This is a genomic window from Massilia sp. LC238 (assembly GCF_000735635.1).
Lineage (GTDB): Bacteria > Pseudomonadota > Gammaproteobacteria > Burkholderiales > Burkholderiaceae_D > Telluria > Telluria varians.
Map to the genome: position 1 here is coordinate 1 of NZ_JNNN01000061.1, position 55,336 is coordinate 55,336.

57 protein-coding genes (1 of these 57 cut by a window edge) are annotated in these 55,336 nt (G+C 62.6%); 41 read left to right on the forward strand and 16 right to left on the reverse strand.

What is annotated here, in order from left to right; genetic code table 11:
- The first annotated feature begins 728 nt into the window (after positions 1 to 728).
- Positions 729 to 1,100 carry a CzcE family metal-binding protein gene (locus FG94_RS26695; protein ID WP_081926030.1) on the forward strand — a complete coding sequence of 124 codons (372 nt, stop codon included), beginning with the start codon at positions 729 to 731 and terminating at the stop codon, positions 1,098 to 1,100.
- Positions 1,101 to 1,266: 166 nt separating this feature from the next.
- Here the strand turns inward: FG94_RS26695 and FG94_RS16215 are convergent, their stop codons facing one another.
- On the reverse strand, positions 1,267 to 3,195 hold the full coding sequence (locus FG94_RS16215; RefSeq protein ID WP_036213833.1) for a cytochrome c/FTR1 family iron permease: 1,929 nt from the start codon (positions 3,193 to 3,195) through the stop codon (positions 1,267 to 1,269).
- 55 nt (positions 3,196 to 3,250) lie between these two features.
- Between FG94_RS16215 and FG94_RS28630 the strand changes: the two genes are divergently transcribed.
- The 6 genes from FG94_RS28630 to FG94_RS16240 all read left to right on the forward strand — a co-directional run bounded on the left by FG94_RS28630 (position 3,251) and on the right by FG94_RS16240 (position 10,641).
- A complete protein-coding gene (locus tag FG94_RS28630) occupies positions 3,251 to 3,460 on the forward strand; it encodes a DUF3703 domain-containing protein (RefSeq protein ID WP_081926031.1) in 210 nt (69 codons plus the stop codon).
- A 243-nt stretch (positions 3,461 to 3,703) separates the two neighbouring features.
- Positions 3,704 to 4,105: a hypothetical protein gene (locus FG94_RS26100; RefSeq protein WP_152571007.1), complete on the forward strand. Its 402-nt coding sequence runs from the start codon at positions 3,704 to 3,706 to the stop codon at positions 4,103 to 4,105.
- Positions 4,106 to 4,174: 69 nt separating this feature from the next.
- The gene (locus FG94_RS16225; protein WP_081926032.1) at positions 4,175 to 5,509 is read left to right on the forward strand and encodes a TolC family protein; all 1,335 of its coding nucleotides are present in this window, start codon (positions 4,175 to 4,177) and stop codon (positions 5,507 to 5,509) included.
- Entirely contained in the window at positions 5,506 to 7,044 is a 1,539-nt protein-coding gene (locus FG94_RS16230) for an efflux RND transporter periplasmic adaptor subunit (RefSeq protein WP_036213835.1), read from the forward strand. The genes FG94_RS16225 and FG94_RS16230 overlap by 4 nt, the downstream gene beginning before the upstream one ends.
- Entirely contained in the window at positions 7,041 to 10,223 is a 3,183-nt protein-coding gene (locus FG94_RS16235) for an efflux RND transporter permease subunit (protein ID WP_036213838.1), read from the forward strand. Before FG94_RS16230 ends, FG94_RS16235 begins: the two co-directional genes overlap by 4 nt.
- Before the next feature lie 76 nt (positions 10,224 to 10,299).
- Positions 10,300 to 10,641, forward strand: coding sequence for a copper-binding protein (locus FG94_RS16240; RefSeq protein WP_229445964.1), 342 nt, complete (start codon positions 10,300 to 10,302; stop codon positions 10,639 to 10,641).
- A gap of 118 nt (positions 10,642 to 10,759) precedes the next feature.
- On the opposite strand, the gene FG94_RS26105 is transcribed toward FG94_RS16240, so the two are convergent.
- Genes FG94_RS26105 through FG94_RS16250 form a run of 3 tightly spaced genes read right to left on the reverse strand, consistent with a single transcriptional unit; the run spans position 10,760 to position 12,574 of the window.
- Positions 10,760 to 11,530, reverse strand: coding sequence for an ImmA/IrrE family metallo-endopeptidase (locus tag FG94_RS26105; protein WP_161783973.1), 771 nt, complete (start codon positions 11,528 to 11,530; stop codon positions 10,760 to 10,762).
- On the reverse strand, positions 11,514 to 11,969 hold the full coding sequence (locus FG94_RS27355) for a hypothetical protein (RefSeq protein WP_152571008.1): 456 nt from the start codon (positions 11,967 to 11,969) through the stop codon (positions 11,514 to 11,516). The genes FG94_RS26105 and FG94_RS27355 overlap by 17 nt, the downstream gene beginning before the upstream one ends.
- On the reverse strand, positions 11,969 to 12,574 hold the full coding sequence (locus FG94_RS16250) for a hypothetical protein (protein ID WP_036213844.1): 606 nt from the start codon (positions 12,572 to 12,574) through the stop codon (positions 11,969 to 11,971). Before FG94_RS16250 ends, FG94_RS27355 begins: the two co-directional genes overlap by 1 nt.
- Positions 12,575 to 12,789: 215 nt before the next feature.
- Here FG94_RS16250 and FG94_RS16255 point away from each other — a divergent pair, with 215 nt between their 5' ends.
- The 4 genes from FG94_RS16255 (at position 12,790) to FG94_RS27360 (ending at position 16,613) form a co-directional block, all read left to right on the forward strand.
- On the forward strand, positions 12,790 to 13,893 hold the full coding sequence (locus tag FG94_RS16255) for a multiubiquitin domain-containing protein (RefSeq protein ID WP_051996833.1): 1,104 nt from the start codon (positions 12,790 to 12,792) through the stop codon (positions 13,891 to 13,893).
- Entirely contained in the window at positions 13,890 to 15,290 is a 1,401-nt protein-coding gene (locus tag FG94_RS16260; protein ID WP_036213847.1) for a ThiF family adenylyltransferase, read from the forward strand. The genes FG94_RS16255 and FG94_RS16260 overlap by 4 nt, the downstream gene beginning before the upstream one ends.
- A gap of 109 nt (positions 15,291 to 15,399) precedes the next feature.
- On the forward strand, positions 15,400 to 15,639 hold the full coding sequence (locus tag FG94_RS28275) for a DUF6527 family protein (protein WP_229445966.1): 240 nt from the start codon (positions 15,400 to 15,402) through the stop codon (positions 15,637 to 15,639).
- A 326-nt stretch (positions 15,640 to 15,965) separates the two neighbouring features.
- Positions 15,966 to 16,613 (forward strand): hypothetical protein, encoded by a 648-nt coding sequence (locus FG94_RS27360; RefSeq protein WP_152571009.1) that lies wholly within the window; start codon positions 15,966 to 15,968, stop codon positions 16,611 to 16,613.
- 501 nt (positions 16,614 to 17,114) lie between these two features.
- Here the strand turns inward: FG94_RS27360 and FG94_RS27365 are convergent.
- Positions 17,115 to 18,029, reverse strand: coding sequence for a hypothetical protein (locus FG94_RS27365; protein ID WP_152571010.1), 915 nt, complete (start codon positions 18,027 to 18,029; stop codon positions 17,115 to 17,117).
- Positions 18,030 to 18,262: 233 nt separating this feature from the next.
- Between FG94_RS27365 and FG94_RS16270 the strand changes: the two genes are divergently transcribed.
- Positions 18,263 to 19,192 (forward strand): PA0069 family radical SAM protein, encoded by a 930-nt coding sequence (locus tag FG94_RS16270; protein ID WP_229445965.1) that lies wholly within the window; start codon positions 18,263 to 18,265, stop codon positions 19,190 to 19,192.
- Between the two features lie 30 nt (positions 19,193 to 19,222).
- Here FG94_RS16270 and FG94_RS16275 read toward each other — a convergent pair whose 3' ends face one another.
- Together FG94_RS16275 and FG94_RS16280 are read right to left on the reverse strand one after the other, a co-directional pair.
- Positions 19,223 to 19,696, reverse strand: coding sequence for a YciI family protein (locus tag FG94_RS16275; protein ID WP_036213851.1), 474 nt, complete (start codon positions 19,694 to 19,696; stop codon positions 19,223 to 19,225).
- Between the two features lie 91 nt (positions 19,697 to 19,787).
- Positions 19,788 to 20,717, reverse strand: coding sequence for an AraC family transcriptional regulator (locus tag FG94_RS16280; RefSeq protein ID WP_036213854.1), 930 nt, complete (start codon positions 20,715 to 20,717; stop codon positions 19,788 to 19,790).
- 87 nt (positions 20,718 to 20,804) lie between these two features.
- Between FG94_RS16280 and FG94_RS16285 the strand changes: the two genes are divergently transcribed.
- Complete coding sequence (locus tag FG94_RS16285) at positions 20,805 to 22,238, forward strand: cytochrome P450 (protein ID WP_036213857.1); 1,434 nt, start codon at positions 20,805 to 20,807, stop codon at positions 22,236 to 22,238.
- Positions 22,239 to 22,242: 4 nt separating this feature from the next.
- Here the strand turns inward: FG94_RS16285 and FG94_RS16290 are convergent, their stop codons facing one another.
- Entirely contained in the window at positions 22,243 to 22,818 is a 576-nt protein-coding gene (locus FG94_RS16290) for a gamma-glutamylcyclotransferase (RefSeq protein ID WP_036213858.1), read from the reverse strand.
- A gap of 48 nt (positions 22,819 to 22,866) precedes the next feature.
- Complete coding sequence (locus FG94_RS16295) at positions 22,867 to 23,979, reverse strand: substrate-binding domain-containing protein (protein ID WP_036213859.1); 1,113 nt, start codon at positions 23,977 to 23,979, stop codon at positions 22,867 to 22,869.
- A 79-nt stretch (positions 23,980 to 24,058) separates the two neighbouring features.
- Here FG94_RS16295 and FG94_RS16300 point away from each other — a divergent pair, with 79 nt between their 5' ends.
- A complete protein-coding gene (locus FG94_RS16300; RefSeq protein WP_081926034.1) occupies positions 24,059 to 24,874 on the forward strand; it encodes a substrate-binding domain-containing protein in 816 nt (271 codons plus the stop codon).
- A gap of 19 nt (positions 24,875 to 24,893) precedes the next feature.
- Here the strand turns inward: FG94_RS16300 and FG94_RS16305 are convergent, their stop codons facing one another.
- Complete coding sequence (locus tag FG94_RS16305) at positions 24,894 to 25,805, reverse strand: LysR family transcriptional regulator (protein WP_036213861.1); 912 nt, start codon at positions 25,803 to 25,805, stop codon at positions 24,894 to 24,896.
- Between the two features lie 96 nt (positions 25,806 to 25,901).
- On the opposite strand from FG94_RS16305, the gene FG94_RS16310 reads away from it, so the two are divergent.
- From FG94_RS16310 to FG94_RS16375, 14 genes are all read left to right on the forward strand, one after another.
- The gene (locus FG94_RS16310; RefSeq protein ID WP_036213862.1) at positions 25,902 to 26,924 is read left to right on the forward strand and encodes a fumarylacetoacetate hydrolase family protein; all 1,023 of its coding nucleotides are present in this window, start codon (positions 25,902 to 25,904) and stop codon (positions 26,922 to 26,924) included.
- Positions 26,925 to 26,935: 11 nt separating this feature from the next.
- A complete protein-coding gene (gene maiA, locus FG94_RS16315; RefSeq protein ID WP_036213863.1) occupies positions 26,936 to 27,580 on the forward strand; it encodes a maleylacetoacetate isomerase in 645 nt (214 codons plus the stop codon).
- 289 nt (positions 27,581 to 27,869) lie between these two features.
- Positions 27,870 to 28,640: a uracil-DNA glycosylase gene (locus FG94_RS16320; protein WP_036213864.1), complete on the forward strand. Its 771-nt coding sequence runs from the start codon at positions 27,870 to 27,872 to the stop codon at positions 28,638 to 28,640.
- 199 nt (positions 28,641 to 28,839) lie between these two features.
- Positions 28,840 to 29,334, forward strand: coding sequence for a Fe-S cluster assembly transcriptional regulator IscR (iscR, locus tag FG94_RS16325; RefSeq protein WP_036213865.1), 495 nt, complete (start codon positions 28,840 to 28,842; stop codon positions 29,332 to 29,334).
- Positions 29,334 to 30,590 carry an IscS subfamily cysteine desulfurase gene (locus FG94_RS16330; protein ID WP_036213866.1) on the forward strand — a complete coding sequence of 419 codons (1,257 nt, stop codon included), beginning with the start codon at positions 29,334 to 29,336 and terminating at the stop codon, positions 30,588 to 30,590. Before iscR ends, FG94_RS16330 begins: the two co-directional genes overlap by 1 nt.
- A gap of 27 nt (positions 30,591 to 30,617) precedes the next feature.
- On the forward strand, positions 30,618 to 31,007 hold the full coding sequence (gene iscU, locus FG94_RS16335) for a Fe-S cluster assembly scaffold IscU (RefSeq protein WP_036213867.1): 390 nt from the start codon (positions 30,618 to 30,620) through the stop codon (positions 31,005 to 31,007).
- A gap of 30 nt (positions 31,008 to 31,037) precedes the next feature.
- Positions 31,038 to 31,361, forward strand: a complete 324-nt coding sequence (gene iscA, locus FG94_RS16340; protein WP_027867668.1) for an iron-sulfur cluster assembly protein IscA — start codon at positions 31,038 to 31,040, stop codon at positions 31,359 to 31,361.
- Positions 31,362 to 31,363: 2 nt separating this feature from the next.
- The gene (gene hscB, locus FG94_RS16345) at positions 31,364 to 31,882 is read left to right on the forward strand and encodes a Fe-S protein assembly co-chaperone HscB (RefSeq protein WP_036213870.1); all 519 of its coding nucleotides are present in this window, start codon (positions 31,364 to 31,366) and stop codon (positions 31,880 to 31,882) included.
- A 92-nt stretch (positions 31,883 to 31,974) separates the two neighbouring features.
- On the forward strand, positions 31,975 to 33,864 hold the full coding sequence (gene hscA / locus FG94_RS16350; protein WP_036213872.1) for a Fe-S protein assembly chaperone HscA: 1,890 nt from the start codon (positions 31,975 to 31,977) through the stop codon (positions 33,862 to 33,864).
- Between the two features lie 134 nt (positions 33,865 to 33,998).
- A complete protein-coding gene (gene fdx, locus FG94_RS16355) occupies positions 33,999 to 34,340 on the forward strand; it encodes an ISC system 2Fe-2S type ferredoxin (RefSeq protein ID WP_027867671.1) in 342 nt (113 codons plus the stop codon).
- Between the two features lie 24 nt (positions 34,341 to 34,364).
- Positions 34,365 to 34,559 carry a Fe-S cluster assembly protein IscX gene (gene iscX / locus FG94_RS16360; RefSeq protein WP_036213875.1) on the forward strand — a complete coding sequence of 65 codons (195 nt, stop codon included), beginning with the start codon at positions 34,365 to 34,367 and terminating at the stop codon, positions 34,557 to 34,559.
- On the forward strand, positions 34,546 to 35,418 hold the full coding sequence (locus tag FG94_RS16365) for an SAM-dependent methyltransferase (RefSeq protein ID WP_036213877.1): 873 nt from the start codon (positions 34,546 to 34,548) through the stop codon (positions 35,416 to 35,418). Before iscX ends, FG94_RS16365 begins: the two co-directional genes overlap by 14 nt.
- Positions 35,419 to 35,425: 7 nt before the next feature.
- Entirely contained in the window at positions 35,426 to 36,478 is a 1,053-nt protein-coding gene (ltaE, locus tag FG94_RS16370; RefSeq protein ID WP_036213880.1) for a low-specificity L-threonine aldolase, read from the forward strand.
- The gene (locus FG94_RS16375) at positions 36,475 to 37,218 is read left to right on the forward strand and encodes an rRNA pseudouridine synthase (protein ID WP_036213883.1); all 744 of its coding nucleotides are present in this window, start codon (positions 36,475 to 36,477) and stop codon (positions 37,216 to 37,218) included. The genes ltaE and FG94_RS16375 overlap by 4 nt, the downstream gene beginning before the upstream one ends.
- 78 nt (positions 37,219 to 37,296) lie before the next feature.
- Here the strand turns inward: FG94_RS16375 and FG94_RS16380 are convergent, their stop codons facing one another.
- From FG94_RS16380 to FG94_RS16400, 5 genes are all read right to left on the reverse strand, one after another.
- Complete coding sequence (locus FG94_RS16380) at positions 37,297 to 38,259, reverse strand: SDR family oxidoreductase (protein ID WP_036213885.1); 963 nt, start codon at positions 38,257 to 38,259, stop codon at positions 37,297 to 37,299.
- Positions 38,260 to 38,358: 99 nt separating this feature from the next.
- Positions 38,359 to 38,889, reverse strand: a complete 531-nt coding sequence (locus FG94_RS16385) for an RDD family protein (RefSeq protein ID WP_051996835.1) — start codon at positions 38,887 to 38,889, stop codon at positions 38,359 to 38,361.
- A complete protein-coding gene (locus FG94_RS16390) occupies positions 38,858 to 39,637 on the reverse strand; it encodes a DUF3106 domain-containing protein (RefSeq protein WP_051996837.1) in 780 nt (259 codons plus the stop codon). The genes FG94_RS16385 and FG94_RS16390 overlap by 32 nt, the downstream gene beginning before the upstream one ends.
- Positions 39,634 to 40,050 (reverse strand): DUF3619 family protein, encoded by a 417-nt coding sequence (locus tag FG94_RS16395; RefSeq protein ID WP_036213890.1) that lies wholly within the window; start codon positions 40,048 to 40,050, stop codon positions 39,634 to 39,636. The genes FG94_RS16390 and FG94_RS16395 overlap by 4 nt, the downstream gene beginning before the upstream one ends.
- A complete protein-coding gene (locus FG94_RS16400; RefSeq protein ID WP_027867680.1) occupies positions 40,047 to 40,616 on the reverse strand; it encodes an RNA polymerase sigma factor in 570 nt (189 codons plus the stop codon). Before FG94_RS16400 ends, FG94_RS16395 begins: the two co-directional genes overlap by 4 nt.
- Before the next feature lie 217 nt (positions 40,617 to 40,833).
- On the opposite strand from FG94_RS16400, the gene FG94_RS16405 reads away from it, so the two are divergent.
- The 10 genes from FG94_RS16405 to FG94_RS16450 all read left to right on the forward strand — a co-directional run bounded on the left by FG94_RS16405 (position 40,834) and on the right by FG94_RS16450 (position 51,698).
- Complete coding sequence (locus FG94_RS16405; protein ID WP_036213894.1) at positions 40,834 to 41,709, forward strand: TauD/TfdA family dioxygenase; 876 nt, start codon at positions 40,834 to 40,836, stop codon at positions 41,707 to 41,709.
- Between the two features lie 13 nt (positions 41,710 to 41,722).
- Complete coding sequence (locus FG94_RS16410; RefSeq protein WP_036213897.1) at positions 41,723 to 42,727, forward strand: ABC transporter substrate-binding protein; 1,005 nt, start codon at positions 41,723 to 41,725, stop codon at positions 42,725 to 42,727.
- 1 nt (position 42,728) lies between these two features.
- The gene (locus tag FG94_RS16415) at positions 42,729 to 43,589 is read left to right on the forward strand and encodes an ABC transporter ATP-binding protein (RefSeq protein ID WP_051996839.1); all 861 of its coding nucleotides are present in this window, start codon (positions 42,729 to 42,731) and stop codon (positions 43,587 to 43,589) included.
- Positions 43,582 to 44,433 (forward strand): ABC transporter permease, encoded by an 852-nt coding sequence (locus FG94_RS16420; RefSeq protein WP_036213899.1) that lies wholly within the window; start codon positions 43,582 to 43,584, stop codon positions 44,431 to 44,433. Before FG94_RS16415 ends, FG94_RS16420 begins: the two co-directional genes overlap by 8 nt.
- A gap of 407 nt (positions 44,434 to 44,840) precedes the next feature.
- Positions 44,841 to 46,568, forward strand: coding sequence for an acetolactate synthase 3 catalytic subunit (locus tag FG94_RS16425; RefSeq protein ID WP_027867684.1), 1,728 nt, complete (start codon positions 44,841 to 44,843; stop codon positions 46,566 to 46,568).
- Complete coding sequence (gene ilvN / locus FG94_RS16430) at positions 46,568 to 47,059, forward strand: acetolactate synthase small subunit (protein WP_027867685.1); 492 nt, start codon at positions 46,568 to 46,570, stop codon at positions 47,057 to 47,059. The genes FG94_RS16425 and ilvN overlap by 1 nt, the downstream gene beginning before the upstream one ends.
- A gap of 58 nt (positions 47,060 to 47,117) precedes the next feature.
- Entirely contained in the window at positions 47,118 to 48,134 is a 1,017-nt protein-coding gene (ilvC, locus tag FG94_RS16435) for a ketol-acid reductoisomerase (RefSeq protein ID WP_036213902.1), read from the forward strand.
- A gap of 235 nt (positions 48,135 to 48,369) precedes the next feature.
- Complete coding sequence (locus FG94_RS16440; protein ID WP_036213904.1) at positions 48,370 to 49,140, forward strand: SIMPL domain-containing protein; 771 nt, start codon at positions 48,370 to 48,372, stop codon at positions 49,138 to 49,140.
- An 85-nt stretch (positions 49,141 to 49,225) separates the two neighbouring features.
- On the forward strand, positions 49,226 to 50,092 hold the full coding sequence (pssA, locus tag FG94_RS16445) for a CDP-diacylglycerol--serine O-phosphatidyltransferase (RefSeq protein WP_036213906.1): 867 nt from the start codon (positions 49,226 to 49,228) through the stop codon (positions 50,090 to 50,092).
- 58 nt (positions 50,093 to 50,150) lie between these two features.
- The gene (locus FG94_RS16450) at positions 50,151 to 51,698 is read left to right on the forward strand and encodes a 2-isopropylmalate synthase (RefSeq protein ID WP_036213908.1); all 1,548 of its coding nucleotides are present in this window, start codon (positions 50,151 to 50,153) and stop codon (positions 51,696 to 51,698) included.
- A gap of 42 nt (positions 51,699 to 51,740) precedes the next feature.
- Here the strand turns inward: FG94_RS16450 and FG94_RS16455 are convergent, their stop codons facing one another.
- Complete coding sequence (locus tag FG94_RS16455) at positions 51,741 to 52,241, reverse strand: hypothetical protein (protein ID WP_036213943.1); 501 nt, start codon at positions 52,239 to 52,241, stop codon at positions 51,741 to 51,743.
- Positions 52,242 to 52,416: 175 nt separating this feature from the next.
- Between FG94_RS16455 and rpsO the strand changes: the two genes are divergently transcribed.
- From rpsO to FG94_RS26710, 3 genes are all read left to right on the forward strand, one after another.
- Complete coding sequence (rpsO, locus tag FG94_RS16460; protein WP_027867691.1) at positions 52,417 to 52,686, forward strand: 30S ribosomal protein S15; 270 nt, start codon at positions 52,417 to 52,419, stop codon at positions 52,684 to 52,686.
- A 171-nt stretch (positions 52,687 to 52,857) separates the two neighbouring features.
- Positions 52,858 to 54,960, forward strand: coding sequence for a polyribonucleotide nucleotidyltransferase (pnp, locus tag FG94_RS16465; protein ID WP_036213911.1), 2,103 nt, complete (start codon positions 52,858 to 52,860; stop codon positions 54,958 to 54,960).
- A 215-nt stretch (positions 54,961 to 55,175) separates the two neighbouring features.
- A protein-coding gene (locus FG94_RS26710) for a hypothetical protein (RefSeq protein ID WP_081926035.1) crosses the window boundary here: on the forward strand, positions 55,176 to 55,336 show its start. It continues 241 nt past the right edge of the window; the window shows 161 of its 402 coding nt (coding positions 1-161); it begins with the start codon at positions 55,176 to 55,178; its stop codon lies beyond the right edge, outside the window.

A 55,336-nucleotide genomic window follows, 5' to 3' on the forward strand; every position in this document is an offset into this window, starting at 1 on the left:
TTGCAGATACGCGCTGCCGTGCTCAACCGCTTCACTCGGCTGGGTACCCCGGTCACGGTCCCAGTGTTATAAAACTGATTACAAACAGCGTCAGCTCGGCCTTCACTCGATTTGCTCAACAAAGCCGGCTGCGTTGTACTTGCCAAGTATTCTTCAGTTGATTTGTCAGTCGGTCTCAATGGCGTCAGCGATGTCCATGAGCAGGATACGGTTGGTCTGTACGAGCAAGGTTGCGGCCTGCTCTGTACGACCGTATGTGACCTCCCGCAATTTGATACATCGTCGCGCATGAAGGACGACTTCCTTCGGCCGATTTCACTTCCCGTCCCGCCTTTTGCCTCCTCCTTGTATCAATCCCCAGTATTCGACAGTCCGATCCGACCCAAGTAGCACGTTCCTGAGCATTGCTTGGCATGTAGCGAGTTCTTGTCAGAGGGCAAGGGAGAGCGCATGACGAGCATACGCGCCAACCTTGCTGATTTGGCGTGGCTCGCGGCTGGGAACCGTCCTGACCCTATTGCTTTGATTCCGGTCGCGGTTTTCGCTTGATTACCTGCATTGATCACGCCCCGGCACTGCGGGGCTCTGCGTGTACGTATCGTGCGTGGAATACCCGGCAACGCGATTGGTCGCCGCGCGAGTGCAAGTCGCCAGCTAGCTGGACTCCAGCAGGCTAGTCCAATTTTCTCATCTATACGATTTACTGATCAATAAAAAAGGAAACAGCAATGAAACCGAACCTGTCTTATGTATTCGCTTTGTCATTCTTTGTGTTTGCCAGCACTTCAGCGCCTCTGGCCGCGCAAGCCATGCCGGCTGCCAAAGACGGCAACTCGCAAGTACAGCCACGAGCCGGTCGCGAGGCGCCACATGGCTATGAATCGGCTGGCGCACCTGATTGGGTCATCAAGCTTGGAACAGGCAAGACCAGGTCCGTACGAGTACACCGGCTCGAAACGGTACGCATCGTCGATGGCGAACGCAGTATCACCTGGACATTCGATACGCTGGGTCTGCCCTTGATGCCACTGTCGAAACTCCTGCCCGGCGCGGCAGATATAACGATCTACGTGGAGGAGAATCCGATGTATGCAAATTGAATTCAAGTATTCATACATGTCAGCTTGATTAACGAGTAGGTCCGGTCGGCGACGATTACGACGCCGACCGGACCCGCCAAGTTCCTGGCTTTCAAGCTGGAGGCGCAACAAACAGAATCTCCAGCACCCGGCCGCGCATGCTCTGCCGGCCGGACGTATCCCGACGCTATTTGCGGGCTTTTTGAAGATTAAGACCGAAGCCTAGCCCGGTCGCAAGAAGCAGGGCTGCCTGCGCGATGTAGGTCTGGACGGTCGGGTAAATGCCAAGAACAGGCAAGCGCGGCCCCTGTATTGGCGTGGCCATCAACCACCCGGCTTCCTGCAGGCCTGCGATCCCCTTGCCGACCAGGACAACTGCCAGAGCGGCGACCAATACTGAACTGTATGAAAAGAACTTACCGATAGGCATGCGTGCGCTCGTGCGCAGGAATATGACGGCAAGAATCGACAGCAGGACCAAGCCCGTTACGAATCCTCCCATCAGGGCAGGGCCGTTGCCGTCGGCTGCAAGCGCTGAATAGAACAGGACCGTTTCGAAGACCTCACGGTACACCGCGATGAAGGCCAGGGCAAACATGGCCCATGCCGAGCGCTTTTCCATCGCTGCCGTGAGATGCTGCTTCAGGTAGGCCTGCCACTGTCCAGCCTGGCTTTTCTGGTGCATCCACAGGCCGACCGACAGCAGTACCGCCGCCGCGAAGAGCGAGGACAGACCTTCTGTCACCTCACGGCTGGCGCCACTGATACTGACCACGTACGTGGCTACCAGCCAGGTCAGCGCGCCCCCGGCCAATGCCGAGATCCAGCCCGCATGCACGTAGCGCAGCGCCTGGGGACGTTCTGCTTTGCGCAGGAACGCAACCATGGCGATCACGATCAGCAAGGCCTCGACACCTTCGCGCAGGAGAATGGTCAGTGCGCCCACGAACACCGTTGTGGCATCAGTCTTTTTGGCGCCTGTTACATTTTCGACCCGTATGAAGTACGCGTCCAGTTGCTGTGCGTATCCGCTTGCGCCTTCCACGTCACCCCGCGCGACTGCGCCCCGGTACAATTGCATCGTTCGCTCGACATCGACCAGGAGTTGGCGGTCGGTCGCGTCCAGCGTCGCCTCGAGTGGCTCGAAGCCGTCCAGATAGGCCGACAAGGCAAGATCGGTGGCGGCCGCGCGCTGGCCATTCTTCAAAGCGCCCAGGCTCTCTTGCAGCAGCTTGCGCGCAAGGGCGATCCCCTTGCGTTCCTGCTGTTCCCGGACAATGTCGGGGTGAGTGCGCGCGTACGCCTGCGCTGCTCGCGCAGTGGCTGGTGGCATAGCCTTCGCCAGCTCCTCTTCGCTCGTCGTGACAAGGGCGGTCATGTCAGGAAGCGCCGCGCCGGGGGCTTCATCTCGTGCGAATGCAGCCTTCCCCGCTTCAATGTCGGCGTCCTTGAAAGACAGGGAACCGACAAAGAACGCCAGGGACCAGCGGTCGTGCTCGGACAAGTTGGCAAACGCCGGCATCGACGTGCCGTCGACACCCTGGCTGATCACCTGGTAAAGGGCCATGAGAGAACGGGAGCGAGCCCTTTCCTCATCTGTAAAGGCGATCGGCTTCGGGTCGAGCGTTGCCGCAAGAGCGCCGTCGCCGGCGCCGTTCGCGCCGTGGCATGAAGCGCATTGCGCCTGGTACAGCGCGGCGCCACGGGCCAGGTCGGGCATGGCGCGCGGTGCTACAGGAAAGGGATACGCCTGAAGGAGCAGCCGGTTCGCTTCCCGGGCAAGCTGGCCCACACGCTGAGGGCTGTCTTTGCGTTCGACCGCGTCCTTCAGACTTGCGGTAGCTGCGGCCAGTTCCGAGTGCAATGGATGAGGAGGCAAGGACTGCACCTGACTCTGCGCGCGTTCTGAGAACTCCCGCATTTCTCCGTACTCAGGTTCACTGATGACCGTTCCATTCTGGACGGCGCCGGGGTAGTCCACAGCGACATAGTCGAGCAACTGCCAGAGCTGCCTGACCTGCGTTTCGGACGAATTGGAATCTGCACGTGCCGTGCCGGTCGCGAAGCTGCAGAGAGCCGCGACGTAAATGAACCAACGCCAAATGGGGTACTTCATAAGGGAGAATTTGACCAGATGTAGAGGAGTCTGACATTTAACACCTTCTAGCCACTTGAAGGTCAAGCCATATCGGCCTCGGTTCTCACCACTAAGCGGAACCTCGCCAGACTTCGATTCAGCATCTTCAGTTCCGAAACGCATCCTACTGCGAGCCCTCGGGTCGGGAGTCGGGATCGTCCCCGTTGGTAATACTGGTGGCACAAATATCGGCGTGTTCAAGCGGTTTCCAATCGATCCAAGTATAAAAAAACTGATCAGGTAGAACCCAGCAACGCAGCTTGACGCTTGCCGCTACGAATGGTGATGGGCCCGGCGTGTCGAAGCCGGATGATGAAGACTGGCTTGACCTTCCCATAGAGGGAAGGTTTATGCTTGTCTCCGTATTGTCAGGCGGCCGTCACTGCCGGCTCCATGTGCTGACAATGACAAAATACGTTACGCGCACCCAAGAGCTTGACACTGGGAGCAGCGCGCCGCGACAATGCTTGTCCAAATGTCTAAAGTGATGAAACCATCCCGTTCAACCCGCTTCGTTGCCGCTGTGATTGCCGTGATCAGCCTGCTGTTCACCCAATTGGCTCTGGCTTCGTACGTCTGTCCCGGCACGACCGCGCCGGAACGCATGACGATGGCGGCAGTCGACAACGGGATGTCCGACATGGATCACTGCACCGGTGTGGACAAGGCCCAACCGAACTTGTGTCATGCGCACAACCACTCCAGTCCCCAATCGCTCAACAAGCCCGACGCGCCTTCAGTGCTGCCGTTCCTTTTGATCGGGCCGGTCCTGTCCGTGGTCTTGCTCAATGATGGCGTAGCACCTCCAGACGTTTTTGCCACCATACCCTCGTTATCGCGTGCGACGGAGCCGACTTTGGCGATACGCCACTGCTGCTTCCGTATTTGACAACTCCGCCTGCTTGATTCGCCGCGCGCGCTTGCGTGCGCGATGTATTTCAACGCTTGTGGAGACCGCATGTCCTTCTTCTTTTCCGCGCGCCGTCACGGGCGCGCCCCCCTGTTTTCGCTGACAGAATACGTGGCGGTATTGGCGACGTCCCTGACGTTGGCGGCGCCCGCCCTCGCCACCGATGCCTTGTCCCTGGCCGAGGCGCAGCGTCTCGCCATTGAGCGCTCACGGCAGATTACTGCACAGAATGCAGCTGTGACCGCTTCACGCGAGATGGCGGTGGCAGCTGGCCGCTTGCCCGATCCGGTGCTCAAGGTCGGTGTCGACAACCTGCCAGTTAGCGGCCCCGACCGTGGTAGCCTCACTGCGGATTTCATGACGATGCGTCGTATCGGCGTGATGCAGGAAATCACACGCACAGACAAACGCAGGTTTCGAGCCGAGCGGTATCAGCGCGAAGCGGACAAAGGGCTGGCCGAAAAAGACAAGACCACCGCCGATGTTGAACGCGCGGCGGCCATCGCCTGGCTCGACCGCTACTATGCCGAAGCAATGGCATCCGTGATTGCCTCCCAGCGTGAAGAGGCGCAACGTGAGCGGGAGGCCGCCGATGCCGCTTACCGGGCCGGCCGCGCAAGCCAGGCTGATGTACTGTCCGCCAGGGCTGCCGTCGTCCAGTTCGACGACCGTATGGACGATGCCGCACGCCGGGTGCGCAGCGCGAAGATCGCGCTCGCGCGGTGGGTTGGCGACATGGCCGACCAGCCCCTGTCCGGTCAACCGGCAATCGACACCATCCGGCTCGACCCGGCCTCGCTCGACGTCCAGCTTGCCCATCACCCCGAGATCGCCGTTCTCAACAAGCAGGTCGATGTCGCTGCGACGGAAGTGAAACTGGCCGAGGCGAACAAAAAATCCGACTGGACCGTGGAGGTGGGCTACGCGCAGCGCGGCTCGGGATATTCCAACATGATCTCGTTCGGCGTCTCGGTCCCGCTCCAGTGGGACCAGAAAAACAGGCAAGACCGCGAACTGGCGGCCAAACTCGTCACGGCCGAACAGGCTCGTGCCGAACGCGACGAGGTGCTGCGAGCGCATACAGCTGAAACGCGCGTCATGGTGGCCGAGTGGCAAACCAATCGCGAACGGTTGGCACGGTATTCCCGGGAACTCATCCCGCTGGCCCAAGAGCGCAGCGGGGCAAGCCTGGCTGCCTACCGTGGCGGCAAGACGACGCTTGCCGAGGTGCTGGCCGCGCGGCGTAGCGAACTCGACGTTCGCCTCTCCAGGTTGCAGTTGGAGGCCGACACCGCCAGGCTGTGGGCAGAACTGAACTTCCTCTTTCCCACTTCGCACGGCGCGATGCCGGCGGCGGCCGCCATCTCCAGGAACATGAAATGACCAAGAAAAAGAAGCTCATCCTCGCGTTGTCCGCGGCCGGCATCTTGACCGCCGCCGGCGGTGGCCTGTTTTGGGCCGGTGTGCAGCATGGCCTGCATGCCGCCAAGCCGGCAATAACCGGCAGCGTTGCCGCCACGAGCGGCGACAAGGTCGATCCTGCGACGGGCAGAAAAGTGCTCTACTGGCACGACCCAATGGTACCCGGCCACAAATTCGACAAGCCGGGCAAGTCGCCCTTCATGGACATGCAGCTCGTGCCGGTGTATGCCGACGAAGCCGGCGACGACGGCAAAGTTGCAATCAGCCCGCGCGTACAGCAAAACCTCGGTATCCGGACTGCCGAGGTGAAGGAAGGCAGCCTTGCCACTGCGCTTGAATCGGTGGGCAGCGTGGCCTGGAATGAGCGCGATCTTTTCCTCGTGCAGGCCCGTGCCAACGGGTATGTCGAGCGCCTCCACGTACGTGCGTCGCTCGACCGTGTCCGCAAGGGCCAGGCGCTGGCCGATATCTACGTCCCCGACTGGGTGGCGGCGCAGGAGGATTACCTGGCCGCGCGCCGCATGTCGGCGGATCTTGCTGACGCGGCACGCCAGCGCATGCGCCTGGCCGGCATGACCGAGGAGCAGATCCGCCAAATCGAGAAAAGTGGCAAGGTTCATCCGCGTGTGACGATCAGGTCACCAGTGTCTGGCGTGGTGGTCGAGCTTACCGTGCGCGAGGGCATGACTGTCATGTCGGGTGCGTCGCTGTACCGCATCAATGGTCTGTCCACTGTCTGGGTAAATGCCGAGATTCCTGAAGCGGCAGCCGCCCAGGTACGTCCCGGCAGCGCCGTCGAGGCACGCGCCGCTGCCTGGCCGGGCATGACCTTCCAGGGCAAGGTCGGCGCGATCCTGCCTGAAATCGATCCGGCCACACGCACCTTGAAGGCGCGCATCGAACTCGCTAATCCGCAAGACCGGCTGGTGCCCGGCATGTTCGCAACCGTCAGCCTGACACCGGCCGCGCGCAAGGCCGTCTTGCTGGTGCCGAGCGAGGCCGTGATCCAGACTGGCACACGCAGCGTCGTGTTCGTTGCGAGCGAGGACGGGAAGTTCGCTCCGGTCGAGGTGGAGACGGGGAGCGAAGCCAATGGCCAGACGGAGATCCGCAGCGGCCTGTCGTCCGGCCAGAAGGTCGTCGCGTCCGGGCAGTTCCTGGTCGACTCGGAAGCCAGTCTCAAGGGCGTGATCGCACGCATGGGCGATGCGGGTGCCGTCGACGGCGCCAAACCGGCTGCCGCCCCGACGCACCACGGCGGCGGCCGCGTCGAGACGATCGATCCCGACAGTATCACCCTGTCGCACGAGGCGATGCCGACGCTGCAATGGGGACCGATGACGATGCCGTTCAAACTGCCGCCGGATGGCTTGCCGCGCAATATCGCAGTTGGTGACGAGGTCACGTTCGAGATCCGCCAGACCCCGGAGGGCGACTTCCAGATCACGTCGATCACGCCGGCCAATAAGCAAAACGGTAGTGGAGATGGCAAATGATCGCCAAATTGATCCGCTGGTCCATCGTCAACCGCTTTCTGGTGTTGCTGGCCACTGTCGGGCTGACGGCATGGGGCGTGTGGGCTTTGTCGAAAACGCCGCTCGACGCCATCCCGGACTTGTCGGATACGCAGGTGATCATCCGCACCACCTATCCTGGCCAGGCGCCGCAGATCGTCGAGAACCAGGTCACGTACCCATTGACGACGACCATGCTGTCCGTGCCGGGAGCGAAGACGGTACGCGGCTATTCCTTTTTCGGCGACTCGTTCGTCTACATCCTGTTCGATGACGGCACCGATCCCTACTGGGCACGTTCGCGGGTGCTCGAATACCTCAACCAGGTGCAGTCACGCCTGCCGCCACAAGCGAAACCATCGCTCGGGCCGGACGCTACCGGAGTGGGGTGGGTGTACGAATACGCGCTCGTCGACAAGAGCGGCACGCTCGACCTGTCACAGCTGCGCGCCCTACAGGATTGGTTCCTCAAATACGAACTGAAGGCGGTGCCGAACGTGTCGGAAGTCGCCAGCATCGGTGGCATGGTCAAGCAGTACCAGATCCAGCTCGATCCCGACAAGATGCGTGCTTACCGTATTTCGCACGCCAGGATCATCGACGCCGTGCAAAAGGCAAACCAGGAAACCGGTGGTTCGGTACTTGAGCTGGGCGAAGCCGAATACATGGTGCGTGCGTCCGGCTATCTGCAATCGCTCGACGATTTTCGCAAGATTCCCCTGACAACCAGCGAGGCCGGTGTGCCGGTACGACTTGGCGATGTCGCTCGTATCCAGACCGGCCCGGAGATGCGGCGCGGCATCGCGGAGCTGAACGGCGAAGGCGAAGTGGCGGGTGGGGTGATTGTCATGCGCGCCGGGAAGAATGCGCTCGAGACGATCGACGCGGTCAAGGCAAAGCTTGCGGAGCTCAAGTCGAGCCTGCCGCTAGGTGTCGAGATCGTGCCGACCTACGACCGTTCGAGCCTCATCAAGCGCGCGGTCACCAACCTCGAACACAAGCTGATCGAGGAATTCATCGTGGTCGCACTGGTCTGCGCGATCTTCCTGCTCCACATGCGTTCGGCGCTGGTCGCGATCGTGTCATTGCCAATTGGCATACTCGCGGCTTACCTGGTCATGTACTACCAGGGTGTGAATGCGAACATCATGTCGCTCGGCGGGATTGCAATCGCGATCGGCGCAATGGTCGACGCAGCCGTGGTCATGATCGAAAATGCGCACAAGCATATCGAGGCGTGGAACCACGCCAATCCAGGCAAAAAGCTCGCTGGCGACGAGCACTGGCGCGTGATCGGCGATGCGGCTGCCGAGGTCGGCCCGGCCTTGTTCTTCTCGCTGCTGATCATCGTGCTGTCATTCGTGCCGGTGTTCACGCTCGAAGCGCAGGAAGGCAAGCTGTTCGCGCCGCTGGCGTTCACCAAGACCTATGCCATGGCCGCCGCCGCAGGCCTGGCCGTGACGCTGATCCCGGTGTTGATGGGCTACCTGATCCGTGGCCGCATTCCGGACGAGCAAAGCAATCCGCTCAACCGCAGCCTGATCCGGCTGTACCGCCCGCTGCTCGAACGCGCGTTGCGGTATCCGAAGACAGTGATCATCGTTGCGGGGCTGATCGCTGCTGCGACAGTGTGGCCATTGTCACGCCTGGGCGGCGAGTTCATGCCGCCGCTCGACGAAGGCGACCTGCTATACATGCCGTCGGCCCTGCCAGGGCTTGGTGTCGGCAAGGCGGCCGAACTCTTGCAGCAAACCGATCGTCTGATCAAGACCGTTCCGGAAGTGCAAAGTGTGTTCGGCAAGGCCGGCCGCGCGGAGTCGGCCACGGACCCGGCGCCGCTGGAGATGTTCGAGACCACGATCCAGCTCAAGCCACGCGACCAGTGGCGCGCCGGCATGACACCTGACAAACTGGTCGAGGAGCTGGACCGCATTGTCAAGGTCCCGGGGCTGTCGAACGTCTGGGTTCCGCCCATCCGCAACCGCATCGACATGCTGGCCACCGGCATCAAGAGCCCCGTCGGCGTCAAGATCGCGGGCGCCGATTTGAAGGTCATCGACCGCATCACCGGTGAGATCGAGCGTGCCGTAAAAAAAGTGCCTGGCGTGTCATCGGCGCTGGCCGAGCGCCTGAACGGGGGCCGTTACATCGACGTGAAGATTGACCGGGATACCGCTGCGCGCTACGGTTTGAACATCGCCGACGTGCAGAGCGTTGTGTCGTCCGCGATAGGCGGAGACAACATCGGCGAAACGGTCGAGGGGCTGCAGCGTTTTCCGATCAGCGTGCGTTATCCGCGTGAGGTGCGCGATTCGGTCGAAAAACTGCGCGAGCTGCCGGTCCTGACCGAACGTGGCGCCCAGATCCGGCTCGGGGATGTCGCGGCAATCCGCATCGAGGATGGCCCGCCCATGCTCAAGAGCGAGAACGCGCGCCTGTCGGGCTGGGTCTACGTCGACATTCGCGGCCGCGACCTCAGCTCGGCAGTACGCGACATGCAGCAGGTCGTGGCCAGCGAGGTCAAGCTGCCGCCCGGCTATTCGGTATCGTGGTCCGGCCAGTTCGAATATCTGGAGCGCGCGACGGCGAAGCTGAAGCTCGTGGTTCCGGTCACGCTGGCGATCATCTTCGTGCTGCTCTATTTCACTTTCAAGCGCTTCGACGAAGCGGCCCTCGTCATGGCCACCTTGCCGTTCGCGTTGGCCGGCGGCGTGTGGCTGCTGTGGCTGCTGGGGCACAACCTGTCGGTGCCGAGTGGCGTCGGCTTCATTGCGCTGGCCGGTGTTGCGGCCGAATTCGGCGTGATCATGCTCGTGTATCTAAAGCATGCCTGGGAAGCCCGCGTCGAGGCCGGACGTGATAGCGAAGCCGATCTCATCGACGCGATCCGCGAAGGAGCCGTCCTGCGCGTGCGTCCCAAAGCGATGACGGTGGCGGTCATCATCGCAAGCCTCGTGCCGATCATGATCGACTCCGGGACCGGTTCCGAAGTCATGCAGCGCATCGCCGCGCCGATGATCGGCGGCATGGTGACAGCGCCGCTGCTGTCGATGTTCGTGGTGCCCGCGGCCTACCTGCTGCTGCGCCGCCGCCAGGCGCGGGGCATGCACGCGCTGTCCCTGACACCTGCGACCGAGGAGCGGACGATTCACGCGAAATAGCGCGGCAGGCATGCGGCATCTACGCCGCTGCGCCGCTAACCATACCCACCTCAACTGATATATGAAAGGAAATATGATGAAACGTCATACCATGATCGCCGCGATGCTAGCGCTTGCCGTGTCCGGCCTGGGCGCCGCCCAGGCGCAACCGAATCAAACCGGCATGAATGCGCAGCAAGCAAACAAAGGTGCGAAGGCGACTCCACATGAGACCATCGGTACGGTGAAATCCGTCAATCCGGCTGCAGGGACCGTGACGCTCGCGCATGGGCCGGTCAAGAGCCTGAACTGGCCGGCCATGACGATGGGCTTCGCCGTCAAAGACAAGGACTTGTTCGACAAACTTTCGGTCGGCAAGAAAGTCGACGTCGAATTCGTGCAGCAGGACAGTAAGTACGTCATCACGGCCGTGAAGTAAGCATTCTGCCTGCGCGACGGATGGGCTGACTGGGCATCGTCCGTCGTGCATGGCGCCGACGCAGCATGGCGGCGCGTACCTGTATTTTGAACTTCTGAAAAATTAAAATGCACAAGAACTATATTCGCACGATCGACAAGATCTCATCGGTGGATAGTTTGACCGACTGAACTCTAACGTCCATCAAGCGGATGCCTTCGCCCACCAGCCACCGTAGTGCCGGTTCTTTTTGGTCTCGTGTTTTCGCTCCGCGCGCGCCGGTAAAGAGCAGATCCATGGAAGGGCTATCATGGTGAACGATACTGACCGGCTGGATGTAATGGGGCCAGGCTGAGTTTTTAATGAGCCACTTACGGCACTTATAGCCAAAGACCATGATGGCCACCGGAGTACGTGCGAGCCGCATCACTCTAATACCCGTCGCCTCCCGGCTTGCCCGAAATTCCTCTGCCACCTGAAGCACGAGGTCCATTGAGGCGTCTTTTCCTGCCGTTCTCGTCGAAACAAGGTAGGGAGGAAGGATAAGATCCGCACTGAAGATATTGGCTTCGGACTCACTGTTCTTTGCCTGCTGATTGTGCTGCGCCAGATCGGCTTTGGAGCACAAATTGATGCGTCCATGCTTTCGGTCACGCTCCCAGTGTCCCAGTTCGTGTCCAATAGAAAATCGCTGCCGTTGCTCGCTCGTAGAGGAGTTCACAGTGATGATGCCTGAAGTCGCTGTCGCGACCAATCTTGCATCTGCTCCTTCAAGATGCCGGCGCTTGATAGCAATACCTCGGTCGTTCGCAATCGCTTCTAGATCTATCTCGTCCGGTGTTTCGATGCCGTACTCCCACAGTAGTCGCTCACCAGGAGATAGCAGTTTCTCGTCAATTTTGAGCGTCATCCTTGATGACTCCAAGTTCAAGAAGATCCTCATAAAGTGACGTAATGTCACTATCGGATTGTTTAGTCCCATTTCGATAGGCAAGCAAAAGGGGACTGTTCTCAAATTCTGGATTAACGCTCAGACCTTCTATGCGAGAACGTATCACGTCAATACCGGGAAGGTTGCCAGTTCGTGTTGGCACAGCACTTCGCAGAGCAAAACCTTCATTTGTAAGATTTTCGCGCCGAAGGGTACGTAACCTTTCTTTGTTTGCGCCTCGGATCTTTGTCATGATTAAATCCTTATATTGCTGCGCGATAGCATCAGGATTCTGCCCATTATCAACTAACATTTGAGAAATCTCTTCAGAGGTTGGCTTTTCCTCGAGCACCTCTGTACGTAGCGCGGAGCGCAGCGCCCGTGCCATCGCCAGGCGCTTCGGATCGTGATTGCTCATCATTTTTTTCCTTGGCTTTTCAACTTCGCAGCCCCTCGATTTAGCCGCTTCCGCGCTGCGGCGTATTGTGCCTCATTAAGCTTGCAGTGCTCCTTGATCGCTGTACCGATCAGGCCTCGTTCCATCGCGTCGAGAATGTTCCAGATTTCCTCGTCGTCGCCGAAGTATGCGTAAAGGGCATCATAGTCCCGCAGCATTGCCTCGTGTTCTTCAGCTGCGATCAGCACGTCCTCAACACTGTTTTTTGGTATCCCCTGGAGAGAACTGAGAAAGGCGTCGTCTTCGACTTCATCCTCGATCCTCGTCAGAGCAGACACGTTGGCAACACGCGTAGCATGGAAGCCCTTTCGGTCGTTCGAAGCGATGCTTGCCATCGTATTACGCATGAACGTCATGAACGGCATGCACTCCGGGTACCACTTGCGCCGCAAATCACTCGCGCGATCAAGAGCTTCGCCGAAAAGAGCCATACCGGTCGCATAGATGGTTCCGAAGGCCAGCCTGTTAGCCTGGTAATCCAGCAGACGAAGCTCGTCCGGCGTTAAACTGGCGAGCGCCACGAATACCTGTTCTTGGGTCGCAAAATTATCTTTTTGATCCTTCAAGCCCCGCCTCTCCTAAGTGCGTGCATCGTTCGTACCTTCAAGTAGCTAGTCTGAGCACGGTCGGAATCTGGACATGATTTTGTGGCCAGCTACAAAAATAATTCTTGAGCTTGGCATGTCTGGATTTTTATCCGGCTCAGACTACCTCATCAGGTGGGCAGGTTTTGCGTTTGCGAAACAGCCCTCGATCAATCTATAGACTGTTGAGGTACGTAATGAATAATAGCAATTTTGTTCAGATTCAGGTAAAGCGCGATCCCGCGAACCCTACCCGGTCGGTCGTCCTGGCAAAAGGTGAAAGCGCCGTCTTGCCGGACACCACGCCGACCGGCCGACAGATCCTGAACGCAGCGCAGTGCTCTCCGACGGTTGACTACGTGTTACTGCAGCTACTCCCGGGCCGCAGCCTGGAGGAAGTCTCGCCGGAAGAGGTGGCTGAGCTGGATGCAGCAGAAACAAGCTTTTACGCGTTCCGCGCCGATCGCCTGTTCTACTTCGTGCTCAACGAGAATAAATACCCTTGGGGCCAAGCTTTGCCTGAAGGTATTTTGCGCCTGCTGGCGAACGTTCCGACGCATGCCCAAGTTTGGATGGAGCGCCAGGACGAAGCGGATGTGCTGATCGCACCGGGCCAGAGTGTCAATCTGACGGGTGAGGGTGTCGAACGCTTTTACACCAAGCAGCCGACCTGGAAGCTGGACGTGCAAGGCATCGAGATCAGCTCGCCAGCGCCGACCATCACTGTTCGCCACGCGCTGGAACTGGCAGATATCAACCCGGACTTGCCGTGGACGTTGGTCCTGAAGGTACAAGGCCGTCCGAAAGAGCAGGTCGAATTCACCACCGTCATCGACTTGACGACGCCGGGCATCGAGCGGTTGCGCGTCATGCCCAAGGTCATCAACAACGGAGAAGGCCCTGGTCTGCGCCGCCAGTTCTTCTTGTTGGAAAAGGACGAGAAGTTTCTCGACGCGGCGCGTTACCGTTGGGAGGCGGCGCTCGACGGTGAACGCCGTTGGTTACTGCTGCATGACTACCCCCTGCCCAGCGGCTACCAGCAATCGCACATTTCTCTCGCGATTGAAATTCCCGCGCTGTACCCCTCTGCGGAACTGGACATGTTTTATTGCGCGCCATCTGTCGCCCTGCAGGCCGGCACGGCAATACCGCAGGCCGACGTTCAGCAGGTCATTTTCGGGCAGACCTTCCAGCGTTGGTCGCGTCATCGCGAAAACTCGGTATGGTCACCCGCCGACGATTCGGTGATCACGCATCTGGGGCTTGTAGAGGAGTCGTTCCTGCGTGAGGTGGCGAAATGATGAGGCAAGCCAATATGGCGTGGTCGGCACCGCAGCACGCAACGGTGCGGACGCACCTGTTCCCAGGGGACGGCAAAGAAGCCGCGGCGATTCTGCTTTGCTCCCGGATTGTGGGTACGCGCATCAAACTGATGGTGCGTGAATACATCCTAGTGCCACACGAAGTCTGCGAAAGGCATCCGGACTTTTTAAGCTGGCCCAGCGACTATGTTGAACAGGCGCTTGAGATTGCTGAGGAGGACGACATGTCGATCATTCTTCTGCATTCGCATCCTGGCGGGCTCTACGAGTTTTCCGGAGTGGATATCGAATCTGATGCTCAGGTAATGCCAGCGATCTTCGCCGGACGCGCTAAATGTCACAAGGATGAGATTTGGCACGGCAGTGCCATCATGTTGGAAGATGGTGCCATGCGCGCGCAACTGTACGACAAGCATCATCGTCCGATGCTTGTCGACCTGGTGGCTGTCTATGGGGATGACTTGCGCTTCTTTTGGAACCCGGATTGTTTTACGCCGACCTCCTCCGATCGACCGCTGGCGTTTTCCGATGCCATGCGAGAAGAACTCAGCCGTCTATCGGTATGTATTGTCGGCGCTTCCGGGACCGGTAGCATCGTGGCCGAGCAGGTCGCTCGGCTGGGATTTGGCGAAGTCATACTGATCGACTACGACCGGATGGAGAAGAAGAACCTTAATCGTATCCTTAACTCCACCCTGCATGACGTTCAGACAGGGCGGCACAAGGTCGATGTTATTTCGGAAGCGATCAGGAAGTTCCGTGACAGGGTATCGGTCAGGGTCGTGGCAACCGGGATCGGCTGCCGAGAGGCGATCCTGGAAGCAGCCATGGCAGATGTGATCTTTTGCTGCGTCGACAGTCATGAGGGACGGCAAATCTGTGACCTGATGGCGAGCGCCTTCTTGCATCCACTGTTTGATGTCGGCGTCACCATCCCTGTGCGCAAGCGCGGCGCCAGCAAGTTTTCGATCCTGGATGTAGTGGGAAGGGTTGACTATGTCTGGCCCGGTGGAAGCTCCCTAGCGGATCGCGGTGTTTTCACTCCTGCTTCCGTAGCAGCGGAATACTTGGCTCGGGCGGACGCAGCAGTGCATGCGGCACGTGTCAAGGAAGGGTATATGCCTGGAGCTCATGAAGAAGCCCCGTCAGTAATATCGCTAAACATGAGAGCTGCGAGCGCGTGCGTCACAGAATTCATCGCGCGCGCCTTCCCATTCCGTCACGATCCCAACACCTTGCGCGCAAGAACTTTGTTCAGTCTGGCTGCGTGTGAAGAGGAGTACGTGGCAGAGCAAAGTTTTCCTAAAGCGAAAAACGCGTCCTTAGGCCGCGGGACTAAACGTCCACTGCTCGGACTTCCTGCACTCCAGGGCTAGGATATTGACGATGTGGACGTTGCTCACCAATTGGCTTGAAGCGATACAGGATTGGCTCACCCCCAGGCGAAAGGTGCTTACCCGAGAGGGCGACACCTTGCCGTCAGCGATGCCCAAACAGGATCTGATACTTCTCCAGGACGAAGGAGAAAACTGGTCAGTGGGATTTCGCTGTCCGTGCGGCTGTGGGGACGTGATCGAGCTGCTTTTGCTACCTGATGTTAAGCCGCGCTGGGATATCAAAATCGACTTCCGTAACCGGCCGACGCTTTCACCTTCGGTTTGGAAAACGACTGGCTGCAGATCGCATTTCTGGGTTCGGAGCGGGAAAATACTATGGGTCGATTAACTGCAGTCTGGTCGCTCAAAAGAAATCCGGCGACGGATCAGATCAACGCCGGCGCCCCCGTGTTGGCAACTCCCGCCGGCGCGGTGGCACGACCGTGAATCCATGCTGTGGCGGCATCACTTGGGGGAACGGTGATGGATCCTGCCGGTCCAGCGTAAATCTCGCCTCAGCGGAAATAACCGTTATCATCACGTTACGCCCACTTTGTAAGAGCTAGTAAAGCAATGATAGAGAAATTTCTAAGCTCCGTTCTGGCATCCGCGACAGTCTCAACAATGGCTCTAGCAGCGCTCGCCTTTCTACTCCGGGAATGGATCGCTGAGCGTTTGAAAAATTCGATCAAACACGAATATGATCGGGATATGGAAAGCTACAAAAGCATGCTCGGACGCGTACATGCCGCGACTGCGGAAGGGCAAAAAGCTGCTATTGAGAGGAGAATGAAAGCTTTTGACCGGATGTGGAAGACTATGCTTTCAGTACGGGACAGCACCGGATCATACACTTTTCACTTTGATATCCGGACTGAGGCTGAATGGTTGGATTTGCCGTCAAACCATAATTTCAGAAATCTCGTTGGTGCGCTTGACGACAATATGATGTTGAGACTCATGGGAGATAGGACTATTGAGGAGGAGCGACCATATGTTGGCGAGGTTGTGTGGGCACTCTTCTTTGCTTATCGTTCTTTTAACATGCGTCTGGTACATTTGGCTAGACAGTCACTTTCAACTCCAGGTAGCATTAATTGGAGTGCAGATGCGGCAACGCGAGGTCTGTTGGCTGCGACTCTTTCTGCAGAGGAGATTGCGGAATTTGATAGGTTGGGAATCTCTAAAGTAGATTTTGTTCGCCGGACAATCGAAGGGAAAGTGCTGAGTGCATGGCATAGGCTCATTTCCGGAGCGGAGTTCGGTGAGGAGGCGCTGAGACATGCTCATGCCCTTTTGAAGGTTGTAAGTCGTCCTGCTTAATGGTGACCCGGATGATTCAGCCGCGCCAGCAAGTGACATCGGCCTCTATTCGAATTTGATGTGGGAAGCGCGTTCAGCAAGGACCAAGCAGGGGTCGGATGACGATGAACTGCTACCGCAAATAAGGGCGATGACCGCGCGATTTCATGAAGGGGGTTATCGACTTTAGCTAACCATTCCTGCGGGGAGGGAGATCTGCTCCTCAAATCTCGGTATAAAATCGTGAGCTCGTCCAAGGCTGGGGCGTTAGATCTTAAGCGAATTGTAGGCGCTTTTGACGAGAGTTACTGGCCAACATGGCAACCGTCTAAAGCAGACGGAATCGAGTTGGCCACTGTACAGGAACCACTCGACGGTCCGCGAACCTAGTCGGGGCGTGGTCGGCAGCCAAGATGGATTGCGGATGGGCTTAGGGCGGTAAGAAACTGGACGACTTCAGGCTCTAAGCAGTCTACTCGATGACTTTCCGAAAAACGGCGTCGGAAGGTTAATCATTAATGATCAAAAGCCGATTTTGAAGTCCCATTCATCAAATTCTTTCTTGAGTTTTTCCTTGACCCATTCCCTGTGGCGCGGCTCATCTATGTAATCCGTCCCGATAAGGTTCCAATATTTCTGCTTCAGCCCGCTTGAAATAAATACATTGTTCGTTCCCTTAAGGTTAACGTGAATTTCACGAGTGCGCTCAAAGAAGGAGTCGGGTTCTATCGTGGTGCCCTCATCGTAGATTTCAATAAGTCTAGTTAAGAATAAGAGCCTTCTGTAAACGTAAAACGTCCAGTTTTCACTTATGCTGCCAAAGAGTCTATAGAAAAAAGAGGAAACGCCCGCCGTGTATGTTCCCACACGGATTTCCGATCTTGGGTATTTTGAACTTCCATCCGATGGACGGTAAAGTGACTCATAAGCTCGCCGAAGTGCTCGGCCGTAAGCTCGCAATATGAGATCTTGACGCTCGCTGGTAGATGCTGGAGAAATAAAAGGAACAGCAATAAGTTCATCGATGATTTTTTGAGTTTGATTGCCATATGTAATGAGCGTAAACATAATACGTGCACCAAAAAAGTCTGCCCATCCTTCTATTGCGACTGAATCAATCTTTGATTCATCAGTGTGCGCTAAGTGTTTATTTACATAATGTGCGAGCTCATGGCCGATGATGATGAGAAAGAACATGGCGTCATCAACTGATTGCACCCGCTCTTGCAACATATAGTGACTTAATATAACGGTGCTTCCTTCAGAATTTCCAACAACTTTGGCTGGGCTGTGAATATTCGCCACTTTGAACGCAATCACGAAATTACTGCTCGGAACAAAGAAAGACTCGAAGTCTTCGATTGCGGCTTTTGCCAGAGTTTCGTATAACTTTTCCATAGTGTAGGTAGTGAACCAATAGTTGAGAATCGTCGGCAATTCTCGATCTGTATCTTCAGAAGAAATTTAGTAGATGGATGGTCTATATTTTATGAGAACGTACATGTACTACATGAAGTTCGCTGTAAGGGTAGGAGCCCTCAGATGTTGTAAATTGTCCACAGTATTTTTTCTTCACTAGACAGGGCCTGCAACGGCGGACTGTATAGGAGCAGTCACTCGATCGTTATTTAAGTATTTGATTTAAAAAAGATTTCGTTCAATAACGCATCATGTGTCTAACTGCGCCGTCAACGATAAGGACCGGTTGCATCTATTGCTTTGCGCGGCCCACCCACAGCTACCTCGGCCTGTCGCCGGGGCGCGACTTCGAAAGCCGGCTGTTCGCCAAGGTGAACGCGGCCGAGCTGCTGCGGCGCGAGCTGGCCAAGCCGGGCTACGTGCCCGAGCACATCGCCCTCGGCGTCAACACCGACGCCTACCAGCCCTGCGAGCGCGAGCTGCGCCTGACGCGCCAGGTGCTCGAGGTGCTGAGCGAATGCCGGCATCCGGTCGGGCTCATCACCAAGTCCTCCCTCATCGAGCGCGACATCGACCTGATCGCGCCGATGGCGGAAAAGAACCTGGCCTGCGCCGCCATCACCCTGACCACGCTCGATCCGGAGATCGCGCGCACGCTGGAACCGCGCGCGGCAGCGCCGGCACGGCGCCTGCGCACCATCCGCACCCTTGCCGAGGCCGGCATTCCGGTCAGCGTGAGCGTGGCGCCCATCATTCCTTTCGTCACCGAACCGGAGATCGAGCGCATCCTGGAAGCGGCGCTTGAGGCCGGCGCCATCGGCGCCCATTACGTCGTGTTGCGCCTGCCGCACGAGGTCAACCCGCTGTTCCAGGAATGGCTGCAGGCGCATTTCCCCGAGCGGGCGCAGCGCGTCATGAACCGCGTGCGCGACCTGCGCGGCGGCAAGGATTACGACAGCGACTTCGGTAAACGCATGCACGGGGAGGGCGTGTGGGCGGACCTGATCCGCCAGCGCTTCTCGAAAGCGGTGGACCGGCTGGGGATGGGGGAGTTCCGGGGGCGCTTCGGCAGGCTGGACGGGTCGCAGTTCCGCAAGCCGCTGGTGGTGCCGCCGCGGCCGTCGCCTGCCGCCGGCAAGAGCGGCGGCGGGAACGCAGCCGGGCAGCTGGACCTGTTCTAGCCGGCCGCCCGATCGAGATCGGCAGGTGGGTTACTGCTTCTTCTGGATCTTGTTGTGCACCTCATTCACCATCATCAGCGCCGCCGAGCCATAGAGCTTGTGGTACTCGGCCTCCATCAGCCCGCTTGAAATGACCGGATCGGTTGCCACGTAGCGCTTGGCTTCCTCGATGTCCGGCGTCGCGATCACGAAGATGCCGCGGCGGCCTTCCTTGCCGTCCAGCGGTCCGGCGAAGACCAGTTTCTTCTCGGCTGCGAGCTTGCCCATGTTGGCGAAGTGGCCCTCGAAGATCTTCGCGCGCTCGGCCTTATCCTCGATGTTCTTCGGGCCGGTCTTGAGGATCACGAATACATAGGGGCGCATGCCGCGCTCGTCGGCGCCGAGCGACTGGGCCAGCGCGGCGTCGTATTGCGGCGTGGGTTCAACGGCCTTGGTTTGCGCCACGGCAGGCGGCATCGCCAGCAGCAGCGAAGCGCACAAGCCCATCAGCATCTTCTTCGACATCCCTGTTCTCCTTGTTATATGGCGCGTGGCATCGACGCGCTTCGTATGGTCCAGCGATTCTAGCGGACTTCAGGCCGGGCAGGGCCGGTCTTCAGACCCACAGCCGGTAGATCCAGAAGGACTCGTCCTCGATGTAGCGGTCGGCGAATTCGGTCGGGGGAAAGCCGCAGATCTGCCGGGTGACGCGGCTCAGGTGGGCCTGGTCCGAGAAGCCCTCGTCCAGGGCCAGCGTGGCCCAGTCGAAGGGCTGGCCGGTCTCGTAGCGTTCGCGGGCCGCGAAGAACAGGCCTTCGGTGCGCACCAGCGACTGCCACTCGCGCAGCGAACGCCCGCTGAAGGACTTGATGCGGCGCTCGACCTGGCGCGCGCTGTGTGTGTCGCGCCATTGGTGCGCCTGCCAGGCCAGGCGCTGCACCCAATGCCGGCCCATCTGGCGCAGCAAGAACCGGCTTGTCTCGCCTCCCTGCGCCGCGCGCCAGCGTTTGCCGAGCGCCGCCTCCAGCACGTGCATAGCGGCGGCATCGTCGGGCGCGGCCAGTAGCGCGTCAAGGAAGGGCTGCCAGCCCGCGCCGAGTACTGCGTGCGCCGGCAGGAAGCGGTCCTGGATGGCCGCGAGCTCGATGCCGAACAGGGCGGGGACGGCGTCTGGCTGGAAGCAGGCCATGTAGCCGCGGCCGCCCGTCGGCGACCAGGTGGTCACCGGGCGCGAATGGCTGCCCGAGATCATCATCTGCGCAGCGAAGGGATGCCAGCCCGTGTCCGGGTCCACCAGGCCCATCCCGGACCCGTCGAACCAGGACAGCGTCACGATCGGCGAAGCGGGGAAGTGCGACAAGCGCTGGGCGTCGCTCAGTGCGAGGCGGGAGGTGTCGCGGCTGACCAGCGCCAGCATCGCGCCCTGCAGCGCCGGCGGCGCCAGGTAGAGGCGGTCATGCGGCGACTTACCCCGATTGCATATGCGCGGGCCGCGCGCCAGCCGGTCGGGGCAGGGGAGCAGGCAATCGTGACGATCGGGGGCCATGAGCCAGCAGTATAGGCAGGCGCCCGCGGCCTGTCGATGTCGTTTCCGTTCAAGACGCGGGGGCAGAAGCGGCGAAGAATGCGAGACATGAACACGCCCGACACCTCCCGATGCCCCTTCCATGCGGATGGCGCGCCGCCCGCTTCCGCCAACCCGGCGCCGGCCCGGCATCCGCCCGGCGCCTGGCCGCCCGGTCCGCCGTCCGGCCTGACCGGCTGGGGCCTCTTGGCGCGCATGGCGCGCGACCTGCCCGGCAGCCTGGCGAGCTGGCGCCAGGCCTATGGCGACGTGGTCCACCTGCGCATGTGGCCGGAGCACGAGATCGTGGTCAGCGACCCGCAACTGGTGCGCGAGCTGCTGGTGGGGCGCCATGACGCGATCCAGCGCTGGGAGCGCGGAATCGAGATCTTCGCCTACCTGCAGGGCGACAGCGTCCTGGTCGCGGAGGGCAGCGCTTGGGCAGCGAAACGCCAGGCACTGCAACCGGCCTTTGCGCCGAAGTCGGTCAAGGCCTTCGTTCCGACGATCGCGGCGGCAGCCGAGGCGGCAATGGCAAGCTGGCAGCCGGGCGCAGCGATGCCGATCGAAAGCGCGCTGACCTCGTTGGCGATGGACGTCATCATGCGCATGATGTTTTCGAGCGAGATCGGCCATGATGCGCGTGCGGTGGAGAGCGCGGTGCACGAGGCGCTGGTGGCGGCCAATGCCGAGATGTTCTGGCCTGCCAGCGCGCCCGACTGGCTGCCATGGAAGCGGCGCAAGCGGCAGGTGCGCGCCATGCTGGCGCAGCTGATCGAGCGCCACGTGCAGGCGCGCCTGGCCTTGCCGCTCGATGCCTGGCCACAGGACCTGCTGAGCCGCCTCCTGGCACTGCACCGGCAGGACGCGGACGCCTGGCCCTTGTCGGCGGTGCGCGACGAATGCATGACGGCTTTCATCGCCGGACACGAGACCACCGCGGCCAGCCTGAGCTGGTGGGCCTGGTGCATGGCGGCCAATCCGGCCGCGCAGGAAGCGGCGCGGCGCGAAGTCGATGCGGTGCTGCAGGGCGACGCGCCTGGCGAGGACGCATTGGCGCGGCTGGGCTACCTGGCCCAGACCCTGAACGAGACGATGCGCCTGTACCCGGCCGCGCCGATCCTGATGAGCCGCCGTTCGACGCGCGCCTTCCTGCTTGGCGGCTGGACCATGCCGGCGCGGACCATGTTCATGGTTCCGGTGTTCCTGATACACCGCGACCCGCGCTGGTTTCCGGAGCCGCAGGCCTTCCGGCCGGAGCGCTTCGGGGCGGATGCGCCGGCGATTCCGCGCGGGGCCTTCATGCCCTTCGGCACCGGGCCGCGGGTGTGCCTGGGACAGCAACTGGCGCTGGCGGAGATGACGGTGGTGGCGGCGATGCTGCTGCAGCGTTTCGTGCTGGCGAAGGGGGAGGGGGAGCCGGAGGCGGTGTTGAATATTTCCTTGCGGCCGAAAGCACCCTTGTTGCTCAAGGTGGAGCGCAGGCCGGCCGGTTCACCATGAGACCTCAGCGCGCCGCCCCGATGAATTCTTTCAGGTGGCGCTCGATCGCATGCACGTGCTCGTCGTACTTGCCGAGCTCAAGCAGGGCACGCGCCAGTTCCAGCAGGTATTCGCTGTTCGGGCCGCTCGGGCCGCGTGCGCTGGCGATCTGGCGCGCGATGGCTTGCTCGCTCGCGGGGCCGAGATAGGCGGCGTTGTCGGATGTGGCGATGTAGACGATGCCTTCGGCGGTGCCGCCGTCCTCGAATGTCATCTCGGTGGCCAGGCGCAGGTAGCCGTTCTTCTCGCGATGGTCGAGGTGGGCGAATTCCTCGGGCGTGACCAGGTAGGCCATGCCGTGGCAGGTGGCGCCATCGACCGGCACCAGGGTCACCACGCGGCCCGGGGCGGCCTCGGTGCCGCGGTGGTCGTGCGAGCCCTGCCAGAAGCGGCGGCTCCAGCCGCGAATGCTGGCGGGGCGGCGTTCGATGAACGGGAAGTCGGCCTTGAAGATCAGGGAACCGTAGCCGAACAGCCAGACGCTGTCATGGCGGTCGAAGCGGTCCATCAGGCGGTTGATCTCGATCGTGTTGAGGGACATCGGTGGCAGGAAAAACGGGGATGCACGCTATTGTACGTGCAGCCCGCGTCAAGCGCAGGGCGCGCCCTGGTGCTTCGGCGTGCGGAACGCATACCAGGGGAAGGCGCTCCGCAGGGCGACCACGTCGCCGGCATCCTTGATGTCGTAGCCGGGCAGATCCGCGGTCAAGGCCTGCCACTCGCTGCGCCGCAGCAGCTCGCGCAGCTTGCTGATGGGCGGCCGGTCCACCGCCTCCTTCAGGCAGACAAAGTAATACTGCTCGCGGATGACCGGGACGAAGGCCAGTCCGAACGCGGCCGCCGCCTGGATGCCGAAGCCGGCATCGGCCACGCCTGAGGCGACGCTGGCGGCGACGGCGAGATGAGTCGGTTCGGCATTCTCGAAGCCGTCGACCTCGCCGGGATGGATGCCTTCCTTGGCCAGCAGCTGCTCGACCGTGACCCGGGTGCCGGAGCCGCTCTGGCGGTTCACGAAGCGCAGGTCCTTGCGGCGCAGGTCTTGCACGCCGTGGATGCCTTTCGGGTTCCCGGCGGCCACCATCAGGCCCTGCTGCCTGCCGACGAACCGGATCAGCTTGTGGCGGCCCGGCTTGAGCATGGACTTGAAGGCCTTGTGCGTCATGCTGCCGGGCGCGTGGTCTTCGCTCACATGAAAGCCCGCCAGCAGGCACTCGCCGCGCGACAGGGCGGCGATGCACTCGAGGCTGCCGCGGTATTGCAGGTCCAGGTGCAGCTTGGCGTCGCGCGCCAAGAATTCCTTCAGGCGCGGCAGGGCCAGGTCATGGCTGGCGAACATGGAAATCACGTGTGCCTGCGGGTCGAAGGCCAGCGCGAATTCGCGCTCCATCTCGGCGATCAGGTTGTCGACCTGCGGTTGTACGCGCATCCGGGCGCGCCGTTCGGCGAACAGCAGCTTCTCCCCGAAGGGCGACAGGCGGGCCCGCTTGCCGCGTTCCCAGACGATCAGGTCGGCCCGCAGCGCCGTCTCGAAGCGCTTCAGTTCACCCCAGATGTGGCGGTAGGACAGTCCGAGCTGCGCCGCCGCCGCGCCCACCGATCCACACGCATGGATGGCGCCCAGGATATCGAACAAGGGATTGCCGAGCTGCTGCCCGGAGACTGCCGCATCGTCGAAGGTGTAGGACAGCTTGATGCGCAACATATGCAAACTTGTTCATATTGAAAGATTTTCAGTATAGCTTAGGATGGCGCATCCACCACTTACGATGGGGCGGTCAAACATGCGCTTCCTGAGCAAACAGCTTGCCCTGCTGGGCTTCCTGCTGGCGGCGACTGCGCCAGCCCTGGCCCAGCAGGCGATCAGGCTCTCCACCACCACCAGCACCGAGAACTCGGGCCTGCTGCAATACCTGCTGCCCAAGTTCGAGAGCAAGACCAATTACAGGATCAGCGTGATCTCGGTCGGCACCGGCAAGGCCCTCGAGCTGGCGAAGAATGGCGACGTCGACGTGACTTTGGTCCATGCGCGCGCGGCGGAGGACAAGTTCGTCGCCCAAGGCCATGGCGTCAAGCGCCGCGACGTGATGTACAACGACTTCATCCTGGTCGGTCCGCTAAGCGACCCAGCCGGCATCAAGGGCAGCAAGGACGTGCTCGCGGCGATGAAGAAGATCGCCGCTAGCCAGGTGCGCTTCGTCTCGCGCGGCGACAACTCGGGCACCGACCAGATGGAGAAGGCCTACTGGAAGCAGGCCGGCGCCCAGCCGCAGGGCGCCGCCTATATCTCCGCCGGGCTGGGCATGGGCGAAGTGCTGAACATGGCGGCGGAAATGAACGCGTACACCCTGACCGACCGCGCCACCTATATCGCCTACAAGGCCAGGACCGGCCTGCAGATCGCGGTCGAGGGCGACCCCAGGATGTTCAACCCCTACGGCATCATCGCGGTGAATCCGGAGCGCCACAAGCACGTCAACTACAAGGGCGCGATGCAGCTGATCGAGTGGATGACTTCACCCGAAGGGCAAAGGCTGATCGCCTCGTTCAAGGCGGGCGGCGAGCAGGTCTTCTATCCGTCCGCGAAAGCGGCCAAGTGATGCGCGCCGCAGCCCATGTTCACGCTGACGAAGCAGGCGCCAGGCTGCCGACGAAACCGTCGAGGAAGTCGATGAAGCTCTCCGCCGCCGGCGACAGCGAGCGCCCGGGGCGCGTGTAGAGGAAGAAGCGGCGCGTGAGCACCGGTTCCTCCAGCTGGCGCATGACCAGGCCGTAGAGCGTGGCGAGCGGCGCGGCGTAGGGCATGCATACCGTCACCCCGAGGCCGGCGGCGGCCATCGCCAGCGCGGTCGTCATGAAGGTGACCTCGTTGGCGGGCTTGACCGAGGGCGCGTGCTTTGAAGCGTGCATGTCGTCCAGCAGGCGCTCGGTGAACTGGCCCTGCAGCGAGATCAGCGGGTAGCGCGCGACGTCCTTCCAGGTGACGCGCGCCTGGCTTTCCAGCGCGTGCCCTTTCGGGAACACCAGCGCGAAGGGCATCTCGAACAGCAGCCGCGCGTCGAGCGGCGGCGCGGGTTCGCGTTCCGGGCCGATGCCGATGTCGGCTTCGCCGGACAAGACCCGGTTGACCACGCTCTCCACGCCGGTGTCGCCCAGGCGTACCTCGATATCGGGGTAGCGGGCGCGGTAGGCGGCGATCGCCTCCGGCATCAGGGTGCAGGACAGCAGCTGGGGTGCGGCGATGCGCACGATGCCTTTTTTCAGGCGCGTGTGGTCGGCCACATTGGCGAGGGCGCCGTCGAGGTCGTCGATCATCTGGCTGAACAGCGGGTAGAGTTCCTTGCCGATGTCGGTGAGCAGGGCGCGGCGCGTGCTGCGGTCGACCACCTTGGCGCCCAGGGTCTGCTCGAGCTCCTTGATCAAACCCGAGAGCGCCGATTGCGTGACGTGCATCGCCTGCGCGGCAAGCGTAAAGTTACCCGTCTTGGCCAGGGCCACGAATGCGCGCATCTGGCGCAAGGTCGGATTCATAAGCTTATCTAATAAATCGAGCGAAAAATACTGTTTGAATGATAGTACGTTTTGTTCTCTAATGGCGAAAAGCAAACACCAAGCAAAGGAAACACCATGAAACTCGCCACCCTCAAGACCGGCGGCCGCGACGGCACGCTGGTCGTCGTCAGCCGCGACCTGGTCACCTGCCAGGCCGTCCCGAAGATCGCCCGCACGCTGCAGTGCGCGCTGGACAACTGGGATGAGCTAGCGCCGCAGCTCAAGAAGGTGTACGAGCGCCTGAACGCCGGCACTGCCGACAAGGCCGAGTCCTTCATCGAGGAAGAATGCCATTCGCCATTGCCGCGCGCCTACCAATGGTGCGACGGTTCGGCCTACATCAACCACGTCGAGCTGGTGCGCAAGGCGCGCGGCGCCGAGGTCCCGGAATCCTTCTACAGCGATCCGCTGATGTACCAGGGCGGCTCGGACGCTTTCGTGGGCCCCTGCGACCCGATCGCCGTGCTGTCGGAAGAGTGGGGCGTCGACCTGGAGGCCGAGGTGGCGGTCATCACCGGCGACGTGCCGATGGGCGCGTCCGTGGAAGAAGCGGCCGCCGCGATCCGCCTGGTGATGCTGGTGAACGACGTCTCGCTGCGCAACCTGATCCCGAACGAGCTGGCCAAGGGCTTCGGCTTCTACCAGTCGAAACCGGCCAGCGCGTTTTCTCCAGTGGCGGTCACGCCGGACGAGCTGGGCGAGGCCTGGCAGGACAGCAAGCTGCACCTGCCGCTGCTGGTCACGCTCAACGACAGCCCCTTCGGCCGCCCGAACGCGGGCGAGGACATGAGCTTCAGCTTCGCCCAGCTGATCGCCCACGCCGCCCGGACGCGCGAGCTGGGCGCGGGCAGCATCGTCGGCTCCGGCACGGTGTCGAACAAGCAGGGCAGCCTGCACGGCTCCAGCATCGAGAACGGCGGCGTCGGCTACTGCTGCCTGGCCGAGGTGCGCATGTACGAGACGATCGAGCGGGGCAAGCCGCACACGCCCTTCCTGGCGTATGGTGACACCGTGCGCATCGAGATGGTCGACCAGGACGGCGCCAGCATCTTCGGCGCGATCGACCAGGAAGTATGCCCTTATCACAGGAAAGCCTGAGAGGAGACCGCATGAAGCTCTACACCTATTTCCGCAGCTCGGCCGCGTACCGGGTGCGCATCGCGCTCAACCTGAAGGGACTGGACTACGAGGCGGTGCCGGTGCACCTGCTGCGCGAGGGCGGGCAGCACCTGATGGGCAACTACCTGACCATCAATCCGAGCGGGCTGGTGCCGGCCCTGCAGGACGACCGCATGACGCTGACGCAGTCGATGGCCATCATCGAGTACCTGGACGAGCTGCACCCGATGGTGCCGCTGCTGCCGAGGGACGCGGTCGGCCGTGCCCGCGTGCGCGAGCTGGCGCAGATCATCGCCTGCGACATCCACCCGGTGAACAACCTGCGCGTGCTGAAGTACCTGGTAAAGCATCTGGGGCTGTCGGAAGAAGCGAAGACCGACTGGTACCGCCACTGGGTGATCGAGGGGCTGCGCTCGCTGGAAGCGCAACTGGCGCGCAACCTGGGCACGGGGCGCTTCTGCCACGGCGACACGCCGACCATCGCCGACTGCTTCCTGGTGCCGCAGGTGTTCAATGCGCAGCGCTTCGATATCGACGTCGATGCGTACCCGACCATTGCGCGCATCAATGCGCTGTGTGTGGATTTGCCGGCGTTCAAGGCGGCGCATCCGTCGCAGCAGCCGGACGCGGAGTGAGCTGGCTGCGCCCGAGCTGATGTATCCGTAGGGTGGGCGGCTCTACCCGGGCAGGTGACAAAACATAGCGCTGGCGCCGCCCACGCGTTCAACCAGCGCTTGACTGGCCGCGTGGGCGGCATTGACGCAGCGGGCTGATCGCGCTGCAGGGTGGAGCCGCCCACCCTACGAACATGTGTCAATGCCGGGTTTCCGACCGGTCCGGCTCCGGCGACGACGAAATCTCATCGGTGGGAATGCGCCAGGCCCTGGGCTACAATCCCGCCTCTTTGCATCTTGCGATTTCGCCATGTCCAACCATCCAATTCCCGCCCCAATCATCGCCGCCCTCGACCGTGCCGACGCCTCCTGGCGCCCCATCCTCGAGGCCGGCCTGCAGGCGGTCGCCGCCGCCGATCCAGCCTATCTGCCGGCGCTCGCCGTCGACGACTACCTGCCGACCGAAGGGCGTATCTTCGCCGCCTTTGCCCAGCCGCTGGATCGGGTGAAGCACGTGCTGGTGGGGGAGGGGCCCTACCCGCGCGCCGAGAGTGCGACCGGGGTCTGCTTCATGGATGGTGCCGTCGGCGACCTGTGGTCGGAAACGGGCCTGTCGAAACCGGTCAACCGCGCCACCTCGCTGCGCAACTTCATGAAGATGCTGCTGGTGGCAAATGGTCAACTCGATGCGGGCGACACTGGCGGCAGCGCGATGGTGCCGGTGGCCCAGGCTGCCCGTACGAACGGCTCCATCCAGACCCTGGCCCAGTTGCAGGACAACTTGATCGGACAGGGCTTCCTGCTGCTGAACGCGGCCCTGGTATTCCGCAAGCACGTCGCGCCGGCCTTCGACGCACGCGCCTGGCAGCCTTTCCTGCAGACCGTGCTTGCCGCCTTGGCAAGCCAGCCTCAGCCGCCGACGTTGGTTCTGTGGGGAAAGATCGCCGAGCAGTTGGAAAAGCTGCCGGAAGCGGCGCGCCTGCCGCAGATCCATGCCGAGCATCCGTACAATCTGTCTTTCATCCAGCACCAGGGGATGCAGGCGCTGTTCGGGCCGATGGAATTGTTGCGACTGCGCTAAGGCTGGTTGAACGCGTGGGCAAGGGACTTGCCCACCCTACGGTTTTGGGGGCTCCGAAGACAAGCCGGTCAAGTTTTGCTATACTTGACTAAATCGATCAACTAATCGGCGTATTCGGCAGGCTCTCTCAAGAGATTTGATTGTTGCGCTGCACCGATGGGTTGAAAAGAGGCAATATTTTACACTAACCGGGGTTCCGATGCGTCTGACCACCAAAGGCCGTTTTGCTGTTACCGCGATGATCGACCTCGCCCTGCGCCAGGGCAATGGTCCGGTCACGCTGTCGGGCATCAGCCAGCGCCAGGCCATTTCGCTGTCGTACCTGGAACAACTGTTCGGCAAGCTGCGCCGCCACCAGATCGTCGAGTCGATCCGCGGCCCCGGCGGCGGCTACAGCCTGGCCAGGACCGCCGACAAGGTAACGGTGGCTGACATCATCATCGCGGTCGACGAGCCGCTCGATGCCACCCAGTGCGGCGGCAAAGAAAATTGTCACGGCGCCGACGCTGCTTCCGGCACCCGTTGCATGACCCATGAACTGTGGACCACGCTGAACGCCAAGATGGTCGACTACCTCGATTCGGTCTCGCTGCAAGACCTGGTCGACCAGCAGAAGCAGAAAGAACAGAACGTCGTGGTGGTGCACCGCACCGCTGCCACCGCTGCACAAAACATTGAAACCGGAGTGAACTGATGAACGCGCCTTTGGACAAAAAAACCGAGCAGAGCTTCGTGACTGCGCCGCATTTCCCGATCTACATGGATTACTCGGCGACCACTCCGATCGATCCGCGCGTGGCCGACAAGATGATTCCCTACCTGCGCGAGCAGTTCGGCAACCCCGCATCGCGCAGCCACATGTACGGCTGGAGCGCCGAAGCGGCGGTCGAGGAGGCACGCGCCAACGTGGCGGCCCTGGTCGGCGCCGACCCGCGCGAGATCATCTGGACCTCGGGCGCGACCGAATCGAACAACCTGGCCCTGAAGGGTGCCGCCCACTTCTACAAGACCAAGGGCAAGCACATCATCACGGTCAAGACCGAGCACAAGGCGGTGCTGGACACCGTGCGCGAACTGGAGCGACAGGGTTTCGAGGCGACCTACCTCGAGCCGCAAGATAATGGCCTGATCACCGTCGCCCAGCTGGAAGCGGCGATCCGTCCGGACACCATCCTGGTCTCGGTCATGCTGGTGAATAACGAGATCGGCGTGATCCAGCCGATCGACGAGATTGGCGAACTGTGCCGCTCGAAGGGCATCATCTTCCACTGCGACGCCGCGCAGGCGACGGGCAAGGTCGAGATCGACCTGAATAGAACGAAGTGCGACCTGATGACCTTCACCGCGCACAAGACCTACGGCCCGAAGGGCGTCGGCGCCCTGTACGTGCGCCGCAAGCCGCGCGTGCGCCTGGAAGCGCAGATGCACGGCGGCGGCCACGAGCGCGGCCTGCGTTCGGGCACGCTGCCGACCCACCAGATCGTGGGCATGGGCGAAGCCTTCCGCCTCGCCAAGGAAGAGATGGCGTCGGAACTCGAGCGCGTGAAGGCACTGCGCGACCGCCTGGCCAAGGGCCTGCTGGAGATCGAAGAGGTCTACATCAACGGCGACATGGACCACCGCGTGCCGCACAACCTGAACGTCTCGTTCAACTACGTCGAGGGCGAGTCGCTGATCATGGCGATCAAGGACATCGCCGTGTCCTCGGGTTCGGCCTGCACCTCGGCCTCGCTGGAACCGTCCTACGTGCTGCGCGCACTGGGCCGCAGCGACGAACTGGCGCACAGCTCGATCCGCTTTACCATCGGCCGCTTCACGACCGAGGAAGACATCGACTTCGCAGTGAATCTGCTGAAGTCGAAGGTCGGCAAACTGCGCGAACTGTCGCCGCTGTGGGACATGTTCAAGGAAGGGATCGATTTGAATTCGATCCAATGGGCAGCCCACTAATCATTACGGAATTCTAGGAGCACTACCATGGCATATTCGGACAAAGTACTGGACCACTACGAGAACCCGCGCAACGTCGGCGCTTTCGACAAGGGCGACGATGCGATCGGCACCGGCATGGTCGGCGCGCCGGCCTGCGGCGACGTGATGAAGCTGCAGATCAAGGTCAACGACCAGGGCCTGATCGAGGACGCGAAGTTCAAGACCTACGGCTGCGGCTCGGCCATCGCATCGAGCTCGCTCGTGACCGAATGGGTCAAGGGCAAGTCGCTGGACGAAGCGCTGGCGATCAAGAATACCCAGATCGCCGAAGAGCTGGCGCTGCCGCCGGTGAAGATCCACTGCTCGATCCTGGCGGAAGACGCGATCAAGGCCGCCGTGGCCGACTACAAAGCGAAGCACGCCGAGAAGGCGTAACACGTAAGCACAGAGACTGGAGTCACCGTTATGGCAATCACCCTGACTGAAAAAGCCGCGAAGCACGTCAACCGTTACCTCGAGCGCCGGGGCAAGGGCATCGGCTTGCGCTTCGGTGTGCGCACCACCGGCTGCTCCGGCCTGGCCTACAAGCTCGAGTACGTCGATGATGCGACCCCGGACGATAACGTTTTCGAGTCGCACGGCGTGAAGGTCTTCGTCGACCCGAAGAGCCTGCCGTACATCGACGGCACCGAACTCGACTTCGCGCGCGAAGGCTTGAACGAAGGTTTCCGCTTCAATAACCCGAACGTCAAGGACAACTGCGGCTGCGGCGAAAGCTTCCGCATTTAAGGATGAAGCAGAACCACTTCGAGCTGTTCCAGCTCCCTGCGAGCTTCGCGGTCGACCAGGATGCCCTGGACGCGGCCTATCGCGAAATCCAGGGCCGCGTGCATCCGGATCGCTTCGTCAGCGCCACCGACACCGAGAAGCGGGTCGCGATGCAGTGGGCCACGCGCGCCAACGAGGCCTATCAGACCCTGCGCAATCCGCAGAAGCGCGCGCAGTACCTCTGCGAGATCAACGGCGTCGACCTGCAGACCGAGTCGAACACGGCGATGCCGGCAAGCTTCCTGATGCAGCAGATGGAATGGCGCGAAGCGCTCGACGATGCGCGTTCTTCGAAAGATGCGGGCGCGCTGGACGAGCTGGATGCGCAGATGCGCCGCGAGCGCAAGTCGATGCTGGAACAGGTCGGCAAGCAGCTCGACGCCGGCGACTACCAGGCGGCCGCGCAGGGCGTGCGCGCGATGATGTTCCTCGATAAATTCGGGGAAGATGTACAGTACGCGTTCGAAGCATTGGACGCGTAATCGATTTCGCATATGGTCGGGGTCGTTTGTGTCGATGGCACAAACGACCCCGAGCACATAGCAGCACAGAAAAACAAACAGGTAACACGACCATGGCACTACTCCAAATCGCCGAACCCGGCATGTCCACCGCCCCGCACCAGCATCGCCTGGCGGTCGGCATCGACCTGGGCACCACCAACTCGCTGGTTGCCACCGTGCGCAGCGGCAGCCCGGAAGTGCTGAGCGACGAGGACGGCCGTTCGCTGCTGCCTTCGGTCGTGCGTTACCTCCCGAACGGCAACGCCAACATCGGCTACAAGGCCCAGGCACACCAGACCACCGACCCGAAGAACACGGTGGTCTCGGTCAAGCGTTTCATGGGCCGCGGCCTGAAGGACATCGCCTACGCCGAGAACCTGCCGTACGACTTCGTCGATGCCCCCGGAATGGTGCAGATCAACACCGTCGCCGGCGTGAAGAGCCCGGTCGAGACCTCGGCCCAGATCCTGGCCACGCTGCGCCAGCGCGCCGAGGATTCGCTGGGCGACGAGCTGGTCGGCGCCGTGATCACCGTGCCGGCCTACTTCGACGACGCCCAGCGCCAGGCCACCAAGGACGCGGCCCAGCTGGCCGGCATCAACGTGCTGCGCCTGCTGTCGGAACCGACCGCCGCGGCGATCGCCTATGGCCTCGACCACGGCAAGGAAGGCGTGTACGCCGTCTACGACCTGGGCGGCGGCACCTTCGACATCTCGATCCTCAAGCTCTCCAAGGGCGTGTTCGAGGTGCTGTCGACTGGCGGCGACTCGGCCCTGGGCGGCGACGACTTCGACCACCGCCTGTTCTGCTGGATCGTCGAGCAGGCCAAGCTGGCGCCGCTCTCCGAGCAGGACACCGCCACCCTGATGGTCAAGGCGCGCCAGGCCAAGGAACTGCTGTCGACCAACGAGGAAACCACGATCGAGGCGATCCTGAAGTCGGGCGAGATCGTGCAGGTGACCATCACCGCGCAGACCTTCGCCGACATCACCAAGCACCTGGTCGCCAAGACCATGAACGCGATCCGCAAGGCCATGCGCGACGCCGACGTGAGCGTCGAGGACGTCGACGGCGTCGTGATGGTCGGCGGCGCCACCCGCATGCCGCACGTGCGCCGCGCGGTGGGCGAGTTCTTCCACACCATCCCGCACGCGAATATCGACCCGGACAAGGTGGTGGCGCTGGGCGCCGCCGTCCAGGCCAACCTGCTGGCCGGTAACCGCGCCGAGGGCGACGACTGGCTGCTGCTGGACGTCACCCCCCTGTCGCTCGGCATCGAGACCATGGGCGGCCTGGTCGAGAAGATCATCCCGCGCAACTCGACCATCCCGTGTGCTAGAGCCCAGGAATTCACCACCTTCAAGGACGGTCAAACGGCCCTGGCGGTGCACGTGGTGCAGGGCGAGCGCGAGCTGGTGTCTGACTGCCGTTCGCTGGCGCGCTTCGAGCTGCGCGGCATCCCGCCGATGGCGGCCGGCGCGGCGCGCATCCGCGTGACCTACCAGGTCGACGCCGACGGCCTGCTGTCGGTATCGGCACGCGAAACCCGCTCGGGCGTGGAAGCGTCCATCACCGTCAAGCCATCCTACGGTTTAGGTGACGACGAAGTGGCGCGCATGCTGCAGGATTCCTACACCTCGGCCCAGGGCGACATGCAGATGCGCGCGCTGCGCGAAGAGCAGGTCGAGGCCGAGCGCATCCTGCTGGCGACGCAGTCGGCGCTGGATGCCGATGCCGATTTGCTGAGCGAGGCGGAGCAGGAAGAGACCGCAAAGCTGGTGCATGGTGTGCGCAATGCCATCCACGGCTCGAACGACACCTCGATCGAGCCCGGCGTGCGCCAGGACGCGCTGCACGCGGCTGTGCAGGCGCTGGCCAAGGGCACGGAAGAGTTCGCGGCACGCCGGATGGACAAGAGCGTGCGCAAGGTCCTGGCGGGCAAGTCGCTGGACGAAGTGTAGGGTGGGCGGGTCCCCCGCCCACGCGGTGATACGTTACGGCTCCGCTCTCGTGCGGGCTGATCTCGCTGTCAACTATCACCGCGTGGGCGGCAAAGCCGCCCACCCTACGAAAAACAATTATCGAGATTATTAACATGCCACAAATCGTCATCCTCCCCCACCCAGTCTTCTGCCCCGACGGCGCCGTGCTGGAATCCCCGGCCGGCAAGTCGATCTGCGACGTCCTGCTGGAAAACGACATCGAGATCGAACACGCCTGCGACCGCGTCTGCGCCTGCACCACCTGCCACGTGATCGTGCGCGAAGGCTTCGACTCGCTGAACGAGCAGGAAGAAAAGGAAGAAGACATGCTCGACAAGGCCTGGGGCCTGGAGCCGAATTCGCGCCTGTCCTGCCAGGCCATCGTCGCCGAGGAAGACCTGGTCGTGGAGATCCCGAAGTACACGATCAACCACGCCGCAGAGAAGAGTCACTGAGAAAGCCACTGAACGGAGGCTGCCATGAAGTGGACTGAGGTCTCGGCCATTGCCGAGGCGCTGTACGAGAAGTACCCCGAGGTCGACCCCGCCACCGTGCGCTTCGTCGACCTGCACAACTGGGTCGTCGCCCTCGAAGGCTTCGACGACGACCGCGCGCGCGGCGGGGAACGCGTACTGGAAGCCATTCAGGCGGCATGGATCGATGAAGCACGCTAAGCAAACCAACCACATCCCGGCGGCGCTGCCGCCGGAAGTCCGTCCCGGCCAGTCGGTCGAGCTGCTGAAGGAACTCCACATCCTCACGCGCGACGGCAAGCTGAACCAGGACAGCCGCCGCAAGCTCAAGCAGGTCTACCACCTGTACAACTTCATCGAGCCCTTGCTGAATAGCGTGCTCGAGGAGAAGCAAAGCGTCTCGCTGGTCGACCACGGCGCCGGCAAGTCCTACCTCGGCTTCATCCTGTACGACCTGTTCTTCAAGGGACTCGAAGCGGGTTCGCACATCTACGGCATCGAGACCCGCGACGAGCTGGTAAGCAAATCGACCGAGCTGGCCGCACGCCTGGGCTTCACGGGCATGTCCTTCCTGCCGCTGTCGGTGGCGGAATCGACAACGTCCAGCCAGCTGCCGCCCACCATCGACATCGTCACCGCACTGCACGCCTGTAACACGGCGACCGACGACGCCATCGACTTCGCCCTCAAGAAGAAGGCCAGGCACATGGTGCTGGTGCCGTGCTGCCAGGCCGAAGTGGCGAGCGTGCTGCGCAAGAACAAGGGCAAGGACCTGGGCCGCAGCGCGCTGACCGAGATCTGGCGCCACCCGATCCACACCCGCGAGTTCGGCAGCCAGATCACCAATGTCATGCGCTGCCTGCAGCTGGAAGCGCACGGCTACCAGGTGACCGTGACCGAGCTGGTGGGCTGGGAGCACTCGATGAAGAATGAACTCATCGTCGCTACCTACAAGAACCTGCCGCGCCGCCGCCCGTCCGAACGCCTTCAGGAAGTGATGGCCGAGCTGGGGCTCGACGAAATGAAGCAGCGCTTTTATACACCTGTCACAGCAGACTGAGAACGAGATGAGCGACACCAACCAGCGCCAGCGGGCGACCGAGTGGATCGACCTGCGCAGCGACACCGTCACCCAGCCGTGCGAGGAGATGCGCGCCGCCATGGCGGCGGCCGAGGTCGGCGACGACGTGTACGCCGACGACCCCTCGGTCAACCGTCTGCAGGAGTATGCGGCCGAGCTGTTCGGCTTTGAAGCCGGCATGTTCGCCCCCTCGGGCACCCAGACCAACCTGATCGCGCTGATGACCCACTGCGGCCGCGGTGACGAGTACCTGGTCGGCCAGGAAGCGCACACCTACAAGTACGAAGGCGGCGGCGCCGCGGTGCTGGGCTCGATCCAGCCGCAGCCGATCGTCAACCAGGCGGACGGCTCGATCCTGTTGTCGGACATCGAGGCCTACATCAAGCCCGACGACATGCACTTCGCGCGCACCCGCCTGCTGGCGCTGGAAAACACCATCGGCGGCCGCGTGCTGCCGCAGGACTACGTGAAAGCTGCCACCGGCCTGGCGCACAGCCGCGGCCTGGCCACCCACCTCGACGGCGCCCGCATCGCCAATGCGGCGGTGAAGCAGGGGATCAGCCTGCGCGAGGTGGTGCAAGGCTTCGATACCGTCTCGGTCTGCCTGTCGAAGGGCCTGGGCGCGCCGGTCGGCTCCGTGCTGCTGGGGCCGAAGGCCTTCATCGAGCAGGGCAAGCGCTGGCGCAAGATGCTGGGCGGCGGCATGCGCCAGGCCGGCGTGCTGGCGGCAGCCGCGCAGTACGCGCTGGAGCACAACGTGCAGCGCCTGGCCAACGACCACGACAACGCCGCCGCGCTGGCGCAGGGCCTGGCCCAGATCGAACAGCTGAACGTGGGCACCCCGCAGACCAACATCTTCTGGCTCGACATGCCGGCGGCCGCCTGCGAACCGCTGCGCCAGTACCTGGCGCGTGCGCAGATCCGCGCCTCGATCGGCCCGCGTACCCGCCTGGTGACGCACCTGGACGTGAGCGCTGCCGATGTTGCGCGCACCGTCGAGGTGTTCCAGGCCTTCTTCGCCGATTGGCGCAGCCAATGAGCGACAAGATGAGCGAGGAGGGCATCCGTCTGGCCAAGCGCATCGCCGCGCAGCTCGGCTGCTCGCGCGCCGAGGCGGAGCGCTACATCGCCGGCGGCGGCGTCACGGTAGACGGCGCCGTCGTCGAGGATCCCGCCAGCCGGGTACTGCCTTCGCAGGATGTGCGCCTGCTGCCGGGGGCATCGAGCGAAGAAGCGCCGCCGGTCACCATCCTGCTGCACAAGCCGGCCGGCTTGAATTCCGGCGTCGGCGCGCGTGGCGAACCGGCCCTTGGCTGCCTGCTGCCGGAATCCAAGGCGCAGGGGCACGGGCAGCCGCGCTTCCTCAAGCGGCACCTGCACAAGCTCACCCTGACCTCGCCGCTGGAGACCGATGCGAGCGGGCTGGTGGTCTATACGCAGGACTTCCGGGTGGCGCGCAAGCTGGTGGACGATGCCGCGCGCATCGAGCAGGAATACATCGTCGACGTCACCGGCAGCATCAAGGAAGGCGGACTGGCGCTGCTGAACCACGGCTTGAACTTCAACGGCAAGCCGCTCGCCCCGATGAAGGTGAGCTGGCAGAGCGAGCACCGGCTGCGCTTCGCACTGAAGGACGTGCGCCCGGGCTTGATCGACCACATGTGCCGCGAAGTGGGCCTGGAGATCGTCGAGATGCGCCGCATCCGCATCGGACGCGTGCCGATGGCCGGCCTGCAGGCCGGGCAGTGGCGCTACCTTCTCGACTACGAACGGTTCTAATTTGCGCTAGCGGTTTGCACGAAAAATTGGATCCCGGCTTTCGCCGGGATCCAATTCCTCAGCTCGATGTGAACGCAATTATTTGCGACGCCACAATCGCACCCCCACGGCCGCTCCAAGCGCTACTGCTCCCAGCAACAGCGCCTTGTTGCCCGCCTGCTGAGGCCGACGCTCCCCGCTGTGGATCCCGCTGGCGCCATGCTGCGGCGCATACAGCGTCCCCACCGTATCCGGCGCGCGCTCCCCGCGCTTCGCCCACCCATCCAGGAAGCGGTTCATGCCGGCAGCGAGCAGGTTGGGTGCGAGCGCATTGCTCAGCCTGAACAGGAAGGCCGGGGCGCCGACGGCGGTCGAGTCGCGCGGATGCCGCGCCAGGTCGACGATGGCTGCGGCGACCTTTTCAGGCGTGAGCGCGCCCGGCGGGATGGACAGCCTGGCGCCGGTGTAATTCGCCGCGTGGCGCATGCCCGGCGTGTCGACGAAAGTAGGGTACACGTCGCAGACGCGGATGCGCGGCCGCTTGACCAGCTCCGCGCGCAGGGCTTCGCTGAAGCCGCGCAGGCCATATTTACTGGCCGCGTAGGCTGCGGCGTAGGGCGAGGCGACGAAGCCGCCGGCCGAGATCATGTTGACCCAGATGCCGTGGTCCTGCTCGAGGAAGATCGGCATGACCGCATGGGCGTCGTTCATGTGGGTGATCAGGTTGGTCTCGATGATGCGCCGGTGGTCGCTCATCGGCACCTCGGCATACTTGCCGACCACGCCGGCGCCGATGTTGCTGAACCAGAGATCGATCCGGCCCAGGATCGCACGCGCCCGCTGCGCGAAGGCCGCGACCGCGTCGGCATCGATCGCATCCACGACCAGGGTCTCGGCGCTGCCGCCGGCCTGCCGGCAGCGCCGGGCGACGTTTTCGAGCCCTTCCTTGCCGCGCGCGCCCAGCACTAGCTGCGCGCCCTCGCGGGCAAAAGCGAGGGCCGTGGCGGCGCCGATACCGCTCGATGCGCCCATGATGACGACGCGGATGTTCGAAAGCTTCATGGTCCACCTTTCTGGAAGGATGAGATGTGAAGCCTTCGATTATTCCGCTGTTTGGATTCTTGCCGCGTTCGAATGCCGCGCAGCAAGCGCGCGTTGACTTTAGCGCTTGGCTTTCGGCAGGGCGATCAGGCGGGTGCCGGCCAGGCGGTCGTGCAGGAACTGGCGGTCCTTGTCGAACAGCGCCGTCATCGCCCAGGCCGCGACCCCGACCAGCAGGGCGATCGCGATCTGGCCCTTGCCGTGCAGCCCGAAGGCCCAGCACACCAGCAGGGCCGGCAGGAACCAGCCCCAGGCCAGCAGGAAGCGCAGGGCGGCCGTCCCGAAGGGCAGTTTGTGATGACCCAGCTTGACGACCTTGATGCGCCAGGTCTTCATGGCCAGCGTGTTGCCGGTGTTAATCCAGGACCACATGAAGTAGGCGGCCGTCACCAGGAACAGCCAGGCCTTCATGCCTTCCTTGGCCACCGGATGCTGGCTGTTCAGCGTCACCAGCATGTAGAAGGCGATCGCCAGCATCTCGACCGAGAACAGGAGCAGCGCTTCGTACAGCATCACGGTGACGCGGCGCAGGATGGTCGGGGTAGCGACCGGCGCCGGCTTAGTTGCTGGCGGTGCCGATGTTGCTTGCATTGCTTGCATTGTTTGCACTCGGAGCGGTTGGGGCAGCGGGTGAGGGTGCGACAGGCGCCTGCGCAGGTGCGGCGGCGGGCGATGTCGGCGTCACGGTGGCCGGCACCGTCGCGGCGCCCGTTGCTACCGCAGGCGCCGTCGGCGGCATGATGCAGGAGGTGCCGCGGCGCGTGGCGCCCGGCGGGCAGCTGGTCGGCGTGTCGATGATCGGCGAATGCGGCAGCGAGGGCGCGCCCTGCGGCTTGTTGCCCGAGCGCGCCAGCCGGCGCTTTTCTTCCTCGGACAGCTGCTTGTAGCTTTCCCAGGTCGCCGCTTTCTTGCCGGGGTCGAGCTTGCGGGTCTTGCTGAAGTTTTCGCGCGCCAGGTTGCGCTGGGCCGGGGTCAGGCGCATCCACTGGCGCATGCGCTCGTGCACGCGTGCCTGCTCGTCCGGGCTCATCGAGGCGAAGCGGGCCGACAATTCGAGCCAGCGGCGCTTGCGGACGCCGTCCATCGCGTCCCATTCGGGCTGCAGGGGCTGGAGCGCGGTGCGTTGGCTGCGCGTCAGTTCGCGCCAGAGCGGTTTGTCGAGGGTCTTGGCAGGCGGCTTCGCGCCGGCGGCGACCGTCGGGGGATTGCCTGCGCCGCGCGCGGCCGGCGCCGTCGATTCGGATTTGTTGTAGACCGCCCAGGTCGCGGCCCCGGCAATCAAGACCGCTGCCGCAGTTGCAACAACGGCGATGCGGGGCTTCGGCGCGGTTTTCGTCATTGCTGGCGCTGTTGCGACTCCACGTAGGCGTTGAACCCTTGGTCGAGGTAGGCGGTCAGCGGCAGCTCGTCGGCGAGCACGGCAGCGTCGACCTCGGCCAGGGCGGCCAGGCGCTGCTGCTGCTCGTACTGGTAGACGCCGCCCATGCCGATGACCAGCGCCAGCATCGGCGCCGCGACGGCAAAGCGCGCCAGGGCCGGGCCGCTGAACAGGCCCTTGAGGTCGAACAGCGGACGCGGGGCGGCCTGGACCTGGCGCGACGTATCGACGCCCGGCGCGTCGGGCTTCTTGCGCGACAAGGCGCGCGCGCGCGCGGCGGCCAGCCGGTCGTTCGTCGAGGCCGGCAGCGCGTCGAGGTTCTCGTTCAGGGCATGGCGTATCTTGTACGCGAGGTTGATGTCGTCCGTGTTCATAGCTTGATTCCCTTGGCCTTGAGCGCCTCGGCGAGGGCGTGGGTGGCGCGCGAGCAGTGCGTCTTGACGCTTCCCTCGGAGCAACCCATCGCTTCGGCCGTCTCTGCCACGTCCATGTCCTGCCAGTAACGCATGAGGAAGGCTTCCCGTTGACGCGGTGGGAGCTTTTCTACCGCTTCTTCGATGATTCGCAGCGTTTGTGTGCGCTCATACTGGTCGGCGCTCGACTCCGCAGCGGCCGTTCCTTCCTCCGCTTCATAGGAAGAAAGTATATCAAATTCTTCATCGTCCCCATCCTGCCGGCTGAAGCCGGAGAACAGGCTGACCCAGGTGTTCCGGACCTTTTCGCGGCGGAAGTAATCGAGGATGGTCGTCTGCAGGATGCGCTGGAACAGCATCGGCAGCTCGGCGGCCGGCTTGTCGCCGTATTTCTCGGCCAGCTTGATCATCGCATCCTGCACGATGTCGAGCGCCGATTCGTCCTTGCGAACCGCATATACCGCCTGCTTGAACGCACGCCGTTCGACATTCTCGAGGAAGTCGTTGAGTTCTTTGTCTGTGGCCATGCGTGCTTGAAAGGGCGTTTGGTGCGAATGCCGTAAGGAAAACTATCGAATCCTAGCAAAAAACCATGTTCAACGCATCGAAATCGCGCAGTGCCCACTTATTGTGCAGGCCCCCTCGATGACAAAAACTGCATGAAGTTAGTCGAAATGATTCGTTGTTGGGCCTGTCGTGCGTGGCTATTCTGGAATCAGGTTCACTCAACTTTACTGGTTCATCATGCCGCTCGACTCGACCCGCCAGGATTTCGACATCCGCCCCTTCGTCAACCAGCCGCTCGGCGCGGAAGTGCTCGGGCTCGACCTGGCCCGCCCGCTCAGCATCGACGACTTCGACCGCCTCTACCTTGCCCACCTGGAACACCACGTGCTGGTGTTCCGCGACCAGACCTTCACCCCGCAGCAGCAGGTGGAGTTCAGCCGCCGCTTCGGCCGCCTGCAGATCCACGTGCTGCGCCAGTTCCAGCTGGCCGGTCACCCCGAAGTGCTGGTAATTTCGAACATCCGCGAGAACGGCCAGCCGATCGGCCTGGGCGACGCCGGCCATCTCTGGCACTCGGACCTGTCGTACAAGGAAGTGCCGAGCCTGGGTTCGATGCTGCATGCGCAGGAGCTGCCCTCGGAGGGCGGCGACACCCTGTTCGCCAACCAGCACGCCGCCTACGACGCGCTGCCGGGCAAGCTCAAGCGCGAGATCGCCGGCCTGCGCGCCGAGCACAGCTACCTGGCCAAGTACGAGGAGCTGCGTCAGCGCAACCCGTGGCGCCCGAAGCTGACCCAGGAGCAGATCGATGAAGTGGTGCCGGCCGTGCACCCGGTCGTGCGCACCCATCCGGAGACGGCGCGCCGCGCCCTGTTCGTCAGCGAGCATTTCACCACCCGCATCCTCGATATCCCGGAAGCGCGCAGCCGCGAGCTGCTGGGTGGGCTGTTCGAGCACAGCACCCGGCCGGAATTCGTCTACCGCCACCAGTGGAAACCCAAGGACATGGTGTTCTGGGACAACCGCTCCGTGATGCACCTGGCCACGCCTTTCCCGCAAGACCAGCGCCGCAAGCTGTACCGCACCACCATCGAGGGCGATGTCCCGTTCTGAACCAAGGAAAACCATGTTACTGAAGATGAAACTCGTGGCCGCGGCCGCGGCGCTGGCCCTGGGCGCGTCCTCGACGGCGCAGGCAGAAGGCAAGATCCGCATCGCCGAGCAGTTCGGCATCGTCTACATGCTGCTGAACGTGGCCCAGGACCAGAAGCTGATCGAGAAGCACGGAAAGAAGCAGGGCGTCGATATCGACGTCGACTGGGTCAAGCTATCGGGCGGATCGGCCGTCAACGATGCGCTGCTCTCGGGCTCCATCGACGTGGCCGGCGCCGGCCTCGGGCCGCTGTTTACCATTTGGGACCGCACCAGCGGACGCCAGAACGTGCGCGCCGTCGCCTCGCTCGGCAACTTCCCGTACTACCTGGTGAGCACCAACCCGGCGGTGAAGACCATCGCCGACTTCAGCCAGAAGGACCGGATCGCGCTGCCGGCCGTCACCGTGTCGGTGCAGGCGCGCATCCTGCAGATGGCCGCCGCCAAGCAGTGGGGCAAGGCGGAATTCAAGAAGCTCGACCCGATCACCCAGACCGTGCCGCACCCGGATGCCGCCGCCGCCATTATCGCCGGCAAGACGGAACTGAACGCCCACTTCGGCAACCCACCCTTCCAGGACCAGGAACTGGCCGGCAATCCGCAGGCGCACATCGTGCTGAATTCCTACGACGTGCTCGGCGGGCCGAGCTCGGCCACCGTGCTGTATGCAACCGAGAAGTACGTCAAGGAGAACCCGAAGACCTACCGCGCCTTCATCGATGCGCTGGTGGAGGCGGCGCAGCTGGCTTCCAGCAACCCGGAAGCGGCGGCCGACGCCTACCTGCGCGTTAACAAAGGCAACATCGACCGGGCCCTGCTGCTCAAGGTCATCAAGAATCCGCAGGTGCAGTTCAAGGTGGCGCCGCAGAACACGCTCGGCCTTGCCCAATTTTTGCACGAGGTGGGCGCCATCAAGAGCAGACCCGCCAGCTGGCGCGACTACTTCTTCGTGCACCCCGCGCTGGATAAAGGAAGCTGACATGAGCCCACTGATCCTGGTTCCGCCGCCCGAACCCTTGCTGCGCGCCGAGCACGTCACGCTCGAATACCGGGGCGAGCGCGGCATCGTGCGCGCTACCGAGAACGTCAGCTTCGACGTGCACCGGGGCGATCGTTTCGTGCTGCTGGGGCCTTCGGGCTGCGGCAAGTCGACCCTGCTGAAGGCGGTGGGCGGCTTCATCGCGCCGCAGGCAGGCAGCCTCACGCTCTCCGGCAAGGCGATTACGCGGCCGGGGCCGGACCGGGTCGTGGTGTTCCAGGAGTTCGACCAGCTGCCGCCCTGGAAGACGGTGCGCGAGAACGTGATGTTCCCGATGCTCGCCAATGGCGTCAAGCGCAAGGAAGCGGATGGGCGCGCGCGTCACTGGCTCGGCAAGGTCGGGCTGGCGCGCTTTGCCGATGCCTATCCGCACACGCTGTCGGGTGGGATGAAGGCGCGCGTGGCGATCGCGCGGGCGCTGGCGATGCAGCCGGCCATCCTGCTGATGGACGAGCCTTTTGCGGCGCTCGATGCGCTCACGCGCCGGACCATGCAGGAAGAGCTGCAGGCGCTGTGGGACGAGATCGGTTTTACGATGCTGTTCGTGACGCACTCGATCGAAGAGGCGCTGGTGGTGGGCAACCGCATCCTGCTGCTGTCGCCGCATCCGGGGCGGGTGAGGGCGGAGCTGAACAGTCATCAGTTCAGTCTGGCCAGCGCGGGCAGCAGCGAGTTCCAGGCGGCGACGCAGCGGATTCATGGTTTGTTGTTCGGTACGCAGGAGCCGGTTGAACGCGTGGGCGGGAAACCGCGATCTGGTCCACTGGACCAGATCGCCCCTACGGAGGTCGTCCATGCTTAATCCGCCGATCCGGCCTGAATACGTGCTGGAAGCCACGCCGCCGACGGTTTTTGACCAATCGGTAAAACTTTCGCTGCCGGACCTCGGCTGGCTGCGCAAACTCGGCATGCTACTGGTCATCGCGCTGATCTGGGAGGCCCTGGCGCGCTGGTTCGACAACGACCTGCTGCTGCCCGGCGCCATCCAGACGGGTAAAGCCTTCGTGGAGGGCTTGGCCTCGGGCGAACTGTGGGGCTATGTGAGCGTCTCGCTGCGGGTGCTGACCCAGGGCTTCACCCTCGGCGTGGTCGGCGCCTTCCTGCTGACCTGGCTCGCGGTGTCGAGCAAGGTCGGGCGCGAGCTGATCGATACCCTGGCCTCGATGTTCAACCCGCTGCCGGCGATCGCACTGCTGCCGCTGGCGCTACTGTGGTTCGGCCTGGGCAAGGGCAGCCTATTGATGGTGCTGGTCCATTCCGTACTGTGGCCGCTGACCCTGAGCGCCACCGCGGGCTTTCGCTCGGTGCCGGACACGCTGCGCATGGCCGGCCGCAACTATGGCCTGGGCGGCTTGCGCATGGTGCTGCAGATCCTGATCCCGGCCGCGCTGCCCGCGATCCTGTCGGGACTGAAGATCGGCTGGGCTTTTGCATGGCGCACCCTGATCGCCGCCGAGCTGGTGTTCGGCAGCACCTCGGGGCAGGGCGGACTGGGCTGGTATATCTTCCAGAGCCGTAACGAACTCTTCACCGACAAGGTCTTCGCCGGCCTCGCCGCCGTCATCCTCATCGGCCTGGCCGTGGAACACCTCGTGTTCCAGACCCTCGAACGCGTGACTGTTCGACGCTGGGGCATGCAGCGGTAAAACCATCCGCATCGCACCATCCAGGTGCAGCATTCTGGTCGAGCAAAAATAATCACGCTTTTGGCTTGACCAAAATGGTGCAACGCAGTAATGTGTTTGAACGCTTTGCACCCCCGAAGCTCTCCGGTCACCCGGTGAAGGCCCACAAGCCATCTCCGGATTGACGCGCTTTCATTTGTAGGCAGTTTGCTCCGACCCGCGCCACAAGCGCGAGAGATGCGTATAAACGCTACAGACACTCAAGCCGAACGAGTTGCGCCCAGCGCCCGTGCGTAAGGACCCTACGGTGTCCCGAACCACAGTCGCGACCGCAGAGAGAAGGGAAGCATGAGGGTCGTTGCGCACATCGCATTTCGTTAGGAACGGGCATCCGATCAAACTCCCATTGGGTCTTGAAAGGAATGAACATGAATAACGAAGGATCAGCCCAGATCACTGGCGCTGAAATAGTGGTGCGTTGTCTCGCGGAAGAGGGCGTCAAGCACGTCTTCGGTTATCCCGGCGGGGCAGTCCTCTACATCTACGACGCCATCTTCAAGCAGGACAAGTTCCAGCACGTCCTCGTCCGCCACGAACAGGCCGCGGTCCACGCCGCAGACGCCTATTCGCGCAGCTCCAACACCGTCGGCGTTGCCCTCGTGACCTCCGGTCCGGGCGTGACCAATGCCGTCACCGGCCTGTCCACGGCCTACATGGATTCGATCCCGATGGTCGTCATTTCCGGCCAGGTGCCGAGCCATGCGATCGGCCAGGATGCCTTCCAGGAATGCGACACCGTCGGCATCACCCGCCCGGTGGTCAAGCACAACTTCCTGGTAAAGGATGTCCGCGAACTGGCATCGACCATCAAGAAAGCCTTCTTCATCGCCCGCACCGGCCGTCCCGGTCCCGTGCTGGTCGATATCCCGAAGGACATCACGATGCACAAGTGCGCCTTCGAGTATCCCCGCGAGATCGAGATGCGCTCGTACAAGCCGGTGGACAAGGGCCACGCCGGCCAGATCCGCAAGGCCGTCCAGCTCCTGCAGGGCGCCGAGCGCCCGATGATCTATGCGGGCGGCGGCGTCATCCTGGCCAATGCATCGAACGAACTGAACCGCCTGGTCGACAAGACCGGCTTCCCGGTCACCAACACGCTGATGGGCCTGGGCGCCTCGCGCTCCTCGAGCCCGCACTTCGTGGGCATGCCGGGCATGCACGGCACGTATGAGGCCAACATGGCGATGCAGCACTGCGACGTGCTGATCGCGATCGGCGCGCGTTTCGACGACCGCGTGATCGGCAACCCCAAGCACTTCGCCACCCACCCGCGCAAGATCATCCATATCGACATCGACCCCTCGTCGATCTCGAAGCGCGTCAAGGTCGATATCCCGATCGTCGGCAACGTCAAGGACGTGCTGGTCGAGCTGCTGTCGCAGCTGGACGCCAGCCAGGCCGCGACCAATACCAATGCGCTGCAGGCATGGTGGAAGCAGATCGCCGAATGGCGCGGCAAGGACTGCCTGGCCTATACGGGCTCGAACGAACTGATCAAGCCGCAATCGGTCATCGAGCAGTTGTACAAGGTCACGGACGGCGACGCCTTCATCACCTCGGACGTCGGCCAGCACCAGATGTGGGCGGCGCAGTACTACGGCTTCGACAAGCCGCGCCGCTGGATCAACTCGGGCGGCCTGGGCACCATGGGTGTCGGCCTGCCGTACGCGATGGGCGTGCAGATGGCCAACCCGGATGCGACCGTCGCCTGCGTCACCGGCGAAGGCTCGATCCAGATGTGCATCCAGGAGCTTGCCACCTGCAAGCAGTACCACCTGACGCCGAAGATCATCCTGCTGAACAACCGCTTCCTCGGCATGGTCCGCCAGTGGCAGCAGATCGACTACGGTTCGCGCTACTCCGAGTCCTACATGGACTCGCTGCCGGACTTCGAAAAGCTGGCCGAGGCCTACGGCCACGTCGGCATGCGCATCGAGAAGCCGGGCGACGTCGAGGGTTCGCTGCGCGAAGCCTTCGCCATGAAGGACCGCCTGGTGTTCATGAACTTCATCACCGACCAGAGCGAGAACGTCTGGCCGATGGTCAAGGCCGGCAAGGGCCTGAATGAAATGCTGCTCGGCTCGGAGGACCTGTAATGCGACACATCATTTCCGTCCTCCTCGAGAACGAAGCCGGCGCGCTGTCGCGCGTGGTCGGGCTGTTCTCGGCACGCGGCTACAACATCGAGACCCTGACCGTGGCGCCGACCGAAGACGCGACCCTGTCGCGCATGACCATCGTCACCAGCGGCTCGGACGACATCATCGAGCAGATCACCAAGCACCTGAATCGCCTGATCGAGGTGGTGAAGGTGGTCGACCTCACCGAAGGCCAGCACATCGAGCGCGAGCTGATGTTGATTAAAGTGCGCGCGGTCGGCAAGGAGCGCGAAGAGATGAAGCGCACCGCCGACATCTTCCGCGGCCGCATCATCGACGTGACCGAGAAGACCTACACGATCGAACTGACCGGCGCCAAGAGCAAGCTCGACGCCTTCATCGACGCCATCGACCGTGCCTCGATCCTGGAGACCGTCCGTACCGGCGGCTCGGGTATCGGCCGCGGCGAACGCATCCTCAAAGTCTGAAGTCGTAGCTCAACGACATACACGTATTCACACATTTAAAAATTATTAAGGAATGACCATGAAAGTTTTCTACGACAAAGACTGCGACCTCTCCCTCATCAAAGGCAAGAACGTCGCCATCATCGGCTACGGCTCGCAGGGCCATGCCCACGCCCAGAACCTGAGCGAATCCGGCGTCAACGTCACCGTCGGCCTGCGCCGCGGCGGCGCGTCCTGGAACAAGGTCGAAGCGGCCGGCCTGAAGGTCGCCGAGGTCGATGAAGCGGTCAAGAACGCCGACGTCATCATGATCCTGCTGCCGGACGAGAACATCGCCGAGGTCTACAAGAACAGCGTCGAGCCGAACGCCAAGCAGGGCGCCGTGCTGGCCTTCGCCCACGGCTTCAACGTCCACTACGGCCAAGTCGTGCCGCGCGCCGACCTCGACGTGATCATGGTGGCGCCGAAGGCCCCGGGCCACACCGTGCGCGGCACCTACCGCCAGGGTGGCGGCGTGCCGCACCTGGTCGCGGTCTACCAGGACAAATCGGGCTCGGCACGCGACATCGCGCTGTCCTACGCCATGGCCAACGGCGGCGGCCGCGCCGGCATCATCGAAACCAACTTCCGCGAAGAGACCGAGACCGACCTGTTCGGCGAGCAGGCCGTGCTGTGCGGCGGTACCGTCGAGCTGATCAAGGCCGGCTTCGAGACCCTGGTGGAAGCGGGCTACGCGCCGGAGATGGCTTACTTCGAGTGCCTGCACGAACTGAAGCTGATCGTCGACCTGATCTACGAAGGCGGCATCGCCAACATGAACTACTCGATCTCGAACAACGCGGAATACGGCGAGTACGTCACCGGCCCGAAAGTCGTCACCTCGGCGACCAAGGATGCGATGCGCCAGTGCCTGAAGGACATCCAGACCGGCGAATACGCGAAGAGCTTCATCCTCGAGAACAAGGCCGGGGCCCCGACCCTGATCTCGCGCCGCCGCCTGACCTCGGAGCACCAGATCGAGGAAGTCGGCGCCAAGCTGCGCGCGATGATGCCGTGGATTGCGAAGAACAAGCTGGTCGACCAGAGCAAAAACTGATCCGTAGGGTGGGCGGGTCTCCCGCCCACGCGGCGATAGATGGAAGTTGATACTTCGCGGCAGTGCCGGCGACAGTTGACCGCGTGGGCGTAATTCCGGGCACTGCCCGAAATTACCCTGCCCACCCTACAATTCGAGACAGTTGCAACGGTTCATTACAAAACTACGAAGGAAGTTGTGAAGCCAGTATCGTATAAGTGACGCAGACATTCGTCGCAACTACTGGAGAACAACAATGAAACTTTCCAAATCGCTCGTCGCCGCCGCACTGGTGCTGGCTTTCCACACCCAGGCCCAGGCGCAGACCGCCCCGTCCACCGCCGGCACGCTGGTCGTTGTCCCGGCCTTCGGCGAAGTGAAGCATGCCAACGACCAGGCCACCGTCACCTTCGCCGTCGAAGAGCATGACAAGGACAAGAATGCCGCTGCGGCACGCGTGAACCGCAAGATGAAGGAGGGAACCGAGATCGTGCGCCGCGCCGATCCGAAGGCCGAGCTGAAGACGATGGGCTACTACACCTATCCGGTCTATCCGGAAGTGCCGCCGATGCCGCAACTGGCCTTGCGCACGCCCGTGAAACCGGTGCCGATCGCCTGGCGCGTCGGCCAGTACCTGGAGGTGAAGACCACCAACCTGGCAGACCTGCCGAAGACCGCCGCCGCAGCCCAGAAAGTTCTGCAAATCAACAATGTGAGCTTCGGACTCAGCCCGGAACTGGAAAAGCGCCTCGATGACCAGCGCATCGCCGCCACCTACCGCAACCTGAACGAACGCATCGCCTCGATCGCCAATGCGATGGGCCGCAAGCCGGCCGAGGCCATGCTCGACACCGTCGATTTCGAGGGCTCGGGCAACTATGCGGGCGATGGCCAGGGGGCGCCGGCGCCGATGATGATGCGGGCCAGCGCCATGAAGGAAGCGGCCGACCAGATGCCGGAACCAAGCTTTGAACCGGGAGAAACCACGCTCCAGATGCGTCTTGTGGGAAAGGTTCGCTTTAAATGAGTGCTCACACAACAGTGATCATTCGCTAAGCAGGGGTTCACGCCTTTATAATGCTGACAACAGCATTATTTTTTGACGGACCACTATGCCCAATTTCCCACGACGCCGAGTACCTGGAGCCGCGCCCAAGGCGCCACGATTTTCCCGCTTGAAACGCTTCGGGCGCAGGGCGGAAGACCGTGTCCAGGGCGAGCGCGGCCGCGGCATCTACCTGCTGCCGAACGCGTTCACGACCGGCGCGTTGTTCTGCGGCTTCTATGCGATCGTCATGGCGATGAACCAGCGCTTCGAGCACGCCTGCTGGGCGGTGTTCATCGCCATGGTCCTCGACGGGCTGGACGGGCGCATTGCGCGCCTGACCAACACCCAGTCGGAGTTCGGCGCGCAGTACGACTCGCTGTCGGACATGGTGTCCTTCGGGGCGGCGCCGGCGCTGGTGATCTATGAATGGTCGCTGCGCGGGCTGGGCAAGCTGGGCTGGATTGCGGCCTTCATCTATTGCGCGGGCGCGGCGCTGCGCCTGGCGCGCTTCAACACCAACATCGAGGTGGTGGACAAGCGCTTCTTCCAGGGGCTGCCGAGTCCGGCGGCTGCGGCGCTGATCGTCGGTTTCATCATGATGATGACCGACCCGGACATCAACGTCAGCTCGCGCCAGGTGGACTGGGTGAGCTGGGGCCTGGCGGTGTTCGCCGGCCTGACGATGGTGTCGAACGTACCGTTTTACAGCTTCAAGGACGTGAACTTCCGCAAGTCGGTGCCGTTCATCGTGGTGTTCCTGATTGCCCTCGGCTTCGCGCTGCTGGCGATCGACCCACCGAAAGTCCTGTGGCCGATTTTTGTGATTTACGGCTTGTCGGGATATGCCGTGTTCGCCTGGCGCGCAGCCAAGGGCAAGCCGGTGAGCATCATCCCGCTCGACGACGAGCCGGACGACGGCGTGCGCCGCTAGCGCGGACCTTCGGGTCGGGCAGGGCGCCCGCTAATTCAATTAGCATACGGAGCCTGCAATGCCTGACCCGAACCGCCTCATCATTTTCGACACCACCCTGCGCGACGGCGAGCAATCGCCCGGCGCATCCATGACCAGGGACGAGAAGGTGCGCATCGCGCGCCAGCTCGAGCGCCTGCGGGTGGACGTCATCGAAGCCGGCTTTGCCGCCGCCTCGCCGGGCGACTTCGAAGCCATCCGCGCGATCTCGAGCGCGGTGCGCGAATCCACCATCTGCTCGCTGTCGCGCGCCAACGACCGCGACATCGCCCGCGCCGCCGAGGCGCTGGCGCCCGCCGCGCGCAAGCGCATCCACACCTTCATCGCCACTTCGCCCCTGCACATGCAGGTCAAGCTGCGCATGGAGCCGGAGCAGGTGCTGGAACAGGCCAAGCTGGCCATTCGCTACGCCCGCAACCATACCGACGACATCGAGTTCTCGCCCGAAGACGGCAGCCGCTCGGAAGAAGACTTCCTGTGCCGCGTGCTGGAAGCGGTGATCGCCGAGGGCGCGACCACCATCAACTTCCCCGACACGGTCGGCTACGCCGTGCCCGAGGAATTCGGCCGCCGCATCCTGCGCCTGCGCGAGCGCGTGCCCAATTCCGACAAGGCCATCTGGTCGGTGCACTGCCATAACGACCTGGGCCTGGCCGTGGCGAACTCGCTGGCCGGCGTCACCATCGGCGGCGCGCGCCAGATCGAATGCACGATCAACGGCCTGGGCGAGCGGGCCGGGAACACCTCGCTGGAGGGAGTCGTGATGGCGCTACGCACCCGCCACGACTACTTCAACTTGACGGTGGGTGTGGACACCACGCAGATCGTCCCAAGCTCGAAAATGGTCTCGCAGATCACCGGCTTCGCGGTGCAGCCGAACAAGGCGGTGGTGGGCGCGAACGCGTTTGCCCATGCCTCCGGCATCCACCAGGACGGCATCCTGAAGGCGCGCGAAACCTACGAGATCATGCGCGCCGAAGACGTGGGCTGGACCACCAACAAGATCGTGCTGGGCAAGCTGTCGGGCCGCAACGCCTTCAAGTCGCGCCTGCAGGAACTGGGCATCGAGCTGGAATCGGAGCTTGAAGTGAACGCGGCCTTCGCCCGCTTCAAGGAGCTGGCGGACCGCAAGGCCGAGATTTTTGACGAGGACATCATGGCGCTGGCATCCAGCGCGGACCATGAGCAGGCCGGCGAGATCTACCGCCTGGTGTCGCTGTCGCAGCGCTCCGAGACCGGCGCGCTGCCGCATGCGAAGATCGTGTTCGCGGCGGATGGCAAGGAAGTATCGGCCGAGTCCTCGGGCGACGGACCGGTGGATGCGGTGATCACGGCGATCGAGAGCGTGGTGAAGAGCGGGGCGGAGCAGGTGCTGTTTTCGATCAATGCGATCAGCAACGGGCCGCAATCGCAGGGCGAGGTGACCATCCGCCTGTCGCACTCGGGGCGCATCGTCAATGGCGTGGGGGCGGATCCGGACATCATCGTGGCCTCGGCCAAGGCGTATTTGTCGGGGCTGAACAAGCTGCATTCGAAGGTGGAACGCGTCAATCCGCAGGGCGTATAAGCGCGCCTGCCCGGGCCGCTCCCGCCTTCGCCGGGATCGGCCTCACCACCCCATCCGATCCCTTGGCTCGTACATCGGATCGGGTCCATTGAGCATCTGCCGCACGATCCCTTGCCCGTCGAAGTGCACGTGCATCATGGAATTCCACACGCCCGCCTCCTTGTACCGGTACGACCATACCTCGTAGCCCCTCATCGCCACATAGGACTTCTCGGCCGGCCGCCCGATCGTGCGCAGTACCTCGTCCTTGTCCGCCCCGTCGATCTTGATGGTGGCGAACTTTTCCCCGGTGAGCACCTGTTCGTAGGATACCAGCCGCCCATCCGCCCCGATGCGCGCCATCCAGGTGAACTGGCCCATCGGCCCGGTCGCGTACTCGAAGATGCGGTCGTTGCCGGCGCCATAGATGCTGGTGGGCGGCCCCATCTTCTTCTGCACCAGGTCTTCCGGGTCGCCGATGGTGGGCGTCTCGCGCAGCATTCCGGCGCAGCCGCCGAGCAAGACGAGCGCCACGAATGTTGTAAATCTGATCAATTTGTTCATCATTTGGCCCTCCAAACGCGCCAACATCCCCAAAATCTGCCTTCTGGACGATGCAAACAGTGGCCCCATGCCCCGTTTTCCCCTATACTGGCGGGTCTGTCCATTTTGGGCAGGCGATTCGTCAATCACGGTGCGCTGGGTTTCGACTCATGCACCGCATGTGAAAGGTAACATCATGACCGTAGAAAACATCAACAAAGCCGCGATTATCGCGGACAACGCACGTGGCCAGAACGATACCGGTTCGCCGGAAGTCCAGGTTGCACTGCTGACCGCACGCATCAACGAGCTGAACGGCCACTTCAAGGCACACCAGAAAGATCACCACTCGCGTCGTGGCCTGATCATGATGGTTAACCGTCGTAAGAGCCTGCTGGCTTACCTGAAGCGCAAAGACGCAAACCGTTATCGCGACCTGATCGCCAAGCTCGGCCTGCGTAAGTAATCGTTGGTCAAGACGATTTAGTCACGAAATGCCTGCGCCAGATACCTGTCGCGGGCATTTTTTGTTTCTGTTGTTCGTTGTTGTTGAGTAAATGGTGGTTCTGACGAACCACCCGTGGTGAGGTGAACGACAGCTCCTGAAAATCTGTCGGCAAATAGAAAGGGATTACCCATGTTTAATAAAGTTTCGAAAACCTTCCAGTACGGTCAACACACGGTCACCCTGGAGACGGGTGAAATCGCGCGCCAGGCAAGCGGCGCCGTCGTCGTGTCGGTCGAAGACACCGTCATCCTGGCCACCGTGGTCGCCAAGAAGGACGCCAAGCCGGGCCAGGACTTCTTCCCGCTGACCGTCGACTACATGGAGAAAACCTACGCAGCCGGTAAGATCCCGGGCGGCTTCTTCAAGCGCGAAGGCCGTCCTTCGGAAAAGGAAACCCTGACCTCGCGCCTGATCGACCGTCCGATCCGTCCGCTGTTCCCGGAAGGCTACCTGAACGAAGTCCAGGTCATCATCCACGTCCTGTCGGTCAATCCTGAGATCGACCCGGACATCCCGGCCATGATCGGCGCCTCGGCTGCGCTGTGCATCGCCGGCATCCCGTTCAACGGCCCGATCGGCGCAGCGCGCGTCGGCTACGCGAACGGCCAGTACATCCTGAACCCGACTACCACCCAGCTCAAGACCTCGCAGATGGACCTGGTCGTGGCAGGCACCGAAACCGCCGTGCTGATGGTGGAATCGGAAGCGCAGCAGCTGTCGGAAGAAGTCATGCTGGGCGCGGTCGTCTTCGGCCACGACCAGATGCGCGCCGTCATCGACGCGATCCACGACCTGGTGGCCGAAGGCGGCAAGCCGGAAGTCGAGTGGAGCCCGGCGCCGAAGAACGAAGAGTTGATCGCCCGCGTGAGCGACCTGGCCGCAGCAAGCATCCGCGACGCTTACCAGACCCGCGAAAAGTCGCTGCGCCAGCAGAAGCTGAAGTCGATCTCGGCCGAAGTGATGGCCGGCCTGGCAACCCAGGGCGTCGAAGCCGATGCGGCCGAAGTCGGCAACATCCTGTTCGACATGGAAGCCAAGGTCGTGCGTACCCAGATCCTGGACGGCGAGCCGCGTATCGACGGCCGCGACACCCGCACCGTGCGTCCGATCGCGATCCGCACCGGCGTGCTGCCGCGTACCCACGGTTCGGCCCTGTTCACCCGCGGCGAAACCCAGGCGCTGGTCGTGGCTACCCTCGGCACCGCGCGCGACAGCCAGAAGATCGACGCGCTGATGGGCGAGTACACCGACGACTTCATGATGCACTACAACATGCCTCCGTTCGCCACCGGCGAAACCGGTCGCGTGGGCACCCCGAAGCGCCGCGAAGTCGGCCACGGCCGCCTGGCCAAGCGCGCGCTGGTCGCTGCGCTGCCGTCGGCGGACGAATTTTCATACTCGGTGCGCCTGGTTTCCGAAATCACCGAGTCGAACGGTTCCTCGTCGATGGCATCGGTGTGCGGCGGCTGCCTGGCGCTGATGGACGCCGGCGTGCCGATGAAGGCACACGTCGCCGGCATCGCCATGGGCCTGATCAAGGAAGGCGGCAAGTTCGCCGTCCTGACCGACATCCTGGGTGACGAAGACCACCTGGGCGACATGGACTTCAAGGTCGCCGGCACCCCGGCAGGCATCACCGCGCTGCAGATGGACATCAAGATCCAGGGCATCACCAAGGAAATCATGCAGGTGGCGCTGGCGCAGGCCAAGGAAGCCCGCCAGCACATCCTGGCCGAGATGCAGAAGGCCGTGCCGAGCGTGAAGACCGAGCTGTCGGACTTCGCACCGCGCCTGATCACCATCCGCATCAACCCGGAAAAGATCCGTGACGTGATCGGCAAGGGCGGCGCCGTCATCCGCGCGCTGACCGAAGAAACCGGCACCCAGATCGACATCACCGACGAAGGCGTCGTGACCATCGCGTCGGTCGATGCCGCCGCCGGCCAGGAAGCCAAGCGCCGCATCGAAGAGCTGACCGCATCGGTCGAAGTGGGCAAGACCTACGACGGCACCGTGCTCAAGCTGCTGGACTTCGGCGCGATCGTCCAGGTCATGCCGGGCAAGGACGGCCTGCTGCACATCTCGCAGATCGCCAACGAGCGCGTCAACGCCGTGGCCGACTACCTGAAGGAAGGCCAGCAAGTGCGCGTGAAGGTCCTCGAGACCGACGAGCGCGGCCGCCTGAAGCTGTCGATGAAGGCTGCTGATCCGGTGGAAGGCGCGGCGCAGTAAGCGATCGCGGCTTCTAGCCTACGAAGACCGCCAGTGCGTGAGCCTGGCGGTTTTTCTTGTTATGGCCGTCCGATTTCGAGCGAGGTCAAGGTTAGCCAGGTTCCGTGGATATTGCTTGCGCTGCGCCAACTGATGCCTGTGCTCTAGCCTTAATGATTGCAGCGCATCTGTCGTGACCAAGCTACGTGAGGAATTGGAACTTGTGAGGAGCGCGAATGACCACAGTCTACGATCAATACGAGCAATTAACTGAGTCTGAACAGGCATATTTGCGGCGCCATCCGCATCATGTACTCACAATCAATGATGCGCGCACGGCAGCGTTTGCGGAGACCGTGCGGCGCTTTGGCAAAAATGGGCATAACGATCAGTCAGA

What these genes read in the sequence shown, in the direction of transcription:
- fdx (WP_027867671.1), top strand. Translation starts at nt 33,999, where the DNA reads ATGCCACAAATCGTCATCCTCCCCCACCCAGTCTTCTGCCCCGACGGC.
- FG94_RS26105 (WP_161783973.1), bottom strand. Translation starts at nt 11,530, where the DNA reads ATGACGCTCAAAATTGACGAGAAACTGCTATCTCCTGGTGAGCGACTA.
- hscA (WP_036213872.1), top strand. Translation starts at nt 31,975, where the DNA reads ATGGCACTACTCCAAATCGCCGAACCCGGCATGTCCACCGCCCCGCAC.
- ltaE (WP_036213880.1), top strand. Translation starts at nt 35,426, where the DNA reads ATGAGCGACACCAACCAGCGCCAGCGGGCGACCGAGTGGATCGACCTG.
- FG94_RS16305 (WP_036213861.1), bottom strand. Translation starts at nt 25,805, where the DNA reads ATGAATCCGACCTTGCGCCAGATGCGCGCATTCGTGGCCCTGGCCAAG.
- FG94_RS16295 (WP_036213859.1), bottom strand. Translation starts at nt 23,979, where the DNA reads ATGTTGCGCATCAAGCTGTCCTACACCTTCGACGATGCGGCAGTCTCC.
- FG94_RS16260 (WP_036213847.1), top strand. Translation starts at nt 13,890, where the DNA reads ATGATGAGGCAAGCCAATATGGCGTGGTCGGCACCGCAGCACGCAACG.
- FG94_RS16290 (WP_036213858.1), bottom strand. Translation starts at nt 22,818, where the DNA reads ATGTCCCTCAACACGATCGAGATCAACCGCCTGATGGACCGCTTCGAC.
- FG94_RS16395 (WP_036213890.1), bottom strand. Translation starts at nt 40,050, where the DNA reads ATGAACACGGACGACATCAACCTCGCGTACAAGATACGCCATGCCCTG.
- FG94_RS16270 (WP_229445965.1), top strand. Translation starts at nt 18,263, where the DNA reads ATGTGTCTAACTGCGCCGTCAACGATAAGGACCGGTTGCATCTATTGC.
- FG94_RS16215 (WP_036213833.1), bottom strand. Translation starts at nt 3,195, where the DNA reads ATGAAGTACCCCATTTGGCGTTGGTTCATTTACGTCGCGGCTCTCTGC.
- rpsO (WP_027867691.1), top strand. Translation starts at nt 52,417, where the DNA reads ATGACCGTAGAAAACATCAACAAAGCCGCGATTATCGCGGACAACGCA.
- ilvC (WP_036213902.1), top strand. Translation starts at nt 47,118, where the DNA reads ATGAAAGTTTTCTACGACAAAGACTGCGACCTCTCCCTCATCAAAGGC.
- FG94_RS16415 (WP_051996839.1), top strand. Translation starts at nt 42,729, where the DNA reads ATGAGCCCACTGATCCTGGTTCCGCCGCCCGAACCCTTGCTGCGCGCC.
- FG94_RS16380 (WP_036213885.1), bottom strand. Translation starts at nt 38,259, where the DNA reads ATGAAGCTTTCGAACATCCGCGTCGTCATCATGGGCGCATCGAGCGGT.
- FG94_RS26695 (WP_081926030.1), top strand. Translation starts at nt 729, where the DNA reads ATGAAACCGAACCTGTCTTATGTATTCGCTTTGTCATTCTTTGTGTTT.
- FG94_RS16225 (WP_081926032.1), top strand. Translation starts at nt 4,175, where the DNA reads ATGTCCTTCTTCTTTTCCGCGCGCCGTCACGGGCGCGCCCCCCTGTTT.
- FG94_RS16410 (WP_036213897.1), top strand. Translation starts at nt 41,723, where the DNA reads ATGTTACTGAAGATGAAACTCGTGGCCGCGGCCGCGGCGCTGGCCCTG.
- FG94_RS16310 (WP_036213862.1), top strand. Translation starts at nt 25,902, where the DNA reads ATGAAACTCGCCACCCTCAAGACCGGCGGCCGCGACGGCACGCTGGTC.
- ilvN (WP_027867685.1), top strand. Translation starts at nt 46,568, where the DNA reads ATGCGACACATCATTTCCGTCCTCCTCGAGAACGAAGCCGGCGCGCTG.
- pnp (WP_036213911.1), top strand. Translation starts at nt 52,858, where the DNA reads ATGTTTAATAAAGTTTCGAAAACCTTCCAGTACGGTCAACACACGGTC.
- FG94_RS16320 (WP_036213864.1), top strand. Translation starts at nt 27,870, where the DNA reads ATGTCCAACCATCCAATTCCCGCCCCAATCATCGCCGCCCTCGACCGT.
- iscU (WP_036213867.1), top strand. Translation starts at nt 30,618, where the DNA reads ATGGCATATTCGGACAAAGTACTGGACCACTACGAGAACCCGCGCAAC.
- iscA (WP_027867668.1), top strand. Translation starts at nt 31,038, where the DNA reads ATGGCAATCACCCTGACTGAAAAAGCCGCGAAGCACGTCAACCGTTAC.
- FG94_RS16300 (WP_081926034.1), top strand. Translation starts at nt 24,059, where the DNA reads ATGCGCTTCCTGAGCAAACAGCTTGCCCTGCTGGGCTTCCTGCTGGCG.
- FG94_RS16255 (WP_051996833.1), top strand. Translation starts at nt 12,790, where the DNA reads ATGAATAATAGCAATTTTGTTCAGATTCAGGTAAAGCGCGATCCCGCG.
- FG94_RS27355 (WP_152571008.1), bottom strand. Translation starts at nt 11,969, where the DNA reads ATGAGCAATCACGATCCGAAGCGCCTGGCGATGGCACGGGCGCTGCGC.
- FG94_RS28275 (WP_229445966.1), top strand. Translation starts at nt 15,400, where the DNA reads ATGCCCAAACAGGATCTGATACTTCTCCAGGACGAAGGAGAAAACTGG.
- FG94_RS26100 (WP_152571007.1), top strand. Translation starts at nt 3,704, where the DNA reads ATGAAACCATCCCGTTCAACCCGCTTCGTTGCCGCTGTGATTGCCGTG.
- FG94_RS16230 (WP_036213835.1), top strand. Translation starts at nt 5,506, where the DNA reads ATGACCAAGAAAAAGAAGCTCATCCTCGCGTTGTCCGCGGCCGGCATC.
- FG94_RS16365 (WP_036213877.1), top strand. Translation starts at nt 34,546, where the DNA reads ATGAAGCACGCTAAGCAAACCAACCACATCCCGGCGGCGCTGCCGCCG.
- FG94_RS16455 (WP_036213943.1), bottom strand. Translation starts at nt 52,241, where the DNA reads ATGAACAAATTGATCAGATTTACAACATTCGTGGCGCTCGTCTTGCTC.
- FG94_RS16280 (WP_036213854.1), bottom strand. Translation starts at nt 20,717, where the DNA reads ATGGCCCCCGATCGTCACGATTGCCTGCTCCCCTGCCCCGACCGGCTG.
- FG94_RS16275 (WP_036213851.1), bottom strand. Translation starts at nt 19,696, where the DNA reads ATGTCGAAGAAGATGCTGATGGGCTTGTGCGCTTCGCTGCTGCTGGCG.
- FG94_RS16440 (WP_036213904.1), top strand. Translation starts at nt 48,370, where the DNA reads ATGAAACTTTCCAAATCGCTCGTCGCCGCCGCACTGGTGCTGGCTTTC.
- iscX (WP_036213875.1), top strand. Translation starts at nt 34,365, where the DNA reads ATGAAGTGGACTGAGGTCTCGGCCATTGCCGAGGCGCTGTACGAGAAG.
- FG94_RS16390 (WP_051996837.1), bottom strand. Translation starts at nt 39,637, where the DNA reads ATGACGAAAACCGCGCCGAAGCCCCGCATCGCCGTTGTTGCAACTGCG.
- FG94_RS16405 (WP_036213894.1), top strand. Translation starts at nt 40,834, where the DNA reads ATGCCGCTCGACTCGACCCGCCAGGATTTCGACATCCGCCCCTTCGTC.
- iscR (WP_036213865.1), top strand. Translation starts at nt 28,840, where the DNA reads ATGCGTCTGACCACCAAAGGCCGTTTTGCTGTTACCGCGATGATCGAC.
- pssA (WP_036213906.1), top strand. Translation starts at nt 49,226, where the DNA reads ATGCCCAATTTCCCACGACGCCGAGTACCTGGAGCCGCGCCCAAGGCG.
- maiA (WP_036213863.1), top strand. Translation starts at nt 26,936, where the DNA reads ATGAAGCTCTACACCTATTTCCGCAGCTCGGCCGCGTACCGGGTGCGC.
- FG94_RS16425 (WP_027867684.1), top strand. Translation starts at nt 44,841, where the DNA reads ATGAATAACGAAGGATCAGCCCAGATCACTGGCGCTGAAATAGTGGTG.
- FG94_RS16375 (WP_036213883.1), top strand. Translation starts at nt 36,475, where the DNA reads ATGAGCGACAAGATGAGCGAGGAGGGCATCCGTCTGGCCAAGCGCATC.
- FG94_RS16240 (WP_229445964.1), top strand. Translation starts at nt 10,300, where the DNA reads ATGAAACGTCATACCATGATCGCCGCGATGCTAGCGCTTGCCGTGTCC.
- FG94_RS16285 (WP_036213857.1), top strand. Translation starts at nt 20,805, where the DNA reads ATGAACACGCCCGACACCTCCCGATGCCCCTTCCATGCGGATGGCGCG.
- FG94_RS16400 (WP_027867680.1), bottom strand. Translation starts at nt 40,616, where the DNA reads ATGGCCACAGACAAAGAACTCAACGACTTCCTCGAGAATGTCGAACGG.
- FG94_RS16385 (WP_051996835.1), bottom strand. Translation starts at nt 38,889, where the DNA reads ATGCAAGCAACATCGGCACCGCCAGCAACTAAGCCGGCGCCGGTCGCT.
- hscB (WP_036213870.1), top strand. Translation starts at nt 31,364, where the DNA reads ATGAAGCAGAACCACTTCGAGCTGTTCCAGCTCCCTGCGAGCTTCGCG.
- FG94_RS16420 (WP_036213899.1), top strand. Translation starts at nt 43,582, where the DNA reads ATGCTTAATCCGCCGATCCGGCCTGAATACGTGCTGGAAGCCACGCCG.
- FG94_RS16450 (WP_036213908.1), top strand. Translation starts at nt 50,151, where the DNA reads ATGCCTGACCCGAACCGCCTCATCATTTTCGACACCACCCTGCGCGAC.
- FG94_RS16235 (WP_036213838.1), top strand. Translation starts at nt 7,041, where the DNA reads ATGATCGCCAAATTGATCCGCTGGTCCATCGTCAACCGCTTTCTGGTG.
- FG94_RS16330 (WP_036213866.1), top strand. Translation starts at nt 29,334, where the DNA reads ATGAACGCGCCTTTGGACAAAAAAACCGAGCAGAGCTTCGTGACTGCG.